The sequence below is a fragment of the Rathayibacter sp. AY1B5 genome, assembly GCF_002932795.1.
Classification (GTDB): domain Bacteria; phylum Actinomycetota; class Actinomycetes; order Actinomycetales; family Microbacteriaceae; genus Rathayibacter.
In genome coordinates this window covers 114457-170872 of the sequence record NZ_PSWM01000003.1, presented here as the reverse complement: position 1 = coordinate 170872, position 56416 = coordinate 114457, and the positions used below count along the sequence as shown (strand labels likewise).

The window sequence follows — 56416 nt, the reverse complement described above, 5'->3', positions numbered from 1 at the left end:
CCCTGCTCCCGCGCTCCTCCGCCCGAGCGCGGAGCGCCCTGACGCGATCCCCGCGGGCGGGGACCCCGTCAGGGCGCCGAGGGGCCTCAGGCGTTCGCGCGGGAGGCCTCGACGACGGCGCGCGCGGCGCGGAGGGCCTGGTCGAGGTCGGCGCGGAGGTCGTCGACGTTCTCGAGTCCCACCGACAGGCGCACCAGGCCCGGAGTGACGCCGGCCGTCAGCTGCTGCTCGGGCGAGAGCTGCGAGTGGGTGGTCGACGCCGGGTGGATGACCAGCGAGCGGACGTCGCCGATGTTCGCCAGGTGCGAGAACAGCTCCAGCGAGTCGACGAAGGCCCGGCCGGCGTCCACTCCGCCCTTGAGCTCGAACGAGAGCACCGCGCCCACGCCCTTCGGGGCGTAGCGGTTGGCCGCGGCGTACCAGGGCGAGGTGGGCAGCCCCGAGTAGTTCACCGAGGCGATGTCGGAGTGGTTCTCGAGGTACTCCGCGATCTCCTGCGCGTTCTGCACATGGCGCTCGATCCGGAGCGAGAGGGTCTCGATGCCCTGGATGAGCTGCCAGGCGCTCGCCGGGGCGATCGAGGCGCCGAGGTCGCGCAGCAGCTGCACACGGGCCTTGATGATGTAGGCGAGGGAGTCGCCGACTGCGGCGGTGTAGACGGCGCCGTGGTACGACTCGTCCGGCGTGGTGAGGCCGGGGAAGCGCTCGGCGTTCGCCGTCCACGAGAAGCGCCCGCCGTCGACGATCGCGCCGCCGATGACCGTGCCGTGGCCGCCGAGGAACTTGGTCGCCGAGTGGACGATGATGTCCGCGCCGTGCTCGAAGGGGCGGATGAGGTAGGGCGTCGCGATGGTGTTGTCCACGATCAGGGGCACGCCCGCGTCGTGCGCGACATCGGCCACGGTGCGGATGTCGAGGATGTTGATCTTGGGGTTGCCGACGGTCTCGGCGAAGAACAGCTTCGTGTTCGGGCGGACGGCGCGGCGCCACTCCTCGCGGTCGTCCTGGTTCTCGACGAAGGTCGTCTCGATGCCGAGCTTGGCGAGGGTGTACTTGAAGAGGTTGTAGGTGCCGCCGTAGATCGAGGACGACGAGACGATGTGGTCGCCGGCCTGGGCGATGTTGAGCACGGCCGCGGTCTCGGCGGCCTGGCCCGAGGCGAGCAGCAGGGCGCCGGAGCCGCCCTCGAGGGCGGTGAGCCGCTCCTCCACGACCGCCTGGGTCGGGTTCTGGATGCGGGTGTAGATGTTCCCGAACTCCGCCAGCGCGAACAGGTTCTGGGCGTGCTCCGCGTTGTCGAAGACGTAGGAGGTGGTCTGGTAGATCGGCGTCGCGCGGGCCTTGGTCACCGGGTCCGGCGCGGCTCCCGAGTGGATCTGCTTGGTCTCGAACTGCCACTTCTCGGAGTCGGTCATGGTGCTTCCCATCGGATCGTCGGGGTCGGGGACGGGGCCGTTCTCCGTCGCGACGAGCGTACGCGGGGGTCCGCCGGGCGGCCAGGACCGCCGACACACGGGGTAACGGCCGTCAGCGCCGCTCGGGCTGCCGGTCGCGCTTGGCGCCGGTGGGGTCGGCGCGGTCCGGGCGCCGGGGCCTCTCATCGGCCGCCGGAGCGAAGAGCCAGGCTGCGCGGGGCTCGACCAGCCGGTGGAAGACGGTGCGGGTCCAGCCCAGCGAGAGCGCGACCGAGACCGCGACGCAGAACACGATCATCAGCACGAGGGCGAGCGTGCTCTCCGTCCGCGAGAGGATCCCGGACTCGCGCAGCGGATAGAGGACGAAGCTGTGGAGGAGGTAGACGTACATCGTCGACTGCCCCCAGGCCGTGAGCGCGGTGCGGCGGCGCGGCACCAGCGCGAACAGCGCGAGCGAGAGCACGACCGCCCCGGACATCAGGGCCAGCCGCACCAGTCCGGCCCACCACTGGGTCTCGCCGAGGGCGTCGTAGGGGCGGTCGTAGAAGAACCAGTAGCGCAGGTCCGCCGCGCGGAACGCCTCGATGTTGACGGTCATGACGACCGCCGTGACCGCGAAGAGGACGACGGCGAGGATCCGGGTGAGGAGCACCCGCGACGGCGGCTGGGCGAGCCAGCGGTCGACGGCGGAGCGGCCGCCGGGGGCGAAGCCGCGCAGGCGCCAGCCGAAAACGAAGAAGGGCAGGATCCCGATCGCGCGGGCGAGCGAGAAGGTCGAGTCGATGTTGTCGTAGTAGCTGACCCCGACCGCGAGCACCACGCTGATCAGCAGCGGCCAGCGCAGCAGCGCCAGGTAGGGGAGGACGAGGCGGAAGATCCCCAGCGCGAGCAGGAACCACAGCGTCCAGCTCGGCTTCGTGGGGTTGAACTCCTGCTTGCCCTCGACCAGGAACTGCACCAGGGTCCAGATCGTCTCCATGATCAGGTAGGGCAGGAGGATGTCGGTCAGCACCCGCCGCATCGCGCGCGCACTCGGTGCGCCGCTCTTGGAGAAGTAGCCCGAGATGATCGCGAACGCCGGCATGTGGAAGGCGTAGATCGTCAGGTAGACGATGAGCGAGGTGTCGGAGTTGGCCGTCAGCCGCTGGACGCCGTGCCCGATCACGACGAGGGTCACGCAGACGAAGCGCGCGTTGTCCCAGAGGGGCACGCGGCGCTTCGGGGCAACGGCTGTCCCGGCGGTCGCGGGAACCGGGTCGGCGGGCGGCACGCGGCCAGACTAGCGTTGGGCTGCGACGACGGCGTCGACGGTGTCCGAGGCTTGACGGAAGGGGACGGGCGTGGATCGACGCGTTGTCGTGACAGGAGCGAGTTCAGGGATCGGGGCGGCCACGGTCCGCCTGTTCCGCGAGCACGGCTGGGAGGTCGTCGCCGTCGCGCGCCGGCGCGACCGGCTGGAGGCGCTCGCCGCCGAGACCGGCGCCGGGTACTTCGCCGCCGACCTCACCGACGCCGCCCAGGTCGATGCGCTGCGCGACCACCTCGCCTCCTCCGGGCCCGTGCACGCGCTCGTGAACAACGCGGGCGGCGCGCTCGGACTCGACTCGGTCGAGAAGTCCGACCCCGAGGACTGGCGCCGCATGTTCGAGATCAACGTGCTCTCGGTGAAGCTGGTGACCAGCGCGCTGCTCCCGCTGCTGCGCGCCGGGATCCGGGGGAGCGGGACCTCCGCGGACATCGTGACGGTCACCTCGATCGCCGGCCACGTCGCCTACGAGGGCGGAGGCGGGTACAACGCCGCCAAGCACGCCGCGCACGCGCTCGTCGCCGTGCTGCGGCTCGAGCTGGCCGGCGAGCCGATCCGCGTGATCGAGATCGCGCCGGGGCTGGTGCACACGGACGAGTTCTCGCTGGTCCGCTTCGGCGGCGACCGGGACCGCGCCGACGCGGTCTACGCCGAGGTCCCCGACCCGCTGGTCGCGGAGGACGTCGCCGCCGCGATCGTCTCCTCGGTGGAGCTCCCCGCGCACGTCAACCTCGACCTGGTGACCATCAAGCCGGTCGCGCAGGCGGCCCCGCACAAGGTCGCGAAGGGGCCCCTGGCGCCGCGCACCCGACCGATGTGACGCGGAGGCCCGCGACGGCCTAGCCTGTCCCTCATGGTTTCCGACGCCGACGACTCCGCCGCCCTCCTCGCCGCCACGGAGAAGGAGGTGCTCGGCTGGCTCGAGTTCGGCGACGCCGCACGGCACCTGGCCGACGACGTGGTCGCGTCGGGCTACCGGCCGGAGCTGGTCGTCGCCATCGCGCGCGGCGGTCTCCTGCTCGCGGGCGCCGTGGCCTACGCGCTCGGCATCAAGAGCTGCGGGGCGCTGAACGTCGAGTTCTACACCGGCGTCGAGGCGCGCCTGGCGGAGCCCGTGGTGCTGCCGCCGCTGCTCGACGAGGCGTCGGTGCGCGGCAAGCGCATCCTCCTGGTCGACGACGTCTCCGACTCCGGCCACACCCTCGCCCTCTCGGTGAAGCTCATCCGTGCGATGGGCGCCGAGGTGCGCACCGTGACCCTCTACACGAAGCCGCGCACGGTCCTCGAACCCGATTTCTTCTGGCGCCGCACCCCGCGCTGGATCGTCTTCCCCTGGTCGGCCCTGCCCCCGGTGGACGGAGCCCTCGCCGAGGACGACGAGTGAGCGTCCACCTGATCGGCGGCGGAGGCGGAGTCGAGCACGACCAGCAGCTGTACGGGGCGTTCCTCGCGGAGGCGCGCGCCCACGCCGTCGACGCCGGCCGGATCGAGGGCCCGCGCATCGCGATCGTCGTCGTCCACGACGGGCTCGGCCCCGAGGCCTACGCCGGCTACGCGGCACTGCTCGCGACGGTCGGCCCGCTCGACGCGTTCGCGGTGATGAAGCCGGAGGGCGGCCGGATCGATCCCGCGGTCTTCGACGACGTCGACGGGGTCTTCGTCGGCGGAGGGCTGACGCCGGCCTACCGCGACGCACTCGAGGCCTCCTTCCCGCGCCTGCGCGACCTCGTCTCCTCCGGTGTGCCGTACGCCGGCTACTCGGCGGGAGCCGCCGTCGCGGCCGACCGCGCCCTCGTCGGCGGCCACCGGATCGGCGGCGTCGCCGTCGTCCCGGAGGGCGCGGCGGAGGAGCTCGACGAGGTCACGGTGCTCGAGGGCATCGGCCTCATCGACGTGACGGTCGACGTGCACGCCGCTCAGTGGGGCACCCTCGGCCGCCTGGTCGCCGCCGTCGAGGCGGGCCTGGTCGACGGCGGCGTCGCGCTCGACGAGTCCACCGTGCTGATCGTCGGCACCGGCGCGCTCCGCGTCGGCGGCGCCGGCTCGGTGTGGCGCGTGAGCGGGAGCGACGCCGGAGTCGTCGTCGCGACGCTCGCGGCGAGCTGACCCGGTGGACCTCGCGGAGCTCGCCGCCTCGGGACTGATCGACCGGGGCTGGGCGGAGGCGCTCGCCCCGGTCGCCGGGGACATCGCCGCGATGGGCGACTTCCTCCGCAGCGAGGTCGCGGCCGGCCGGCCCTACCTCCCCGCGGGCCGCGACGTGCTCCGCGCCTTCGCCGCCCCGCTCGCGGACGTGCGCGTCCTCATCGTCGGACAGGACCCGTACCCGACGCCCGGGCACCCGATCGGGCTGTCCTTCGCTGTCGAGCGCCACGTGCGCCCGCTGCCGAGGAGCCTGCAGAACATCCACCGCGAGCTCCGCGACGACCTCGGCGTCGAGCCACCCGAGCACGGCGACCTCAGCGGCTGGACGTCGAGCGGCGTGATGCTGCTGAACCGGGTCCTCACGGTCGCCCCCGGTTCTCCCGCCTCGCACCGCGGCAAGGGCTGGGAGGCGGTCACCGAGCACGCGATCCGCACCCTGGCCGCGCGGGACTCGCCTCTCGTCGCGATCCTCTGGGGCCGCGACGCCGCGTCGCTCCGCCCGATGCTGGGGGAGGCCGGAGTGATCGAGAGCGCGCACCCCAGCCCGCTGTCGGCCTCGCGGGGCTTCTTCGGCTCCCGGCCGTTCAGCCGCGCGAACGCCCTCCTGGAGGAGCGCGGCGCGGAGCCGGTCGACTGGAGCGCTCTCGCGTGACCGGGCGCTCGCCCCTGGGGCGGCTACGCTGGCCCGGATCGATGGGCGGAGCCGAAGGGGAGCCGGATGCTTGAGGAAGAGTACGAGAGCCGGCGCGTCCTGCCGCCGCACCTGCGGAAGGCGCCGCCTCCCGAGCCCGGCTTCTCGTTCGAGATCCGCGACGCCCGCGACGCCGACCTGCCGGACATCCGCGAGATCTACAACCACTACGTGCGCAACACGGTGGTGACCTTCGACGAGGACGATTCGACGCTGAAGGAGTGGCGGACGAAGTTCTCCCGCAATCAGAAGCTCGGGCTGCCCTTCATCGTCGCCGTCTCGCCGTCGGGCCAGATCCTCGGATACGCGATGGTGTCGCCGTGGTCGTCCAAGCGCGCCTACCGCTTCACCGTGGAGAACTCGATCTACCTGCGGGCGGCCTCCACCGGGAAGGGCCTCGGCCGCGCGCTGATGACCGAGCTCCTCGAGCGCGCGAAGGCGGTGGGGATCCGGCAGATCATGGCCGTCATCGCCGACAAGGGCGCGGAGGCCTCGCTGGCGATGCACGCGCAGTTCGGATTCGTCGAGGTCGGCCGCATGGGCCGGGTCGGCTTCAAGTTCGAGCGCTGGCTCAGCACCGTCCTGCTGCAGAAGACCCTCAAGTAGGCCCGACCCGCCCCTGCGAATGCGCCTCATCGACAGGTGCCGGGGAGCGCTCCGTCCCTACACTGGTCGGCATGGAATGGCTCGTCCCGCTCATCGTCGTCGTCGCGCTCGTCGTCATCCTCGGGGTGTACCTCTGGGCGACGTACAACTCGCTGGTCACCCTCAACGTCCGCGTGGACGAGGCGTGGAGCGACATCACCGTCCAGCTGAAGCGCCGCGCGGACCTGATCCCCAACGTGATCGACTCCGTGAAGGGCTACGCCTCGCACGAGCGGCAGGTCTTCGAGTCGGTGACGCAGGCGCGCGCTGAGACGCTGCAGGCCCAGGGCCCGGCGGAGGCGTCGGTCGCCGAGGACCACATGCAGAGTGCGCTGAAGTCGATCTTCGCGGTCGCGGAGGCGTACCCGCAGCTGCAGGCGAGCCAGAACTTCCTCCAGCTGCAGGGCGAGCTGGTCGACACCGAGGACAAGATCCAGTCGGCCCGGCGCTTCTACAACGGCGGCGTGCGCGAGATGAACACCAAGGTGAAGGTCTTCCCGAACACGCTCTTCTCGCGCCGGCTCGGGTTCTCGGAGCGCGAGTTCTTCGAGGTCGGCGATCTCGCCGCGATCTCGGAGCCCCCCCGCGTCCAGTTCTAGGCAGCCGCCGTGTACAGCGCCATCGCCCGCAACAAGCGCAACACGATCCTGATCCTCGTCCTCTTCCTGGCGGTCATCGGCGGCCTGGGCGCCCTGGCGGCAGCGGTCTACCGCAGCACGACGATCGTCGTGGTGGTGCTCGTGATCGCCGCCGCCTACGCGTTCTTCCAGTACTTCTTCGCCGCTCGCCAGGCGGTCGCGCTCAGCGGCGGCGTTCCGGTGGAGAAGGCGGACGAGCCGAGGCTGTACCGGGTCGTCGAGAACCTCTCGATCGCGACGGGCACCCCGATGCCGCAGGTCTACCTGATCGACGACCCGGCGCCGAACGCGTTCGCGACCGGCCGCGACCCCGAGCACGCCGTCGTCGCCGCGACGACCGGCCTGCTCGCGATCATGGACGACGCCGAGCTGGAGGGCGTGATGGCCCACGAGCTGGGCCACGTCCGCAACTACGACATCCGCGTCTCGATGATCGTGTTCGGTCTCGTCGTCGCGGTGGGCTTCCTCTCGGACGCCTTCCTCCGCCTGGCCTTCTTCGGGCGGAGCGGCAACGGCAACGGCGGGGGCAACCCGGCGCTCCTGATCGTCGGGCTGGTGTCGATGGTCCTCGCGCCGATCGTCGCCTCGGTCGTGCAGCTCTCGATCTCCCGTCAGCGCGAGTACCTCGCCGATGCCACGAGCGCGCTGACGACCCGCCACCCCGACGCCCTCGCCCGCGCCCTCCTCAAGCTCGAGTCCGCGGGACGCCCGATGCAGCGGCAGAACAGCTCGATGGCGCACTTGTGGATCGCCGACCCGTCGAAGCCGGGAGTGGTCGCGCGCCTCTTCGCGACCCACCCTCCGATCGCGGACCGCGTCGCCCGCCTCTCCGAGATGGGCTCGCGCTTCTAGCGGGCCCCTCCGGCAGCCGCTCCGTCGTCGATCGCCGCCCCGCCCGGATCACGCCTCGGGGCCGCGGTGCACGTGTCACCGCGCCGGACGGGACGTCAGCCGGTCGGAGCCGCGAGCGGTCCGCCGTCGACGGTCGTCAGGTACTCGGCGAAGACCGGCGCCGGGTCGGTGCCGCTCGCGGCCGCGTCGACCAGCGCTCGCCGGACCAGGGCGAGGACGACGGTGGCCAGCACGGCCGCCCGGTGCCGGGAGGTGCGGCCGAGCCCCATCCGCTCCGCGAGGAACGGCGTCAGCGCCTCCTCGCCGTCGTGCAGGGACTGGGCCCAGACGGCGCGCATCGCCGACGTCTCGGTGAGCAGGGGGATCAGTCGGAGGGTGCGGTCGAGCTGGGGACCGGAGGCCGCCGCGGCGAAGGCGTGGCCGAGCGCCGCGTTGAGCGGTTCGGCGGGCGGACGCTCGAGGAGGGCACGTCCCATCGCCGCGATCGCGGCGGCGAGCACCGGGCGCACGCAGTCCTCCTTGCTGCCGAGGTACCGGTGGAAGGTCCGGAGGGAGACCCCGGCCGCGTGGGCGAGCTCGCCCGTGCCGACCCCGACGACGGTCCCGCGCTCGAGCAGATGGGCGACGCAGCGCTCCGAGAGCGCGAGCGCCAGGACGCCGCCGGGCGCGCTCACGCGGTCCTCCTCAGCGCGACGGCGAGGGCTGCCGCGAGGTCGCCGCGGCCCACGACCTCGACGGCGTCGAGGCCCTGCCAGGCCGCCGCCTCGACCAGCAGTGCGGCGAGCCGCTCCGGCGTGCCGGACGGAGCCCCCGGCTCGAGCCAGGCGGCCTGCACGAGGAGCACCCGGCGCTTGCGCTCGCTCTTGAGGTCGACCCGGGCGGCGATCACGTCGTCGAGGAGCACGGGGAGGACGTAGTAGCCGTGGATCCGCTGCTCGGCCGGGGTGTAGATCTCGATCCGGTAGTGGAAGCCGAAGAACAGCTCCGCCCTCGGGCGGTGCCAGACCACGGGGTCGAACGGCGAGAGGAGTGCGTCCGCCCGGAGCGTGCGGGGACGACGGGAGTCGACGTGGCGCCAGAGCGGCACCGGCCTCCCGCCCCGCTCCCAGCCGCGCACCTCGACGGGCTCGAGCTCGCCCGCCTCGACCAGCTCGTCGATCGCGACGCGGGTGGGGGACTGGAGCAGCCGGTGGTAGTCGGCCAGATCGCCGAGGGTGCCGATCCCGTGGGCCCGCGCCGCCCTGCGCACGAGCTCGCGGACGGCGTCGGGGAGGGGCACCTCGGCGTCGAGCACCTCGCGCGGGAGGAGCCGCTCGGCGAGCCCGTAGGAGCGCTCGAAGCGCGTGCGCCCCGCCGTCACCACCTCGCCCCAGCGGAACAGGACCTCGAGGCCGCGCTTGATGTCGGACCAGCCCCACCAGGGGCCCGTGCGGACGTTGGCCTCGTGCTCGATCTCGGAGGCCCGGAGGGGACCGTCGGCGAGCGCGGCGCGGAGCCAGTCGAGGGTGGCGCGGTTCTCGTGGGCCCAGCCCTCGTGCTCGGGCAGGCGGACCCGGCGGTAGTGCTCCATCCGCCAGCGGTAGAGCGGGAGGTCCTCGCGGCGGACGAGGGCGGCCTCATGGGCCCAGTACTCGACGTAGGGGCCGTCCGGGGAGAAGGCCGCGGCGTCGAGGAGGGAGCGGTCGTAGGGGCCGAGCCGCGCGAGCAGCGGCAGGTAGTGGCTCCGCTCGAAGACGTTCACCGAGTCGAGCTGGAGCGGGCGGATCCGGTCCACGGCGGCGCGCACCCGGCGCGCGTCGACCCGGGAGGGCCGGGGGACACCGAACCCCTGCGCCGCCAGGGCGATGCGGCGCGCCAGCGCGGGGGAGAGCTGCTCGGTCATGGTCCGCCCACGCTAGCGAACGCCCCCGACATCGCCGTCCCCGATTCGGCCCCCGGCGTTTTCCCGGCATTCACCGCCGCGCTCCCTCGCCGACTCGCGGCGCTCCTACCGTGCCCGAGGCCGTCCCACCGGGGCGGCCCACCCGACTCCTGGAGGACCCTTGACCATTCAGCGCCTGTCGCGCACCGCCGCGGTCGCCGCCGCCGGCACCGCCCTCGTCTTCACGCTCTCGGCCTGCTCCGGCGGCGCCACCGCCTCGTCCGACGGCGGCGGCGCGGACGCCGCGTCCGCCACGTCCGCCGCGGACCTCGGCGGGCTGGACGCCCTGGTCGAGGCCGCGAAGGCCGAGGGCGAGCTCAACGTCATCGCCCTGCCCGACACCTGGGCGAACTACGGCGAGCTGATCAGCGGCTTCGAGGACGAGTACGGCATCACCGTGAACTCCGCCGACCCCGACGTCTCCTCCGCGGAGGAGATCAGCACGGCCGAGAACCTCGCCGGGCAGGACACCGCTCCCGACGTGTTCGACCTGGGGCCGGCCGTCGCGCTGGCGAACACGGACATGTTCGCGCCGTACAAGGTCGAGTCGTGGGACGACATCCCCGAGGGGAACAAGGAGGAGTCGGGCCTCTGGGTCAACGACTACACCGGCCTGATGTCGATCGGATTCGACGCGGACGCGGTGCCCGCGCCCACGTCGCTCGAGGACCTCCTCGGCGCCGACTACCGCGGCTCGGTCGCGATCAACGGCGACCCGACCCAGGCGGGAGCCGCCGCGGCCGCGGTGCAGCTCGCGGCCCTCCAGTCCGGGGGCTCCGCCGACGACGTCCAGGCGGGGATCGACTTCTTCGAGAAGCTGAACGACGCCGGCAACTTCCTGCCGCTGGACCCGACCGACGCGACCATCGCCTCGGGCGAGACCCCGGTCGTCTTCGACTGGAGCTACAACAACCTCGCCGTCGGGAAGGCGAACGAGGGCACCCGCGAGTGGACCACGACCGTCCTCGCGGGCTCCGCCGTCGGCAGCTACTACAACCAGGCGGTCAACGCCGACGCTCCGCACCCCGCGGCCGCCCGGCTCTGGCAGGAGTACCTCTACTCCGACGCGGCGCAGAACCTCTACCTCGCCGCCGGCGCCTACCCGGTGCGCCTGGCCGCGATGACCGAGGCCGGCACCGTCGACCAGGACGCGCTCGACGCCGTCGGCGCCGCTCCCTCCGACCTCGTCCAGTTCACGGAGGAGCAGACCGAGGCGGCCTCGTCGCTCCTCGCCGAGAAGTGGGCCGCGGCGATCCAGTGACCACCGCTCCTGCCGAGGCCGTCTCCGGGGCGTCCGCGCCCCGGGGACGGCGCGGTGCCCCGGCCGTGCTGGGCGTCGCCCCCTTCGCGCTCTACGTCCTGCTGTTCCTGGCCGTTCCCACGGTCCTCGCGGTGGCGACCGGATTCACGGACGGAGACGGCCGCTTCACCACGGCGAACCTGCTGGCCCTCGCGGATCCCGTCGTGGTGTCCGCCTTCGGCGCGTCGCTCGGGCTCTCGGCCGTCACCGCCGTCGTCGGCGCGGTGCTGGGCGCGGTCGTGTGCCTGGCGCTGCTCGGCTCCGATCCGCGCGGCGCGCTCCGGACCGTCGTCGACGCGGCGGCGAGCGTCCTCGCGCAGTTCGGCGGCGTGATGCTCGCGTTCGCGTTCATCGCGACGATCGGCGTGCAGGGACTGGTGACCGCCCTCCTCGCCGGAGCGGGCGTCGACCTCTACGCCGACGGCGTGTGGCTCTACCAGCTGCCCGGGCTCGTCCTGCCCTACCTCTACTTCCAGGTGCCCCTGATGGTGCTCACGTTCCTGCCCGCGCTCGAGGGCCTGCGTCCGGAGTGGGCCGAGGCCAACGCGGTGCTCGGCGGGGGCCGGCTCGGCTACTGGCGGCACGTGGCCGTCCCGGTGCTCGCGCCGTCGTTCCTCGGCTGCGTGCTGCTGCTGTTCGCGAACGCCTTCTCGTCCTTCGCCACGGCGGCGGCGCTGATCAGCCAGGGCGCGCAGATCGTGCCGCTGCAGATCCGCGCCGCGCTGGTCAGCGAGACGGTGCTGGGCCGCGAGAACCTCGCGGGCGCCCTCGCGCTCGGGATGCTCGCGGTGATGGTGGTCCTGATGTCCGGGTACGCGCTGCTGCAGCGCCGAGCCCGGCGGTGGCAGCGATGAGGCCCGCGCGGCTCCTGTCCGGGGCGGTGCTCGTGATCACCGGGCTCGTCTTCGCCGTCCCGATCGTCGCGATGGCGGAGTTCACGCTCCGCGGCGCCGGCGGCCACGACCTCTCGCACTGGACGGGGATCCTCGACCCGGAGAACGAGCGCGCCTACCGCTCGCTGTTCCAGGGGATCGGCAACTCGCTGGTCCTCGCCGTCGTCACCGCCCTCATCGTCCTGGTCCTGCTGGTGCCGACGATGCTGCTCGTCGAGATCCGGCTCCCGCGCCTGCGCCGGGCTCTGGAGCTGGTCTGCCTGCTCCCGCTGACCGTGCCCGCCATCGTCCTCGTCGTCGGCCTCGCGCCGGTCTACTCCGTCGTCACCCGGGTCGCCGGCTCCGCGCCGTGGACGCTCGCTCTCGCCTACGGGGTGCTGGTCCTGCCCTACGCCTACCGCGCTGTGGCGGCGGACCTCGCCGGGCTCGACGCCGTGACGCTCTCGGAGGCGGCCCGCTCGCTCGGCGCGGGCCCGCTCGCGGTGCTCGGGAGGGTCCTCCTGCCGAACCTGCGCCGGGGCCTGGTCGCGGCGGCGCTGATCACCGTCGCGGTCGTCCTCGGCGAGTACACGATCGCCTCGCTCCTCAGTCGCACCACCCTCCAGACCGGCCTGGTGCAGGTGTCGAAGTCCGACGCCTACGTCGCCGTGATCTTCTCGCTGCTCTCCCTCCTCTTCGCCTTCGCCCTCCTGCTCGGGATCGGCCGCCTCGCGCGGATCGGCCTGCCGGTGGGCGGGGCGCGCTCCTCGAAAGGCTCCTCGTGACCGCTCCCACCCTCCCCGGCGCCCGCGTGCGCTTCGTCGACGTGGAGCGGCACTACGGCTCCGCCCGGGCGCTGGACGGCGTCTCGTTCGATGTGGCGCCGGGCGAGTTCATCGCGCTGCTGGGCCCCTCCGGCTGCGGCAAGACCACGGCACTGCGGGCCCTCAGCGGTCTCGAGCGGATCGACGCGGGGCGGATCCTCGTCGACGAGGAGGACGTCGCCCACGTCCCCGTGGCGAAGCGCGACATGGGCATGGTCTTCCAGTCGTACTCGCTCTTCCCGCACCTGCGGGCGCGCGAGAACGTCGAGTTCGGGCTGCGCACCCGCGGAGTCGGGGCGCGCGAGCGCCGAACGGCCGCGGGGGAGGCGCTGGAGGTCGTGGGCCTCGGCGCCCTCGGCGACCGCTACGCGCACGAGCTCTCCGGCGGCCAGCAGCAGCGGGTGGCGCTCGCGCGCGCCCTCGTCACGCGGCCGCGGGTGCTGCTGCTGGACGAGCCCCTGTCGGCCCTGGACGCGAAGGTCCGCGTCCAGCTGCGCGACGAGATCAAGCGCCTGCAGTCCGAGATCGGCATCACCACGTTCTTCGTCACGCACGACCAGGAGGAGGCGCTCGCCGTCGCCGACCGCGTCGCCGTGATGAACGCCGGGCGGATCGAGCAGCTGGGCGCACCGGAGGACCTCTACGCGCGCCCGGCGACCGCTTTCACGGCCCGCTTCGTCGGCCTCTCGACCGTGGTCGCGGGGACGGTCTCGTCGGGATCGGTCCTCGCGCTCGGCGTGCGCCTGCCGCTCGTCGACGCGGCGGCGGCGGACGGGCCCGTGTCGGTGTTCCTCCGCCCCGAGGACCTCGCCGTCGTGGCCGACGGCGCTCCCGACTCCCTGCCCGGAGTCGTCCTCGCCTCGAGCTTCCTGGGTCCGGTGCGGCGCTCGACCGTCCGGCTGTCGACGGGGGAGGAGGTCACCGTCCAGCACGCGTCGGGGCACCGCCTCGAGCCGGGGGAGCGGGTCGGCGTGCTGCCCGCGCGGCGCCCGGTCGCGGTCGGCCCGGCACCGGAGCAGGCGGCGGTCGGCGCCGCCGCATGAGCGCTCCCCGGGGATACCGCGCGGGGTATGCGCCGGGGCCTAGTCTGGGCAGATGAGACTCGGCAGGTCCCGCCGCACCTCCGGCCCGCGCGCCGTCCAGCCCGTCGCGCCCGTCGCCCCGGCCACTCCCTCCCGGCCCGCTCCCGTCGCCGATTCGGCCTTCGTGAGCGACGGGATGCGCATCGCGGGCGCCTGGGCCTGGCGCGTCCTCGTCGTGGTCGCGGCGCTCGCGGTGCTCGTGCTGCTCGTCATCGAGCTGCGGCTGATCGTCATCCCGCTCCTGCTCGCGATCGTGATCGCCGCTCTGCTCGTGCCGTTCTCGAGCTTCCTCCAGCGGCACCGCTGGCCCAAGTGGGCCGCCGTCGTCCTGGCGGAGCTGGGGATCGTCGTGGTGATCGGCGGGCTCCTGTTCCTCGTCGTCACCCAGGTCTACTCCGGCTTCGACGACCTCAGCCGGCAGACCGTGCAGTCCTACGACGACTTCAAGGCCTTCCTCCTCGAGTCGCCGCTCCACCTCACCGAGACCGACATCAACCAGTACGCGCAGCAGGCGCTCACGGCCCTGCAGCAGGACTCGGGGATGGTGGTCAGCGGGGCGCTCAGCGTGGGCTCGACCGTCGGCCACCTGCTGACGGGCGTGCTGCTCACCCTCTTCTCGACGCTGTTCATCCTCATCGACGGGCCGAACATCTGGAGCTGGGTCGTCCGCCTCTTCCCGCGCCGCGCCCGCGGAGCCGTCGACGGTGCCGGTCGCGCCGGGTGGGTGACGCTCACGAACTTCGTGAAGGTGCAGATCCTGGTCGCGTTCGTCGACGCGGTCGGCATCGGCCTCGGCTCCTTCCTCCTCGGCGTCCCGCTCGCGATCCCGATCGGCGTGCTGGTCTTCCTCGGCTCCTTCGTGCCCGTCATCGGCGCCGTGGTGACGGGAGCGCTGGCCGTCTTCATCGCGCTGGTCTACAACGGGCCGCTGATCGCTCTCTTCCTGCTGATCGTCGTCCTGGCGGTGCAGCAGCTCGAGGGCCACATCCTGCAGCCGCTGATCATGGGATCGGCGGTCAAGGTCCACCCGCTGGCCGTCGTGCTCGCGGTGGCCGGAGGCTCGATCATCGGCGGCATCGCCGGAGCCTTCTTCGCGGTGCCCGTCGTGGCCACGCTCAACGTCATGGTCAAGTACGTGGCGAGCGGAGCCTGGCGCTCGCCGACCCGAACCCCCGAGAGAGTTGCCGCAGAGCATGCAGACTAGCCGCGTCGTCGGACCCGCCCTCCACGAGTACGAGGCGGCCCGCGCCGTCCTCGCCCCCGTCATCGCCGCCACCCCCATGGAGACGAGCACCTTCCTCGCGCAGGTCCTCGGCTCGCCCGTGTTCCTCAAGTGCGAGAACCTCCAGCGCACCGGCTCCTACAAGATCCGCGGAGCGGTGTTCCGGATGTCGCGGCTCACCCCGGAGGAGCGGGCCCGCGGTGTCGTGGCGGCCTCGGCCGGCAACCACGCGCAGGGCGTCGCCTACGCGGCGCGGGAGCTGGGGATCAAGGCCACGATCTTCATGCCGATCGGCGTCGCGCTGCCCAAGCTCGCAGCCACCCGCGACTACGGAGCGGACGTGGTGCTGAGCGGCCACATCTTCAACGAGGCGCTCGCCGCGGCGGCGGAGTTCGCCGAGCGCACCGGCGCGGTCTTCGTGCCGCCCTACGACCACCCCGACGTGATCACCGGTCAGGGCACGGTCGGTCTCGAGATCCTCGAGCAGGCCCCCGCCGTCGAGACCATCGTGGTGCCCATCGGCGGAGGCGGCCTCATCGCCGGAGTCGCGTCCGCGGCCAAGCAGAAGGCGGCCGAGGAGGGGCGCACGCTCCGCGTCATCGGCGTGCAGGCGGCGAATGCGGCACCGTATCCGCTCTCGCTCGCGAGCGGCGAGCCGACCGCGATCACGATCTCCCCGACGATCGCCGACGGCATCGCGGTGGCGAAGCCGGGGCAGCTGAACTTCGCGATCATCCGCGAGATGGTGGACGAGGTCGTCACCGTGGAGGACGACGACATCGCCCGGGCTCTGCTGGTGCTGCTGGAGCGGGCGAAGCTCGTGGTGGAGCCGGCGGGCGCGGTGGGCATCGCGGCCATCCTGACCGGGAAGATCCGCGACGCCGGAGCGACCGCGGTGATCCTCTCGGGCGGAAACATCGATCCGCTGATGATGGAGCGGGTGATCAGCCGGGGCCTGGCCGCGTCGGAGCGCTACCTCAAGATGAGCATCGGGCTGCCGGATCGTCCGGGGCAGCTGTCGCGCATCGCGGAGCTCATCTCGGAGGCGAACGCCAACGTGGTCGAGGTGCTGCACACCCGGCACGGCCGGGGCCTGCAGATCAGCGAGGTGGAGATCGAGATCAGCGTCGAGACCCGCGGCCCCGAGCACGCCGACCGCGTCATCCGGGTCCTCACCGACGCCGGCTACGCCCCCCGCATCTCCCGCAACTGACCGCTCTCGGGCGCCGCGTCCGCGGTCCCCCCGCGTGGCCGGCGTCCTCTGCTCGGAGAGGCTGAGCGTGCGTCGCGGCGAACTCCCTCAGGCGGAGGAGGAAGCCGATACCGGCGATCTCGCGTCCTCCGCCGTCGCCGCGGAGCCGGCGTCCCCCTGTCTGGAGATGGCTGATCGTGCGTCGCGGTGTTCTCCGCAAGGCGGAGGAGGAAGCAATACCGGCGGTGTCGCGCCCGACGACAACGCCGCGGAGCCGGCGTCCCCCTGTCTGGTGAGGGCTGATCGTGCGTCGCGGTGTTCTCCGCGAGGCGGAGGAGGAAGCGATACCGGCGGTGTCGCGTCCTCCGTCGTCGCCGCGAAGCCGGCGCCCCGCTCCCGTTCAGAGAGGGCTGATCGTGCGTCGCGGTGTTCTCCGCAAGGCGGAGGAGGAAGCGATACCGGCGGTATCGCGCCCGACGACAACGCCGCGGAGAACACCGCGACGTGCGATCAGTGGCCGGACCAGGTCTCGACGTTGGCGACGCGGACCTCGATCTCCCGCCCGTTGGGTGCCGTGAAGCGGGCGGTGTCGCCGACGTTCAGGCCCATGATCGCCGAGCCGAGGGGGCTCTGGGGGCTGTAGACGTCGAGGTCGCTCTCGCCGGCCATCTCGCGGTTGCCGAGGAGGAAGCGGGACTCGTCGCCGGCGATCTCGGCGGTGATGATGGTGCCGGCCTCGACGACTCCGTGGCTCTCGGGGGGCGTGCCGATCTCGGCCTCGCGGAGGAGGGAGGTCAGCTGGCGGATGCGGGCCTCGATCTTGCCCTGCTCGTCCTTCGCGGCGTGGTAGCCGCCGTTCTCCTTCAGGTCGCCCTCCTCGCGGGCGACCTCGATGCGCTTGGCGATCTCCTCGCGTCCGTTGGTGGACAGCTCGGTGAGCTCCGCCTCGAGACGGTCGTACGACTCCTGGGTCATCCAGGTCACCTGTGACTGGTCGGCCATGGTGGGCTCCTGCTCTGCGGGCCGCGCTCGCGGCGCCCGGCAGCACCGTGCGGAGGTGTCCGCGTCCGGCGGTGGGGACGGCCGGCGTCAGGCGGCGGTGGGAATGGCGAGGCCCCGACGAGTCCGTCAGGGCTTCGGGCAAGCCTACGGGAGCCAGCAGGAGGAGATCAAACCTGTGTTCGCCAGCTCGGTGGTGCGGACCGTCTCCGTGTACGAGCGGAAGCGCTCCGTCGAGGCGGGGTACTCCACGACCAGCCAGCCGACGACCGCGGACTGCTCGTTGAGGGCCTGGACCGCGCAGGCGACCTCGCGGCCGACGGGCGCGGTGAGGTCGAAGGAGACGGTGACGGTGCGGTCGTCGACGACCTGGTGCGCGGTGTCCTGGACGTCCACTCCGCCGCGCGCTCCGTCGAGTCCGGCCCAGATCACCCAGGCGGCGAAGACGGCGACGAAGGCGAGCGCGACGCCGCCGAAGAGCCAGCGGTTGCCGCGGCGGGTGCGCGTCGTGCGGCCGTAGCGGGTGGCGAGGGATCCGGCGGCGCGGACCGTGTCCGGATCGAGCGCGGGCGCGGCGGCTCCCTCGACGCTCTCGGACGTGCGGGCGGCCACGGAACTCCCTGGGTGATGCGTCTACTCTGGACGGGTGGCGCGCGTCCTTCGCGGACGGGAGCGCCGAGCCCATTAAACCCCGAGGAATCGAGCGATCGTGTCCCAGGCCGTCGAGGTCTCCGTCGATTCGGAGGTGCGGGACATTCCGCGCCTCCTCGCCGTGCACGCCCATCCGGACGACGAGTCGAGCAAGGGCGCGGCGACGCTGGCCGCCTACGCCTCGCGAGGCGCCGAGGTCATGGTGGTCTCCTGCACCGGAGGCGAGGCCGGCTCCGTGCTGAACGAGGGCCTCGAGGCCCGCGCGCACGCCGAGCGCGACATCGGCGGCCTCCGCCGGTACGAGATGGCCGCCGCCCGCGAGGCGCTCGGCGTCGAGCACGCCTGGCTCGGCTTCGTGGACTCCGGGATGCCCGAGGACGGGAAGGTCGACGCCGCCTCGTTCGCGGGCCTGCCGCTCGCCACCGCCGCCGCTCCGCTCGTGCGCCTGGTCCGCCGGTTCCGGCCGCACGTGATCATCAGCTACGACGAGAACGGCGGCTACCCGCACCCCGACCACATCCGCGCCCACCAGGTCGCCGTCGAGGCGTACCGCGCGGCGGGCCTCGCCGAGGAGTACCGGGGCACGGGCGCTCCGTGGTCGATCTCGAAGCTGTACTACGACCGCGTCTTCAGCGGCCAGAAGCTGCGGGCGATCGCCGAGCACCTGCGCTCGATCGACCCGGAGGACCCGCGCCTGTCGGTCTTCGAGGAGATGAAGCGCTGGAACGAGGACACCCCGTACCTCGCGACCACGCGCGTCGTGATCTCCGGCTTCCACGACCGGCGCGATGCGGCCCTGCTCGCGCACGCCAGCCAGGTCGCTCCGGACAACGCCTTCTTCTTCCTCCCGCACGAGGCGATCGACGCCGCCTGGCCGACCGACGACTTCCAGCTCGTCGAGAGCCGGGTCGACGCGCCGACGCCCGAGACGGATCTCTTCGCCGGTCTCGACCTGGCCGAGCTCGCCCCGGGCCCGACCGCGGTCGTCCCGCCGATCGCTCCCGCCCCCGAGACCTCGGGGGAGGCCCCGGTCTCCCCGGAGCCCGACGGCGCCGGCGTCGTCGTCGCCGACGAGGTGCGCGCGTGATCGCCGGGCTGCTCGAGGGCGCCCAGCGGGCCGTCGTCCTCGCCTCCACGACGGTGCCGACTCCGGGTCCCGAGTTCAACGAGGACACGGTCACGCCGGGCCTCTTCGGCTTCGTCACGATGCTCGTGATCGCCCTCGCCGCCGTCCTCCTCGCGCTCGACATGGTCCGACGCGTGCGGCGCACCACTTACACCGCGCAGGTGAAGGAGCGGCTCGACGCCGAGGAGGCGGAGCGCAGCGGGAGCTGAGCCCGGCCCGCCGCGGTGGACTCGGGTCCCGCTACGCGTTGTAGGCGGGGTGGAGCGAGACGATCAGCGCCGCCGTCCAGTGGCAGAGGAACGCCACGGCCGTGAGCGCGTGGAAGATCTCGTGGAAACCGAAGACGCCCGGGACCGGGTTCGGCTTCTTGATGCCGTAGATCACGGCGCCCGCGGAGTAGCAGAGCCCGCCGACGAGGACGAGCACCATCATGATCGCGCTGGCCTCGAAGAGCGGGCCGAGGTACATCACGGCCGCCCAGCCCAGCAGGAGGTAGAGCGGCACGTAGAGCCAGCGCGGCGCGCCGATCCAGAAGACGCGGAAGCCGATCCCGAGCAGCGCCCCCGCCCAGACCAGGACCAGCAGGAGGGTGCCCTGCGCGGGCGGCAGGGCGAGCACGGCCAGCGGCGTGTAGGTGCCGGCGATCAGCAGGAAGATGTTGGCGTGGTCGATCCGCTTGAGGATCATCTTCGTCCGCGGCTTCCAGTCGAAGCGGTGGTACAGCGCGGAGTTGCCGAAGAGCAGGAGCGACGTGGTCGCGAACACCGCGGCCGCCCACTTCGCAGCGGTCCCCTCCGCGACCACGATCAGCACCACTCCGGCGACGATCGCGACCGGGAAGAGGCCGGCGTGGATCCAGCCGCGCCAGGTGGGCCGGACCTCCGCCGAGGAGTCGTGCTCGATCGCGTCCTCGACGAGGGGGAGGGCGGGCAGGTCGGGGCCGTCCGCTCCGACGGGGTCGCCGGCGCGGACGGTGCGGGCGCGGGGATCGGACGGGGGAGGCGTCGGCCGCTGGCTCATGCCGGACAGACTACGACGCCGCCCCGGGCCGACGCCGAGCGTCGCCGGGCTTCGAGGAGCGCCCCGGGTCGACTACCGTGTCACTGTGCCGAAGCCGAGACTGCCTGTGGGAAGGGACCTCCTCTACGGCGTCTACAAGAAGCGCCTCCGCTCGAGCCTTCCCCCCGACTCCCTGCCGAACCACGTCGCGATGATCATCGACGGCAACCGGCGCTGGGCGCGGCAGCGGGCCCTCGAGACCGCCGCGCACGGCCACCGGGCCGGCGCCGCCAAGGTGCACGAGTTCCTGCAGTGGTGCGACGAGCTCGGCGTGCGCCACGTCACCCTCTACCTGCTCTCGCAGGACAACCTCGTCGGGCGGGACAGCAGCGAGCTGACCGAGCTGATCGAGATCATCGCCGACCTCGCCGAGGAGGTCTCCCAGCAGCCCGACTGGCGCGTGCAGCACGTCGGCTCCGACGAGGGCCTCCCGCCGTCGCTCGTGGCCGCGCTCGACACGGCGGAGGCGCGCACCGCTTCCCACACGGGCCTGCACGTCAACCTCGCGGTCGGCTACGGCGGCCGGCACGAGATCGCCCAGGCCGTGCGGAGCATCCTGGAGGAGCACGGCAAGCGCGGTTCCTCCATCGAGGACGTCGCGGGCCTGCTGACCCCGGAGCTCATCGGCGAGCACCTGTACACCAGCGGGCAGCCCGACCCGGATCTGGTCATCCGCACCTCGGGGGAGCAGCGCCTCTCCGACTTCATGCTCTGGCAGAGCGCGCACAGCGAGTTCTACTTCATGGAGGCGCTCGGCCCCGACATCCGCGAGGTCGACTTCCTCCGCGCGCTCCGCGACTACGCCGGACGGCACCGCCGCTTCGGCAGCTGACCTCGCGGCTCCCGCCGCACCACCGACCGGAAGGGCCGGCATGAGCTCGAACGAGGCCACCTCCACCACGACCGAGGACTACCTCGCCGGCTTCGGCGAGGAGACCGGGTACCTCGACTTCGGCCGGGTGGGCCCGCTCTCGGCGACCGTCGCCGCCGAGCAGGAGGCGGCCGTCGAGCTGCTGGTGCGCGCGCGCAGCGGCACCCTCGACGAGCTGTTCCGGCAGGACGAGCGCGTCCGGGAGGCCGCGGCGGTGCTCGTGCGCGTCCCCGCCGACCGCGTCGTCTTCCAGCCCAACACCTCGACCGGCCTCCTGCACGCGCTGTTCGGCGCCTCGGGCGCGGTGCTGCTGTCGGCCGCCGAGTTCCCGAGCCTGCCGTTCGCGGCGGTGCGCTCAGCGCAGGCCCTCGGCTCGATGGAGCCCCGGTGGCTGCGGACCGAGCAGGGTCGGGTGACGCCGGAGGCGGTCCGCGAGCAGCTGACGGACGACGTGACGACCGTCGCGGTGAGCCTGGTCGACTCCCGCACGGGCTACCTCGCGGACGTCGCAGCGATCCGCGACGTGATCGGCGACCGGATGCTCGTCCTCGACGCCATCCAGGGCTTCGGCGTCGTCGACGCGCCCTACGAGCTGGCGGACGTGGTCGTCACCGGCGGCCAGAAGTGGCTCCGCGCCGGCTGGGGGACGGGCTTCCTCGCGCTCAGCGAGCGGGCGCTGTCGCGGCTGACGCCGGTGCTCTCCGGCTGGACCGGATCGGAGCAGGCGGAGCCGTGGGACGAGGTCGCTCCGCCGCGCGGCGACGCCCGCGCGTTCAGCATCAGCAACCCGGACCCGATCGCCCAGGCCCGGCTCGCGTCGGCGCTGGAGGAGGTCGCCGCGGTCGGGCAGCCGACGATCGCCGCGCTCGTGGCCGAGCGGGTCAGCGCGATCGTCGATCTGGCGGACGAGTTCGGGCTGGCGGTCGTGGGCTCCCGCGGCGAGCACGAGCGCGCCGGCATCGTGGTCGTCGAGCCGGAGCCGGAGGAGCTGGCCCCGCTGGCCGCCTCCCTCGCCGCGCACGGGGTCACCGCGCGCCTGCGTCCGAGCACCGTCCGCTTCAGCGCGCACGCCGGCACCACCGACGAGACCCTCGCGCTGCTCCGCGCCGCCCTGATCTCGTCGGCCACGAGCATCGACTACTAGGCCCGATTCCGCGCGTTCACACACTGGTTACACATTCGTAGCGGTGAGAAGCACACGGATGTCATTCGCCGGGTTAGGTTCGAGTCATCAGGTACAGCGCCTGGTCGAGACGGCCACAGAAGTACGGCTCGACATCGCGCAGACGCCGAAGGGACACTGCGCGGTGCACGACACGCACCGATGAGACCGGCTCGAGGACATGAGCCGGGGGCTCCGGCCCCCGGAGTGTGGAGAGTCGTCGTGACAGTTCCCCAGGGCATGGATCCGCAGACCGGGACGCAGGGCGGCGTCCACCGCCGTGTCCAGCACGGCTCCTCGGATCCGGCCGATCAGCTCCTCCGCACCTACGTCCTGGACACCTCGGTGCTCCTGTCGGATCCCTCCTCGATGTTCCGGTTCGCCGAGCACGCCGTCGTGCTGCCGATCGTCGTCATCAGCGAGCTCGAGGGCAAGCGCAACGATCCCGAGATCGGCTACTTCGCCCGGCAGGCCCTGCGCCGCCTCGACGAGCTGCGCGTGCAGCACGAGCGCCTCGACTTCCCCATCGCCGTCGGCCGGGGCGGCACTCTCCGGGTCGAGCTCAACCACTCGAACATGTCGGTGCTGCCGAGCGGGCTCCAGATGGGGGACAACGACGCGAGGATCCTCGCCGTCGCGCTCAACCTGCAGAGCGAGGGCGCCGCGGTCACCGTCGTGTCCAAGGACATGCCGATGCGTGTGAAGGCCGCCTCCATCGGCCTCGCCGCGGAGGAGTACCTGGCCGAGCAGGCCCCGGAGTCCGGCTGGACCGGCATGGACGATGTGACGCTCGGCGGCGACGCGATGAGCGAGCTCTACGACCGCGAGCGGCTCTTCACGGACGTCGTGGCCGACATCCCGGTCAACACCGGACTCGTCGTCCACTCCGACCGCGGCTCCGCTCTCGCGAGGGTCACCGGCAAGCGGCAGATCACGCTGGTCCGTGGCGACAAGGACGTGTTCGGCCTGCACGGGCGCTCGGCGGAGCAGCGGCTCGCGATCGACCTGCTGCTCGACCCGGAGGTGGGCATCGTCTCGCTCGGCGGCCGGGCCGGCACCGGCAAGTCGGCGCTGGCGCTCTGCGCAGGGCTGGAGGCGGTGCTGGAGAAGCGCCAGCACAAGAAGATCATGGTCTTCCGGCCGCTCTACGCGGTGGGCGGCCAGGACCTCGGCTTCCTGCCCGGCGACGCGGCCGAGAAGATGAACCCCTGGGCGCAGGCGGTCTTCGACACGCTCGGGGCGCTGGTGTCGCAGAACGTGCTCGACGAGGTGATCGAGCGCGGGATGCTCGAGGTGCTGCCGCTCACGCACATCCGCGGGCGCTCGCTGCACGACGCGTTCGTGATCGTCGACGAGGCGCAGTCCCTGGAGCGGAACGTCCTGCTCACGGTGCTCTCGCGCGTCGGCCAGAACTCCCGGGTGGTGCTGACCCACGACGTGGCGCAGCGCGACAACCTCCGGGTCGGCCGGCACGACGGGGTCGCCTCCGTGATCGAGACGCTGAAGGGCCACCCGCTCTTCGCGCACGTCACGCTCACCCGTTCCGAGCGCTCCGCGATCGCCGCGCTGGTCACCGAGATGCTGGAGTCGAACGAGCTCGCCTGACGGGCACCCGGCGCGTCCGGCCCGCGGGATCCGAGGATCCCGGGGGCCGGACGCGTCCCTCCCGGGCACCGGGGCGTAGCGTGGACGGGTGAGCATCCTCGACGACGCGCTCCTCGAGCGCTTCCGCACCCGCGCGGCCGACTACGACGAGCGCAACGCGTTCTGCGCGGACGACCTGGAGGAGCTGCGCTCGATCGGGTACCTGGCGCTGCTCGTCCCCGAGGAGCTCGGCGGTGCCGGCCTCGGCCTGGAGCAGGCGGCCGCCGAGCAGACGCGCCTGGCGACCGCCGCACCCGCGACCGCGCTCGCCGTCAACATGCACCTGGTGTGGACCGGGATCGCACGGCTCCTGCTCGAGCGGGGCGACGACTCCCTCCGCACGGTGCTCGTCGACGCCGCGGCGGGCCACGTCTTCGCCTTCGGCAACAGCGAGGCGGGCAACGACCTGGTGCTCTCGGACTCGCTGACGCGGGCGGAGCCGCTCGGCGACGGCGGCTACCGCTTCACCGGGACGAAGGTCTTCACCTCCCTCGCGCCCGCATGGACGCGCCTCGGCGTGTTCGGCCGCGACGACAGCGGGACGGAGCCGCGCCTCGTGCACGGCTTCGTGCACCGCGAGAGCCCGGAGGCGCCGGTCGCCGGGCTCGAGGTCCGCGACGACTGGGACACGCTCGGCATGCGGGCGACCCAGAGCCGCACGACGGTGCTCGACGGCGTCGTCGTCCCTCGCGAGCGGATGATCCGCTCGCTGCCCGTCGGACCGACCGCCGACCCCTTCGTCTTCGCCGTCTTCGCGGCCTTCGAGCTGCTGATCTCCTCGGTCTACCTCGGTGTCGCGCAGCGCGCGCTCGAGCTCGCCGTCGCCTCCGTGCGCCGTCGGACGTCCCTCCGGGCGGGCGGGCGGCCCCTGGCGGAGGATTCCGAGGTGCGGCACCGGGTCGCGGAGGCCGGGATGCTGCTCGACGGGCTCGAGGCGCCCCTGCGCTCGGCGGCGGCCGACGTGGACGCGCTCGTCGACCGCGGTGCGCGCTGGTTCCCCTCGCTGGTCGGGGTGAAGATCCGCACCACGGAGGGAGCGCTGCACGTGGTCGAGAGCGCCGTCCGGATCGCGGGCGGCTCGGCGTACCAGCGCAGGTCGGAGCTCGGCCGCCTCTACCGCGACGTGCTGGCCGGGCAGTTCCACCCCTCCGACGACGCGTCGGCGCACGGTGCCTGGGCGTCGCTCCTGCTGGGACCGCTGCCTCCGCGCGACTGAGGCCGGGGGTCGGACCCACCGCTGCCTGAGCACTCCGGCGGGCCGCCCTGTGGAGAACTCCGACGCGCCCGTGGCGGTGCGCTCTAGTCTCGGCGGATGCTCCGCGGACCTCTGCTCGACCGGGCCGCCCTGCTCCTGGGCGCCCTGGTGCTCCTCCTGGTCGCCGCCCCGCACCTCGATCGGGCGCCCGGCCTCGTCCCGGTGGCACTCGCGAGCGTGCCGCTGGTGCTGGCGGACGTGCGCGGGCACCGGCTCCCGAACGCGATCACGCTCCCGCTGCTGGCGGTCGGAACCGCACTCGCGCCCACGGTGGGGACGCTTCTCGCCGTCCTCGCGACGGTGCTGTGCCTGGGCCTGCTGCACGCGGTGGGCGGTCTGGGCCTCGGCGACGTGAAGCTCCAGGCGGCCCTCGCGCCGCCGCTCGCGGCTCTCGGACCCGAGCAGGTCGCCGCCGCGCCCGCCGTCGGCTTCGCGATGGCCGGAGTGTGGGTGCTCGTGCTGCGCGTCCGCGGGCGGGTCGCGTTCGGGCCGTTCCTGCTCGCGGGGTTCTGGCTGGTGCTCTGACGGCCCGCCCCCGCGCCGAGCGCAGGGACGGGCCGTCGGAGATCCGGACTCAGCCGGGGTGCGTCATCGACATGACGTCGAGGGCGCTGTCGAGCTGCTCCTCCGTCACCTCGCCGCGCTCGACGAAGCCGAGGTCGACGACGGACTCGCGGACCGTGATGCCCTTCGCCACCGAGTTCTTGGCGACCTTGGCGGCGGCCTCGTAGCCGATCACCTTGTTCAGCGGGGTGACGATCGAGGGCGACGACTCGGCGAGCGCGCGGGCGTGCTCGACGTCGGCCTCGAGGCCGTCGACGGTCTTGTCGGCGAGCAGCACGGCCGAGTTCGAGAGCAGGCGGATCGACTCCAGCAGCGCCGTCCCCATGACCGGGATCGCGACGTTGAGCTCGAAGGCTCCGGAGGCGCCGGCCCAGGCGATGGTGGCGTCGTTGCCGATCACGCGCGCGCAGACCATGAGGACGGCCTCCGGGATCACCGGGTTCACCTTGCCGGGCATGATCGAGGATCCGGGCTGCAGGTCGGGGATCCGCAGCTCTCCGAGGCCGGTGTTGGGGCCGGAGCCCATCCAGCGGAGGTCGTTGTTGATCTTGGTCAGGCTCACCGCGAGCACGCGCAGCGCTCCGGAGGCCTCGACCAGCGAGTCCCGCGCGCCCTGGGCCTCGAAGTGGTTGCGGGCCTCGGTGACGGGCAGGCCCGTCTCCTCCGCGAGGCGCGCGATGACCTTCTGCGGGAAGCCGGCGGGGGTGTTGATCCCGGTGCCGACCGCGGTGCCGCCGAGCGGGACCTCGGCGACGCGGGGGAGCGCCGACTGCACGCGCTCGATGCCGAGGCGGATCTGCGCGGCGTAGCCGCCGAACTCCTGGCCGAGCGTGACCGGGGTGGCGTCCATCAGGTGCGTGCGGCCGGCCTTGACGACCTCGGCCCACTGCTCCGCCTTGACCTCGAGCGACTCGGCGAGCTGCTCGAGAGACGGGATCAGCGACTCGATCAGCGCGCCGGTGACGGCGACGTGGACCGAGGTGGGGAACACGTCGTTGGAGGACTGCGAGGCGTTGACGTGGTCGTTCGGGTGCACGGTGCGGCCGAGGGCCGTGGTCGCCAGTGAGCCCAGCACCTCGTTCATGTTCATGTTCGAGGACGTGCCCGAGCCGGTCTGGTAGACGTCGATCGGGAAGTGCGCGTCGTAGCCGCCCCCGACGACGAGGTCGGCCGCATCGGCGATGGCGGTGGCGATGTCGGCGTCGAGCACGCCCAGCTCGGCGTTGGCCAGCGCCGCCGCCTTCTTGATGCGGGCGAGGGCCGCGATCTGGGCCGGCTCGAGGCCCGCCCCCGAGATCGGGAAGTTCTCGACCGCCCGCTGCGTCTGCGCGGCGTAGAGGGCGTCGCGGGGGACCCGCACCTCGCCCATCGTGTCGTGCTCGATGCGGAAGTCGCCGGAGTCGTCGGTCGGGGAGTGATCCACCACGCTGTGTTCGTCCTTGTCTGATCGGTTGGTGCTGTGCTGTCCGGAGCCGCTCACGCGGGATCCGATCCCACCGCGCTCGGAGCGGCGGCGGAGGAGGCCGAGCCGGAGTCGCGCTCCAGCTCGGAGACGTAGGGGCTGAGCTCGGGCGGATCGATGCCGAGCACGACATCGGACATCACGGTGCCGTCCGAGAGCCGGTAGTTGGCGCCTACGAGGGCGAGCCGCCCGGTCGCGACCGCGTCCGCGATCAGCGGGGAGCGCTGGAGCAGCTCGGCGACCGTGTCGCGCAGGTGCTCTCGGCCGACGGCCAGCGCGTCCGTCGCCGACGGGTCGACGAGGACGCGGCCGTCCGGCTGAGCGCCCACGAGGCGGCGCACCGCGGGGATGATCGGCTCGATCAGGTGCTCGATGTGCGGGGGGAGCCGCTCGGCGCCGGGCGCCTGCGACTGGATCGCCGCCCGGACCGCTCCGCACTCGTCGTGGCCGAGCACGAGCAGGACCTTCACGCCGAGGACGGCGACGCCGTACTCCAGCGAGCCGATGATGGAGTCGGCGATCACCTGGCCGGCGTTGCGGACGACGAAGAGGTCGCCGAGACCCAGGTCGAAGATGATCTCGGCCGCGAGGCGGGAGTCGCTGCAGCCGAAGAGCGCGGCGAGCGGGGCCTGCGCGGCGGCGAGCTCGGCGCGGCGCTCGACGTCCTGGCGGGGGTGGCGGGGCTCGCCGGCGACGAAGCGCTGGTTGCCGCGGAGCATCTCCTTCCACACCCACGCCGGCGGGCGGGACTCGCGGGGGACGGTGCTGCTGGTTCCGAGACTCATCGGGACTCCTCCTGGCCGATCTGCGGGGTGATGGCGTCCACGACCCGGCGGATCTCGTCCGTCGGGGCCGTGCCGTAGACGAGGTAGGTGCTGGAGCCCTCCGTCGTCTCGAGTGCGTAGGGCGTGTTGCCGGTGTCGTCGCCGGAGTCGCGGTGGTCGTAGACGGTCCAGTCGCGGCCGTCGATCGTCTCGACGCCGGTCGCCGCCCGGCGGTCGAGCTGCGTCGCGACCCAGGCCGCGTCCGCGTCGAGCCCCTGGCTCAGGCCGATGTAGCCCGCCTTCGGGGTGATCAGGCCGACATACCAGTAGTCGGTGCCGTTCTCCCGGCGGAGCTCGGCCGCGTTGGCTTTCCAGCCCTCGGGCAGGGAGGGCACGGCGAGCGTCTGCTCCTCGCCCAGCTGGACCTGCGCGGCGACGCGGGGGACGTCGACCGAGGAGAGCTCCACGGTGTCGCCGCGGGGGACGAGCAGGACGATGAGCGCCACGGCGCCCACGGTCGCGAGCAGCGAGAAGACGAGGTTGTTGACCGTCTTGCGCTGACGGTAGAGCCGGGAGTTCTCGGCCTTGCGGGCGGCCGTCTCGGCGGCGGTCTCCGGGCGCCCGAGCTCGGCGACGACCCGCGCCGGCTTGCCGCGGCTCATCCGGCGGCCGCCCCTCCGGAGCGGGCCGCGTCCAGTCGGGCTCGTGCTCCGATCAGCCACTCCTCGCAGCGGGCGGCGAGGGCCTCGCCCCGCTCCCAGAGGGCGAGCGAGCGCTCGAGGGTGGAGCTGCCCTGCTCGAGCTCGGAGACGACACGGACGAGCTCGTCGCGCGCCTGCTCGTAGGAGAATCCCGAGACGTCGGAGTCGGTCGCCGGGGCGTCGGGGGAGTCGGGCATGGGTCTGATCCTATCGATCGGGGCTGAGGGGGACGGGTGGCGCGACGGGCTCAGGACCGGCCGGCGGGATCACCGGTGGGCCCCTCGGAGCGGGCGCCGACGGCCCCCTCCGCGAGCGTGAGGACGAGCGCGCCGCCGGACGGCGCGTCGCCGGGCGCCCGGACGACGTGACCGGCCGCGTTCTGGACGATCGCGTAGCCGCGGTCGAGGGTGTGCTGCGGGGAGAGGGCCCGCAGGTGGCCGTGCAGGCGCTCGACCTCGAGGTGCGCGCGTTCGAGGCGGCGGTCCACCAGCTCGGCGCCGCGCGCCACCCAGCGGGTCAGCTCCTCGGAGTGCCGGTCGACCAGCACGTGCGGCTGGGCGAGCACCGGCCGCGAGCGCAGCTGCGAGAGCCGGTCGATCTCGTGCGAGACGAGCCCGCTCACGCGGCCGGTCATCCGCAGCCGGGCCTGCTGCACCCGCAGCAGCTCGTCGGAGACGTCGGGCACGACCCTCTTCGCGGCGTCGGTGGGAGTGGAGGCGCGCAGGTCGGCGACGTCGTCGAGCAGCGGGCGGTCGGCCTCGTGGCCGATCGCGCTGACGACCGGAGTGGAGCAGGCGGCGACGGCGCGCACGAGCGCCTCGTCGCTGAAGCCGAGCAGGTTCTGGAAGTCGCCGCCTCCACGGGCGATCACGATCACGTCGATGCTCTCGTCGGCCTCGAGGGTCCGCAGCGCCGAGAGCACCTCCGGGACCGTCCGGTCGCCCTGCACGGCCGAGTGGACGACCCGGAAGCGCACGGCCGGCCAGCGCAGCTGCGCGTTCCGCAGCACGTCCTTCTCGGCGTCCGAGTCCTTGCCGGTGATGAGGCCCACACCGTGCGGGAGGAACGGCAGCGGCTTCTTGCGGGAGGCGTCGAACAGGCCCTCCGACGCGAGCTGCCGGCGGAGCCGCTCGAGCTTCTCGAGCAGATCGCCCAGGCCGACGTGGCGCATCTCGAAGACCTGCATCGAGAGCGTGCCGCCCTTGACCCAGTAGTTGGGCTTCACCAGCGCGATGACCCGGTCGCCCTGCTTGAGGTCGGCCGGGAGGCGGCTCCGCACCGACGACCAGACGGTGAAGCCGACCGTCGCGTCTCCGGACAGGTCCTTGAGCTTCCCGTAGACGTTGCCGCCGGACGCGCCCCACTGGGTGATCTCGCCCTCGACCCACGCCGTGCCGAGCCGCTCGATCCAGCCCTTGATCTTGCTCGCGAGCAGGCCGACCGGCCAGGGGGCGTCGGCGGTGGGTGGGGCGTCGGTCATCGCTGCCTCTGCTCGGGGGACGGGGGAGGCGGGAGTGCCCTCCCGCGACGACAACGGTACGGGACGGGTCCGACACCGGGACGGCCCGGGCACAGGATGCACCGCGTAGAATCAGGGGGTGAGCCAAGTCCCGATCAGCCTGCCCATGCCGCGCATGCCCCGCGCCACAGGGCGTCTGCGCGACGTCCCCGTCGAGGGCCGCAAGCGCGTCCTCCTCGCCGCGCCCCGCGGCTACTGCGCCGGAGTCGACCGCGCGGTCGTCGCCGTCGAGAAGGCCATCGAGCACTACGGTGCCCCCGTCTACGTGCGCAAGCAGATCGTGCACAACGTGCACGTCGTCTCCACGCTCGAGAGCCAGGGCGCGATCTTCGTCGACGAGGTCGACGAGGTGCCCGAGGGATCCCACATCGTCTTCAGCGCGCACGGCGTCTCGCCGGCCGTCGTCCAGGGGGCGGCCGACCGGAACCTCCAGGCGATCGACGCGACCTGCCCGCTGGTGACGAAGGTGCACCGCGAGGCCGTCCGCTTCGCGCGCGACGACTTCGAGATCCTCCTCATCGGCCACGAGGGCCACGAGGAGGTCGAGGGCACCGCGGGCGAGGCCCCCGATCACGTCACCCTCGTCGGCAGCCCCGACGACGTGCCGAACATCGTCGTGAAGGACCCGGACAAGGTCGTCTGGCTCTCGCAGACGACGCTCTCGGTCGACGAGACGATGGAGACGGTCCGCCGCCTCCGCGAGCGCTTCCCCAACCTGCAGGACCCGCCGAGCGACGACATCTGCTACGCCACTCAGAACCGCCAGGTCGCGATCAAGAAGGTCGCCGCGGGCGCCGAGCTGGTCATCGTCGTCGGCTCCGCGAACTCCTCGAACTCCGTGCGCCTCGTCGAGGTCGCCCTCGAGTACGGCGCGAAGGCCGCCTACCGGGTCGACTACGCGAGCGAGATCAGGCAGGAGTGGCTCGAGGGCATCCGCACCGTCGGCGTCACCAGCGGCGCCTCGGTGCCCGAGGTGCTCGTCCAGGAGGTCCTCGACGACCTCGCCGCCGCCGGGTACGGCGACGTCGAGGAGGTCAAGACCGCGGAGGAGGACCTGATGTTCTCGCTCCCCAAGGAGCTGCGCAAGGACGTCGCCGGCAAGCGCGACGCCCGCGGCGTCGGGGGACGCATCAGCGCGGGAGCGGGCGCCTAGAGCGTTCCGGCCCGGACGCGGAAGAGGCCGCCCTCCCTCGGGAGCGGCGGCCTCTTCCGTGTCCGGTCGACCGGGGATCGACGCTAGACGTCGGTGCCCGCGCCGCCCTGCGAGCCCGACATGCGCGTGACGTACTCCGCGAACGTCGGGTCCCCCAGGATGGCGATCGCCGCGACGATCAGGGAGAGCAGAACGGTCGCCGCGATCCCGAGGATCGGGACGAGCACGGCGCGCTTGCCGGCGCGGAGCCGACGGATCGAGATCCACACCGCGAAGGCGACGATCAGCGACTGCGCGAGCGCCACCACGACGCCGAGGATCCGCGCGAGCTCCGGCGACGCGTAGGTGCCGATGCCCTGGGAGCGGTAGAGCTCCTGGAGGGTCGTCGCGAAGCTCGAGGGATCGAGCAGCGTCGGCACGGCGAAGAACACGCCGAGCGCGAGCAGCACGATCGTGAGCAGGCGGTCGACGGGATGCGCGACGGGCTTCGCGGCCGGAGCGGTCGCGGGCCTCGGATCGGTCTCCGACCCCCGCGGGTCGGGGACGACCACGGCGTCCTCCGGCGGCTGCCACGACCAGCCGGGCGGCGCGTACTCGCCGTACTGCGGCTCCGGACGCCCGGCGCCCGGCTGATCGTGTGCGTTCGTCACGGAGTGGTGCCCTACTTCCCGGAGTTCCCGGCCGAGCCGAGCTGACGGGTCGCCTCGGCGACGCGCGCGGCCATGGCGGTCTCGGCGATCTTGCCCCACGAGCGCGGGTCGTAGACCTTCTTGTTGCCGACCTCGCCGTCGACCTTGAGGAAGCCGTCGTAGTTCTTCAGCACGGTGTCCGCGACGGAGCGGCTGAACGCGTACTGCGTGTCGGTGTCGATGTTCATCTTGACGACGCCGTTGCGGACCGCCTCGGCGATCTCCTCGTCGGTCGAGCCCGACCCGCCGTGGAAGACGAGGTCGAGGGGGAGCGCGCCGGTGCCGTACTTCGCCTGCAGGCCGTCCTGGATCTCGCGGAGCAGCTCCGGGCGCAGGCGGACGTTGCCCGGCTTGTAGACGCCGTGGACGTTGCCGAAGGTGAGCGCGGCCATGTAGCGGCCCTGCTCGCCGAAGCCGAGGGCCTCGACGGTCGCGATCGCGTCGTCGAGCGTGGTGTAGAGGTGCTCGTTGATGTCGTGCGAGACGCCGTCCTCCTCGCCGCCGACGACGCCGATCTCGACCTCGAGGATGGCGTTGATGTTCTTGACGCGCGGGAGGATCTCCTTCGCGATGGCGAGGTTCTCGTCGAGCGGGATCGCGGAGCCGTCCCACATGTGCGACTGGAACAGCGGCTCACGACCGGCCTTGACCTCCTCCTCGGAGGCGGCGATCAGCGGGTAGACGAAGCCCTCGAGCGCGTTCTGCGGGCAGTGGTCGGTGTGGAGCGCGACCGTGACCGGGTAGTTCTTGGCGACCTCGGTCGCGAACTTCGCGAAGGCGATCGCGCCGGCCGCGCGGTTCTTCACCGTGTGGCCGGCGAAGTAGTCCGCGCCTCCGGTGGTGACCTGGATGATGCCGTCCGAGCCCGCCTCGGTGAGGCCCTGGAGGACCGCGTTGATCGTCTGCGACGACGAGACGTTGAACGCCGGGTAGGCGAAGCCGCCCGCCTTCGCCTTGTCGAGCATCTCTGCGTACTGGTCCGGGGTAGCGACGGGCATGGCATCTCCTTTGACGGATGAACGAGGGGGGTCGGGCGAGGCCCGCGTCGCGGACGAGTCTAGCGAGGCGCCCCTCCGCGGTCCCTCCGCCCGTGGAGGGCCCTGGACTAGGCTTCCGACAGGGATGGGGATCCGCTCCGCGGGTCCTGCGACGACGTGCACGAACTCGACGACGAAGGACTCCGCTCTGTGATCGACAACGACTCGCTCTACCTCCACCCCGACCGCAACCTCGGCATGGAGCTCGTCCGAGCCACCGAGGCCGCCGCGATCCGCGCCGTGCCCTTCATCGGCAAGGGCGACAAGAACGCCGCCGACGGCGCCGCGGTCGACGCCATGCGCACCTTCCTCGGGACCGTGAACTTCGACGGCGTCGTCGTGATCGGCGAGGGCGAGAAGGACAACGCTCCCATGCTCTTCAACGGCGAGCACGTCGGCAACGGCTCGGGGCCCGCCGCCGACATAGCCGTCGACCCGATCGACGGCACCTCGCTGACCGCCGCCGGGCGCCAGAACGCGCTCTCGATGATCGCCGTGGCCGACCGCGGCGCGATGTTCGACCCCTCCGCCGTGTTCTACATGGAGAAGATCGTCACCGGGCCCGAGGGCGTCGGGATCATCGACATCCAGCGCCCGATCGGCGAGAACATCCGCGCCCTGGCCCGCGCGAAGCGCAAGCCCGTCGAGGAGATGCGCATCGCGGTGCTGGACCGCCCCCGCCACGCTCAGCTGATCGAGGACATCCGCGCGGCAGGAGCCGGCACGCGGCTCCTGCTCGACGGCGACGTCGCGGGCGGCATCAACGCGGCTCGCCACGACTCCCGCCTCGACATGTGCGTCGGCACCGGAGGCACGCCCGAGGGCATCATCACGGCGTGCGCCATCCGGGCGCTCGGCGGTGTGATCCAGGGCATCCTCCGTCCGAAGGACGACGACGAGCGCCAGCGCGCCATCGACGCCGGGCACGACCTCGACCGCGTGCTCCACGCCAACGACCTCGTCCGCAGCGACAACACCTACTTCGTCGCGACCGGAGTGACGAACGGCGGGCTCGTGAAGGGCGTGCGCAAGGAGGGCCACGTCATCACGACGGAGTCCATCGTGCTGCGCTCCCGCTCGGGCACCATCCGCCGCGTGACCGCCCAGCACCTCGCGGAGAAGTGGGTCTAGGCAGGCACCGTGTCTCCGAGGCGCCGCTCCGCCGCTGAGACGGCGCCCTGCTGACGGCGCCTCGGCGACTGCGCGAGGCGTCTCGGCGCGGAGGCGGACCGAGCCTTCCTACGCGCTCCGCTCGGACTCGTCCTCCGCGGCGAGCAGCTCGACGGCGGTGAGGCGGCGCGGCGAGGAGGCGACTCCTCCGACCGGGGCGATGACGCGCGACTCGTCGAGGGAGTCGAACTGGCGCGCCGTGACGAGCACGCGGCTCTCGAGGGAGCCGGCGAAGGCGTTGTAGGAGTCGACCGTCTTCTCGAGCGAGCGGCGCAGGCCCTCGGCGTGGTCGGCGAGGGTGCCGAGACGGGCGTAGAGCGTCTTGCCGAGGTCGAGCAGGCGCTTGGCGTCGTCGGTGAGCACGTCCTGCTGCCAGGTGTACGCGACGGTCTTCAGCACCGACCAGAGCGTCACGGGCGAGGCGAGGGCGACGCGCTTGCGGAACGCGTACTCGAGCAGGCTCGGGTCGGCGTCGAGCGCGCTCGCGAGCAGCGGCTCGCTCGGCACGAACGCGATGACGAACTCGGGGCTCGCCGGGAGGCCGGTCCAGTAGGAGCGGGCGGCCAGCGCGTCCACGTGCCCGCGGAGGGCGCGGACGTGCGCGCGCAGGAGCCCCGCGCGCCGCGCCTCCTCCTCACCGCCGGCGCCCGCGGGGATCGCGCTCGCCTCGAGGTACGCGTCGAACGGCACCTTGGCGTCCACCGCGATCGCCTTGCCGCCGGGCAGACGGACCACCATGTCGGCGCGGCCTCGGCCCGCCTCGCCCTCGAGGCCGAACTGCACGTCGAAGTCGACCCGCTGGGTGAGCCCCGCGGCCTCGACGACGTTCCGCAGCTGCGTCTCGCCCCAGGCTCCCCGGCTCGTGGTGGAGCGGAGCGCGGACGCGAGGGTCTCGGTGGTCGAGCGCAGCTGCTCGCCCGCGGCCCGCTGCCCCTCGAGCTGCTCGGTGATCGCCCCGAACTGGGCGGCGCGCTCGCGCTCGAGCCGGCCGACCGCCTCCTGCATGCCGCGCAGGCTCTCGGCGACGGGGGAGAGGGTCTGCAGGATGCGCGCGTCGTGCCGCTCGCGCTCGGCGACGACGCGCAGCTGCTCCTGGAGCTCGCGGATCTGGTCGCGGGCGGAGCCGAGGTGCTCGCGGTGCTGCTCGACGACGGCCTCGTGGCGCTCCTCCAGGCCCTCCGCGCGCGCGCGGGCCGTCGCGAGGTCGAGGGCGAGGGCGGCGTCGGGCGTGCGGGAGCGGGCGAGGAGGGCGGCCACGACTCCCGCGAGGAGCGCGCCGACCACCAGGCCGAGGACGAAGGAGAGATCCATGCCGCCGATGACACCACGCACCTCCGACATCGACCGGTCGACGCGCCACGACCACCGAACGAGGGCCAGGACGCCCCGCGACCGCCTCGTAGACTTCGCGATCATGGGGAATCACCACCGCTCATCGCGCCTGCTCACGGCCGCGCTCGCTCTCGCCGTCGGGCTCGGCACCGCCCTCGTCCCGATCACCGCCGCCTCCGCCGCCGAGGACGCGCCGTCGACCCTCTCGGTCGAGACCGGCGCTCTCGACGCGTCCCTCGACCGCGCCGACCTCGGCGTCCCGGACCAGTCGACGCAGTACAGCGCCGATCAGACCAAGAGCTTCCGCGCGGGTTTCATCGTCAGCGACGCCCAGTTCTTCGACGGGGACGCGCTGAGCCGGGGCCAGGTGCAGTCGCTCCTGGACGACAAGGGCGACGACTGCACCACGGGCAGCGGCACGCCCTGCCTGAAGGACTTCTCGCAGGCGACGCCGTCCAAGGCGGCGGACCCGATGTGCAGCGCCTACCAGGGCTCCGGCAGCGAGTCCTCGGCCTCGATCTTCACCCGCGTGGGCCTGGCCTGCGGCATCAATCCGCTCGCCCTGGTCGTGCTCGTGCAGAAGGAGCGCAGCCTCGTCACCGACACGTCGCCGAGCCCCGAGGACTACGCCAAGGCGACCGGCTACGACTGCCCGGACACGGCCGCGTGCGACCCCGGCTCCGCCGGATTCTTCACCCAGGTCTACAGCGCGGCCCGCCAGTTCAAGCGCTACGCCAACCCGCCCGGCTCGGGCTCGAACTTCACCGCATTCGCTCCGGGGACCACCCGGAACATCCAGTACTACCCGAGCACCGCGTGCGGATCCTCACCGGTCACGATCCGCAACCAGGCGACCGCCGATCTGTACTACTACACGCCGTACCAGCCCAACGACTTCGCCCTCACGAACTCCGGCGACTCGGCCTGCGCGACCTACGGCAACATCAACTTCTGGTACCTTTTCAGCGACTGGAACCCGAACGGCACCCTGGCCAACGCCGGCATCGCCCCCGCGGGACGTGTCGACGCCCCGCGCATCTCGGGCAGCACGCTGAGCGTGTCCGGCTGGGCCGTCGACCCGACGACGCAGCAGGCCGCGCTGACCACGACGGTCACGGTGACCGGACCCGACGGCACCCGGACGGTCCGCACGCAGACCGCGAACGGCGACCGCGGCGACATCCCGGGCGAGTACCCCGTCGCCGGCCGCGCCCACGGCTTCGGCGCCACCACGCCCGTCTCGGCACCCGGCACGTACCAGGTCTGCGTCTCCGCCGACTCCGTCGACTGGAACCGCTGGGTCGGCTCGGGCGACTCCCGAGGCCCCGGCCGGAAGGATCTCGGCTGCTCGACCGTGAGCACGTCGGCCGGGATCGACGTCTCGCGCCTGGCGGGCACGGACCGCCAGGGCACCGCCGTCGAGATCTCGAAGGCCGTCTTCGGCCCGAACGTCCCCGTCGTCTACATCGCGACCGGCGCGAACTTCCCCGACGCGCTGAGCGCCGCCCCGGCCGCGGCCAAGCAGAAGGGCCCGCTGCTCCTGGTCGACCGCGACGGCATGTCGCAGCCCGTCCGCGACGAGCTCGCTCGTCTCAAGCCCGCGAAGATCGTCGTCGTCGGATCGGAGCTCAGCGTCGGCAAGGGCGTGTACGACCAGCTCAAGGGCTACACCCCGGCGATCCAGCGGCTCGGCGGGACCGACCGCTACGACACCTCGAGGAAGATCATCCAGTACGCCTTCTCGGGCGGCTCGTCGCGCGCCTGGCTGGCGACCGGGGAGAAGTTCCCGGACGCGCTCGGCGCGAGCGCGGCAGCCGGCTCGGTGAACGCTCCCGTCGTCCTGGTCAACGGCACCGGGAGCACGGCGGACGCCGTGACGACGAGCATCCTCTCGAAGCTCAAGGTGCAGAACCTCACCATCGCGGGCAGCCCTCTGTCTGTGAGCGAGGGGATCAAGAACTCGCTTCCGGTGCCGACGATCACCCGCATCGGCGGGGTCGACCGCTACGACACCTCGGAGCAGCTCAACCGCGCCGCATTCTCGAGCGCCATGACCGTGTTCCTGGCGACGGGCGAGAACTTCCCCGACGCCCTCGCCGGAGCCACGGCGGCGGGATACTCGAACAGCCCGCTGTTCGCCGTGCCGACGAACTGCGTGCCCCGCGCCGTCCTGACCGACATCGCGAAGTCGGGAGCGCAGCGGGTCGTCCTCCTCGGCGGTCCCACCACCCTCTCGGAGGACGTCGCACGCCTCACCCCCTGCGGCTGATCACCCGCGGGCCCGCCACTAGCGTGGAGGGATGACCCCGACCGCATCGTCCCCGACCGGCGTCCGACGCCGGCGGGGCGGTGCGGTCGTCGTCGTCACGGCGCTGGTGGCGCTCCTGCTGGGAGGCTCCGTCGACGGCACGCGCCTCGCCGCGGTGCCGTCCGAGCCGCAGACCGTCCGGATGTGGACCTTCCTCCAGCCGGGCCCCGTCGCGGCCGACTTCGACCCGGGCGACCTGATCTCCGACGAGGTCTTCTTCGACGGCGACGCGCTCGGACCGCTCACCGTGCAGGCGTTCCTGGACGCCCGCGTCCCCGACTGCGCGGGCGGCCCGGTGCCGTGCCTGCGCGACTACGCCGAGGACACCGCGGCGATCACGGCCGACGAGCAGTGCGACGCGCTGCCCGCCGGACGCGACGTCCCGGCCGCGGAGATCATCACCTCGGTCGCCGGCGCGTGCGGCGTGAATCCGGCCGTCCTCCTGGTGCTGCTGCAGAAGGAGCAGTCGCTCGTGACCGATCCGGAGCCGAGTGAGCGGCAGTTCCGCAGCGCCACGGGCTACGGCTGCCCGGACACCGCCGACTGCGACACCGACTCCTACGGCTTCGCGGCGCAGGTGTACGGAGCGGCGTGGCAGTTCCAGCGCTACCGGAATCCGGACAGCAGCTTCGACTGGTACCCGGTCGGCGCGGCCAGCGACGTCCGCTACTCCCCGGACGAGTCGTGCGGGACCGCCCCGGTGACGATCGCCAACGCGGCCACAGCGGGCCTCTACTACTACACGCCGTACCAGCCGAATCCGGCGGCGCTCGAGAACCTCTACGGCGAGGGTGACGACTGCTCCGCCTACGGGAACCGCAACTTCTGGCGCATCTTCAGCACCTGGTTCGGCGACCCCCAGGGCTGAGCCTGGGGTCCCCTTCAGCTTCCAGCGACGGCCGTCCGTGACGCCTGGTTCGGACGATGGGTCGCGAATGGTCGCCATCCGGCTCCGATGAGGACCGTTCGCGACGCCCCGCACGCGCTCACCCGTCCCAGCGGATCGAGCTCGCGCGCGTCGCTCGTCCTCAGCAGGGATCACGCTGCCCCGGCCGCTGCCGTCGCTCCGCCGCATTCCCAGCGGATCCGGAAGTCGGCCGCCGCTTCCGCGACCTCAAGGGCTGGGCCGGACAGCAGTCCTCCACCGCGTCGCTCACCATCGTGGTCGGAGAGCCCGAGCCGCGTCGCGAGTCGCTGAGCCAATCGTCTCGGACCGGCCCGTCGTGCGGGCGTCAGGCGGCGACGGGGGCCTTCGGGCGCAGGCGCTTCACGGAGACGCCGGCCAGCTCGCCGAGCTCGGCCATGCTCGCGGCGCCGTGCCGCCGGGCCGCGTGCACGACGATCGCGGCGCACGCCTCGGCGTCGGCCGACGCGTCGTGGTGGCGGAAGTCCTCGAAGCCCGCGGCCAGGGCGACGACGGGGAGGCGGTAGGAGTCGAGCTCGTACGTCTTGCGGGCGAGCTGCAGCGAGCACAGGTAGTCGTACTCGGGGTGCTCGAGGGAGGTCGCGGCGCAGGCCGCGCGGATGACGCCCATGTCGAAGCCGGCGTTGTGCGCGACGAACACGTCCTCGCCGGCGAAGGCCGCCAGGTCGGCGAACTGGTCGACCCAGGAGGCGGCGGCGTGCACGTCGTGCTTGCGGATGCCGTGGATCCGGGTGTTCCACTCGAGGAAGTCGTCGTACCCCAGCGGCGGGCGGATGAGCCAGCCGGCACGGTCGACGACGCGGCCGTCGCGGACCTTCACGAGCCCGACGGAGCAGGCGGAGGCTCCGTGCGAGTTGGCGGTCTCGAAGTCGATGGCGGTGAAGTCGATGGGCACGCCCCAGCCTCTCACGCACCTCCGACGCCGCCGGGAGCGTCGCGCGCGCGTCGCCCGGGGGAGGCCGTGGGCACCCGCGGCCACGCGCCGGGCGGCTCCCGTTCCCCCGCGCCCGCACGCCCGGCCCCGCCGCCGCCACGCCGTAGGATGGATGCCCGTGGCTCTCACTATCGCAATCGTCGGTCTCCCCAACGTCGGCAAGTCGACGCTCTTCAACGCACTGACCAAGAACACGGTGCTCGCGGCGAACTACCCGTTCGCGACGATCGAGCCGAACGTGGGCGTGGTGAACCTGCCCGACTCCCGCCTCGAGGTGCTCGCCGGGATCTTCGGCTCCGAGCGCATCCTCCCGGCGCCCGTCTCCTTCGTCGACATCGCCGGCATCGTGCGCGGCGCGTCCGAAGGTGAGGGCCTGGGCAACAAGTTCCTCGCGAACATCCGCGAGGCCGACGCCATCGCGCAGGTCATCCGCGGCTTCGAGGACTCCGACGTCGTCCACGTCGACGGCAAGGTCGACGCCGCCAGCGACATGGAGACGATCAACACGGAGCTGGTCCTCGCCGACCTCCAGACCCTCGAGAAGGCCGAGGCCCGCTACGAGAAGGAGCTCAAGGGCAGGAAAATCGAGCCGATCGTGGTCGAGACCGCGAAGAAGGCGCGCGAGTTCCTCGACCAGGGCAAGCCGCTGTCGGCCTCCTCGATCGATCTGGAGCCGATCCGCGAGCTGGGCCTGCTGACCGCCAAGCCCTTCATCTACGTCTTCAACGTCGACGAGGCCGTGCTGACCGACGACGCCCGCAAGGCCGAGCTCGCGGCCCTGGTCGCGCCGGCGAAGGCGATCTTCCTCGACGCGAAGATCGAGTCCGAGCTGATCGACCTCGACGAGGCCGACGCCGCCGAGATGCTCGAGTCGACCGGCCAGACGGAGTCGGGCCTCAACCAGCTCGCCACCATCGGCTTCGACACCCTGGGCCTCCAGACCTACCTCACGGCCGGACCGAAGGAGACGCGCGCCTGGACCATCGGGAAGGGCTGGACCGCGCCCCAGGCCGCCGGTGTCATCCACACCGACTTCCAGAAAGGCTTCATCAAGGCCGAGATCATCTCGTTCGACGACCTCGTCGAGACCGGCTCCATCGCCGAGGCCCGCGCGAAGGGGAAGGCCCGCATCGAGGGCAAGGACTACGTCATGCAGGACGGCGACGTCGTGGAGTTCCGCTTCAACGTGTAGGACGGCCGCGCTGGGGTCGAGGCGCCCGGTCCTCTCGGATCTCCGGATCCGAGAGCCGGGCGCTCTCTCGTGGACGGGCGGGACCACCGACCCCCGGGATGCGAGGCGAGGTCGGACACGTCCCCGGTCGTCCGACCGCCCGTCAGTTCAGCACGCCCCCGATGATCCAGCTCGAGAGCCCCACGAGGGTGCAGACGCCGACGACCACCCAGGCGACGGTCCGGCGGACCGAGCGGGCGGCCGCCTCCGAGCTGCGGGGAGTGGGACGCAGCGGCGCCGTGTACGCGGGCGGGAGCGAGTAGGTGCGGGCCGGCGGGAGGAGCCGGGGGAGCGTGACCGGGCGGCCGTCGACCCACTCGGCGGGCAGCTCCGCCGCCTTCGCGGCCTGCAGAGTGAGCTCGACCTTCAGCGGGGAGCCGCGGAGGGAGGCGTAGGCGGCGGCGGTGAGGCCGAGGCCGGCGAGGTGGCGGAGAGTCGGGGTGAAGTCCGCGGAGAGCGTCGGGGAGAGCTCGCCGACCCGCTCGCCGTCGAGGCGGAGCTCGACGAGGTCGCCGGTGGTGTGCAGGGTCACCAGCAGGAGCCCTCGGCCACTCGCCGGGACCACCGTCGACAGCCGGGCGAAGTGCTCGTCCTCGCGGAGGACCGGCAGGCCCCGCGACCAGGGGAGGATCGAGTGGGGCTCGACGGGCGGCTCGTTGAGCGGCACGAGCAGCTCGGGGGCGACCAGGGCGATGCGGAGGACGGCCCGCAGGCCCTCCTCGCCGCGCTCGACCCGGAGGCGCGCGGTCGTGACCGGCACGGCTCCGCTCGCGACGACCCGGTCGAGGGCGGCCCGGTAGGCGGAGGCGTTCGGCAGGTAGCCGAGGACGCGGCCGCCGGCCCGGACCGAGACGGCGTCGAGGCCGGTGGGGTGATCGGGCTCGGGGACGAGGTCGACCTCGAGGGTCCGCTCGTCGATCTCGCCGGGCTCGAGCGTGCGGTCGATCAGATCGGCGATCTCCTCGATCCGCTCGGCCTCGGCGAGGGCGTCGACGCTCGGGGTGCCGTCGGCGTTCGGGAGGCGGTAGACGACGCGCTCTGGCGAGGCGGCCGCGTCCCGCAGGGCCTCGGCTCCGTCCTGCGCGGAGCGGCGCACCCCGGTGAGCCGCCTGCCGTCCCACCAGCGCATCGACGCCGCATCGGCCTCGTCGCGGTACCAGCCCGCCGGCGCACCCTCGTTCATCGGACCCCCGTTCCTCCGGCGAACGAGTCTACGAGCGAGGGTCAGACACCCGGGTCCGTCGCGGCGGGATCCTCGGGGGCGAACGCGGCGGCGGGCTCGCCGGAGGAGGGTCCGGACCAGGCGCCGGACTCGTGCGTCCGAGAGCCGGGGATCCGCTCCAGGATCTCCCGGACGAGCATCCGGAGATGGCGGGCGTGGCCGGGGGTGATGGGGGCCGGATTTTCGAGGACCTCGAGCAGGCCGTGCAGCGCGGCACGGCTCTGCAGTCGTGTCATGCGCCTCACGGTAGGGGTCCGGCGGTGCGGACGGTAGTGCTGATCCGCGACAGCGCACCCGTCTAGGCTCGCCACATGACTCGTCTCGACGGTGCCGTCGTCCTCGTCCTCGGAGCCTCGGGCGGCCTCGGCAGCCTCCTGGCCGATGCGCTGGAGGCGCGCGGTGCCGTCGCGGTGCGGTCGGGCCGCGACTCCGCAGCGCTCGGCGACGCCCCCCTGGTCGCCGATCTGCGCGGGGAGGACGAGCCCCGGCGCGTGGTCGCCGAGGTGCTCGAGCGGCACGGGCGCCTCGACGGCGTCGTCGTGGCCGCGGGCGTCGTGGCCTTCGGGCCGTCAGCCGAGCTCGACCCGGCCGTTCTGGAGGAGCTCGTCGAGGTGAACGCTCTGGCGCCGATCCGGGTGCTGACCGCCGCGCTGCCGTCGCTCGTCGCGTCGGCGGGCGAGGGGCGCGAGCCGTTCGCGCTGACCATCAGCGGCGTGGTGGCGGAGGAGCCGACCGCGGGCCTCGCCGCGTACTCCGCCTCGAAGGCGGCACTGCACGCGTTCGTGAAGGCCTCGGCCCGCGAGTACAAGCGGGCGGGCGTCCTTCTGCTCGACGCGCGTCCCGGCCACACCGAGACCGAGCTGTCCCGGCACCCGCTCGCCGGAGACGCGCCCCGCTTCGGCGCGGGTCTGGCGCCGCAGGACGTGGTCGACCGGCTGCTCGACGCGATCGAGGGCGGCGAGACCGACCTGCCTCCTGCGGCGTTCACCGGCTGACGCCGTCCCGAGACGAGGCGGAGCCGGTCGATTCTCGCGGGAACGCCCCGGATCGAGCACTGCAGCCTCGGTTGCGGACAGCCGTCGTGATCAGCCTGCGCACCCGGCGGCCGGGACCGCGATCGGCGTGGCGGCCCGTCCGACCGACGTCCCCGCAGACGCGGGGATACCCGCCGTTCACCGGAGCGTCGCACGGCCGCACTAGCGTCCCTCCGTGCCCGACACCGCCGATGACGCCCTCCGTCCCACTCCCGAGCTGCTCCGCACGCTCACACCCGCCGATGCGCGGGACCTCGTCGTGCTGGACGAGGACGACGACGACCCGGTGCTCCTGCACCGCGACGGCACGCAGGTCGACACCTGGCGCGAGGGCTACCCCTACGACGAGCGGATGTCGCGCGAGGAGTACGAGGCGGGCAAGCGCCTCCTCCAGATCGAGCTGCTGAAGCTGCAGAACTGGATCAAGAAGCACGGGCGCCGACTCGTGGTCGTGTTCGAGGGGCGCGACGCCGCGGGCAAGGGCGGCACCATCAAGCGCTTCACCGAGCACCTCAACCCGCGGGGAGCCCGCGTCGTCGCGCTCGAGAAGCCGACCGAGCGCGAAGCGGGCCAGTGGTACTTCCAGCGCTACGTCTCGCACCTGCCGGCCGCCGGCGAGATCGTCCTCTTCGACCGCTCCTGGTACAACCGCGCCGGCGTGGAGCGCGTGATGGGCTTCTGCACGCCGGCCCAGTACGACGAGTTCATCCGGCAGACGCCGCTGTTCGAGCGGATGCTCGTCGGCGACGGCATCGACCTGGTGAAGCTGTGGTTCTCCGTCTCGGCGGAGGAGCAGCGCACCCGGTTCACGATCCGCATGATCGACCCCGTGCGCCAGTGGAAGCTCTCGCCGATGGACCTCGCCTCCCTCGACAAGTGGGGCGACTACACCGCGGCCAAGGAGGCGATGATGGCGGCGACCGACACCGCCGACGCCCCCTGGACCATCGTGAAGAGCAACGACAAGAAGCGCGCCCGGCTCGAGGCCATGCGCTACGTGCTGAGCCTCTACGACTACGACGGACGCGACGAGGAGGTCGTGGGCCCGCTGGGTCCTGACCCGCTGATCGTCGGATCGGCCGCCGACGTGTACGAGCGCGGCGAGCACGCCGCGACGAGCTGACCGGGGGGACGGACATGGGGGAGTCGGGGATCGGCGCGGAGCTGCCGGGGGTGCACCTGCGCTGGCTGGCGCTGGACGAGCAGACGCTGGACGCCGAGCGGCTGCTGCCGCTGCTGAGCGACGAGGAGCGCGAGCGGTACGTCGGCACGGTCGCGGCGGCGGCGGCCGAGCGCTTCGTCTTCGGGCGGGTGCTGCTCCGGATGCTCGCGGCCGAGCTCACGGGCACGCGCGCGTCGGAGGTCCGGGTCGTCGCCTGCTGCCCGCGCTGCGGGGGCGCGCACGGCCGGCCACGGCTGGAGGGACGAGGGACCGCGCTGGAGCTGCTGTCGGTGAGCATCGCGCACTGCGCCGGCGCCGTCGTCGTCGCGGCCAGCAGCGCCGGTGCGGTCGGCATCGACGTGGAGCCGACGCTGGGCACGCCTGAGCGCGGGGAGCGGATCACGCGCATCGCGGGGGCGCCCTTCGCCACCGGCGGGATGCGCCCCGCCGACCCCGTCCTGCACTGGACCCGGATCGAGGCCGCGCTGAAGGCGGACGGCCGCGGGCTCGAGCTCGACCCGCGCCGGGTGCACGTGCACGAGTCGCACCACGCGGCGGAGGCGCGGATCGACGGCGTCCGCTTCCGGCTGGCCGAGCCGCAGCTGGACCCCGCGCTGCGGGTCAGCGTCGCCCTCGGGCCGATGGGGGACACGGGCGCCGGGCCCATCATCGGCTGGCGGCGCGAGCACGGCGACGCGCTCGCGGACTCGCTGGTGTCAGCGCCCGGGCGGTAGCGGCGGCAGCTCCTCGTCGAGGAGCCACGCGTCGAGCAGGTCGTCCACTCCCTCGCCGAGGATCTCGGTGCAGAGCTCGCGGAACTCCTCGTCGGTGACCGTGGCGGAGGCGTAGCGGGACGTCCACTCCCGCAGCAGCCGGAGGAAGGGCTCATCGCCGACGGTGAGCCGCAGCGCGTGCAGGGTGAGCGCGCCGCGCTTGTAGACGCGGTCGTCGAAGAGCGCGACCGGCCCCGGATCGGCGAGCACGAGATCCTGCGCCGCACCCCGCAGCACCGCGTGGTGGCGGCGGGCGCAGGCGTCGGATGTGGCGCGGCCCGACTCCTCCGACCACAGCCACTCCGCGTAGCAGGCGAACCCCTCGTTGAGCCAGATGTGGCGCCACCGGGCGATGCCCACGCTGTTGCCGAACCACTGGTGCGCGAGCTCGTGAGCGATCAGGCGCTCCGAGCCGCCGCGGCCGTCGGCGTGGTTGGCGCCGAACACCGCCATCGCCTGCGCCTCGAGCGGGATCTCCAGCTCGTCCGCCGTGACGACGACGCAGTAGCGGGCGAACGGGTAGGGCCCGAACAGCCGCGTGAACAGGGCGAGCATGCGCTCGAGCGGAGCGAAGTCGTGCGCGACCCGTGCGGCCAGGGCGGCGGGGCGGGCGAGGGTCACCGCGACTCCGGCGAGCACGCGCTCCTCGATCGCGTAGCGGCCGATCTGCACCGAGGCGAGGTAGGCGGCGCTGGGCTCGCGCTGCTCGTAGAGCCAGGTGCGGCGGCCCGAGCGGGCGCTCGAGTCGACGAGCACCCCGTTCGCGAGCACGGCGTAGCCCTCCTCGGCGGTGACGCGGAGGCGGTACGGGGCCTTCTCGGCGACGTCGTCGTTGCAGGGGAACCAGGTGGAGGAGCCGGAGGGCTGCGAGGCGACGAGCACCCCGTCCTCCAGCTCCTCCCAGCCGAGCTCGCCCCAGTGGCTGGCGCGGGGCGCCGGGTGTCCGCTGTACTCGATCTCGACCTCGACGCTCTCGCCGGCGGCCAGCGGCTCGGCCGGGGTCACCCGCAGTTTGTGCGGCGCCTGCTCGTGGCGGACGCGGCGCCCGTCGATCCTGACCCGGGCCACGCGGAGCCGGGAGAGGTCGAGCGAAAACCGCCGGAGCGGCTGCAGCGCGACGATCCTCAGCACGGCCCGGCCGGCCAGGCGGTTCGAGGCGACGCGGTAGTCGAGGTCGAGGTCGTAGGACTCGACGCGGTATCCGGTGTTCCCGATGCCGGGGACGTAGGGGTCGCCGGCGGTCTCGAGCCCGGTCAGCGCGGGGCTCACGCGACGGGCGCGTGGTAGTCGGCGACGCGCACTTCGCGCCACGGGCCGATCGGGTTGCCGCTCCAGCGGCTGCCCGCGGGCACGAGCTCCCCGCGCATGACCAGCGAGGCCGGGCCGACCGTCCCGTGCTCGGCGATCCGCGCGGCGGGGAGGATCACGCTGTGCGGGCCCAGGGTGGCACCGGCGTCGAGGCTCACGAGATCCATGCTCATGATTCGATCATGGAACAGGTGCGTCTGCACGACGCAGCCCCGGTTCACGGTCGCTCCGTCGCCGAGCGAGATCAGATCGGCCTCGGGGAGCCAGTAGCTCTCGCACCAGACGCCGCGTCCGATCCGGGCGCCGAGGCTCCGCAGCCACCACACCAGCGCCGGAGTGCCCGCGGCGGCATGGGCGAACCAGGGCGCGGCGACCATCTCGGTGAACGTGTCGGCCAACTCGCTCCGCCAGACGAACGAGGACCACAGCGGCTGCTCGTTCGGCTCGACGCGCTGGATCAGCATCCACTTCGCGGCGGTGGAGACGGCCGCGGCGACCGCCCCGGCGGCCAGCAGCACGACGCCTCCGACGAGCGCGGCGAGCACCGCCCCGAGCGTCTGGATCAGCGCCAGCAGTCCCGCGACCACGCCGAGGCCGATCGCGACCGAGACGACCACCGGGACGAAGCGGCCGAGCTCCCACGCGATGCGGGCCGCGCGGAGCCGGCGGGCCGGGCGGAAGGTGCGCGCGGACTCCGCCTCGACGACGGTCCGTCGCAGCCGCACGGGCGGCGAGCCCAGCCACGACGAGCCCGCCTTCGACTTCCGGGGCGCGGAGGAGAGGACGGCGACGAGTCCGCCGGCGGGAACGGTGTGCCCGGGCGCGGCCATGCCGGAGTTGCCGAGGAACGCGCGCTCACCGATCTCGGCGCGGGCGAGCCGCATCCAGCCGCCGCCGAGCGCGTAGGAGGCGACGAGCGTGTCGTCGGCGAGGAACGCGCCGTCGCGGATGGTCGTCATGGCGGGCAGGAGCAGCACCGTCGAGGCCTCGACGTCGCGCCCGACCTTCGCGCCGAGGAGCCGCAGCCAGACCGGGGTGAACAGGCCCGAGTAGAGCGGGAAGAGCAGGACCCGCGCGGAGTCGAGCAGCCGCTCCGTCGACCAGACCTGCCAGCCGATCCGCCCGCGCACGGGGTGGGTGCCGGGCTCGACGCCCCGGCCGAGCAGGCGCACCAGGACGACGACGAGGGCGGCGAGGACGACTCCGGAGACGGCGACGGCGGGCACGAGCGCGGCCAGAGCGGGCCCGAGCGCGGCGCCGAGGCCGGCGGAGCCCTGCACGGCGGCGGCCACGACGGCGAGCCCGGCCGCGAGGGCGAGGACCGGGACCGCCGCGAGGCCGACCGCGGACGCTCCGTACGCCCAGACCCAGCCCGGGCGGCGCGCCGGGCGCTCCGCGGGGAATCCGGCGTTCGCCCTGCCGAGCCGCTGGGCGGGGGAGCCGCCCCAGCGCTGCCCGGCCGGCACCCGTCCGAAGACGGCGGATCCCGGCTCGATCTGCGCGTGCTTGCCGATCCGGGCGCCGGGGAGGAGCGTGCTGCGCGCGCCCACGGTGCTGCCGGCGCCGACCCGGACGGCGCCGACGCGCAGCACGTCGCCGTCGATCCAGTAGCCGGAGAGGTCGACCTCGGGCTCGATCGCCGCGCCGCGCCCGAGCGTCAGCATCCCGGTCAGCGGAGGGAGGGAGTGGAGATCGACGTCGTCGGCGATCCGGGCGCCGAGCGCGCGGGCGTAGTAGGCGACCCAGGGGGCGCCCGCCAGGCTCACGGCCTTGAGCTGGAACGCGATCTGCTCGGCCAGCCAGAGCCGCAGGTGCACGCGGCCGCCGCGCGGGTGGTCTCCGGCGCGGATCCCGCGCAGCAGGGTGCGCGCGGCGAGGACGGTGAGCCCCATCCGCCCGAACGGCGTGAGGAAGAGCGCGAACGCGGGGATCAGGGCCGCGAGCGGCGCGGTGGGCAGCCACCCGAAGCCGGGCACCAGGTCGAGCACCGCGGTGGCGGTGAGGATCGCGGTGACCCAGCGGGCGCTGCCGAGCACGAGCAGCGGCGCGCCGAGGAGGGTCTGCAGCACGCGCATCCGGAGCGGGACCGGAGCGATCCGGTGCGCGGACGCCTCCGGGGCCTCGGTCGAGCGGCCCTGGATCTCGGCGGCCATCGCCGCCAGGCGCGGGTGGGCGTAGACGTCGGCGACGGTGAACTCCGGGTCGCGCTCGCGGATGCGCGCCACGAGCTGCGCGGCGGCGAGGGAGCCGCCGCCGAGGTCGAAGAAGTTCGCGCGCTCGTCGACCGGCACGCCGAGCACGTCGCGCCAGAGGGCGGCGAGCCACGCCTCCTCGGGGTCGAGGGAGGCGTCCTCGGTCGTGCCCACGGCGAGCGGCCAGGGGAGGGCGGCACGGTCGACCTTGCCGGAGACGCGGGTCGGCAGCTCCTCGACCACCGCCAGCAGCGGCACGAGGGACGCGGGCAGCTCCTCGCGCAGGCGGGCGAGCGCCGCGTCCCGGTCGAGCTCCCGCCCGCCGGCGAGGGCCAGGTAGCCGACGAGGACCTGGTTGCCGGCCGCCGTGGTGCGGACCGCGGCCGCTGCCCCCGAGACTCCGGGGAGCGCCTGCAGCGCGGCCTCGACCTCGCCGAGCTCGATGCGCCGTCCGCCGAGCTTCACCTGGTCGTCCGCGCGCCCCTGGAAGACCAGGCCGGCGCTCTCGAAGCGCACCAGGTCGCCGGAGCGGTAGGCCCGCTCCCAGCCCAGGAGCGGCGCGGGAGCGTACTTCTCGGCGTCCTTGACCGGGTCGAGGTAGCGCGCGAGCCCGACTCCGCCGATGACCAGCTCGCCGACCTCGCCCTCGCCGACCCGCCGCCCCTCCGCGTCGACGACCGCGAGCCGCCAGCCGTCGAGGGGCAGGCCGATGCGCACCGGGGGCGGGCCGCCGAGCGGCGCGGCGCAGGCGACGACGGTCGCCTCGGTCGGCCCGTACGTGTTCCAGACCTCGCGACCCTCGACCGCCAGGCGGTCGCCGAGCTCCGGAGGGCACGCCTCGCCGCCGAAGATCAGCAGGCGGACGTTCTCGAGCGACTCCGCAGGCCAGAGCGCGGCGAGCGTCGGCACCGTCGAGACCACCGTGATGCCGTGCGTGGTCAGCCACGGGCCGAGGTCCATGCCGCTGCGGACCAGCGAGCGGGGCGCGGGGACGAGGCAGGCGCCGTGCCGCCAGGCGAGCCACATCTCCTCGCAGGACGCGTCGAAGGCGACGGAGAGACCCGCCAGCACGCGGTCCCCGGGGCCGAGCGGCTCCGCCTGGAGGAACAGGCGCGCCTCGGCGTCGACGAACGCGGCGGCGGAGCGGTGGCTGACCGCCACGCCCTTGGGCGTTCCGGTGGACCCGGAGGTGAAGATGATCCAGGCGTCGTCCTCGAGCGAGGGCGGCTGCAGAAGCGGGATCGACGCCGTGCTCGGGTGCGGCGCGCTCGCGGTGAACAGGCGCGCGGCCGGCTCGTCACCGCCGGTGCGCTCGAAGCGGCCGGAGCCGGTGATCACGCCGCGGACGGCGGCCTCGCCGAAGACGAGGCGCGCCCGCTCCTCGGGATCGTCCGCGTCGACCGGGACGTAGGCGGCGCCCGCGGCGAGGACGGCCAGGATCGCGAGGTAGAGCTCGCGGGAGCCGCTGGGCATGCGGATCCCGACGCGGTCGCCCCGTCGGACGCCGGCGGCGGTGAGCTCGCCCGCGAGCTGCACCGTGCGGGCGAGCAGCTCCCGGTAGCTGAGCGCTCCGGCCGGGTCCTCCAGGGCGGAGGCGTCCGGGTGGCGCTCCGCGGTGTCGCGGAGGACGTCGACCAGCGTGCGCGCCGGAGGGGCAGCGGCTCCGGCGTCGAGCACGTCCTGGGGTCCGGCGGTCTCGGTCACTGTCGTCTCCGTCCCGGCCGCGCGATCCGTCTGCGCGGCGGCCGGGGCGACACCGTAGGGAGGCGGGGTGACGCGGAGGTGAACAGGCGGGGTCGGCCCGACCGGCTCAGTGCGCCATCGGGAGCGGTGCGTCCGACTCCGCAGGGCGGCGGACGAAGAACGCGGCCACGATCGCGACGGTCGCGATCGAAGCGCCCCACAGGAACGCGGAGTGGATGCCGCCGGCGTAGGAGGCGGCCTGGTCGGCGCCGCCCTGCGCGAGCTCCGCCGACCGGATCGAGAGGACGGTGACGAACAGCGCCGTGCCGGCCGCGCCGCCCAGCTGCTGCACGGTGCCGATGATCGCGCTGCCGTGCGAGTAGAGCGCGGGGCGCACCGAGCCGAGGCCGGCGGTGAACAGCGGCGTGAAGACGAAGGCGAGGCCCAGGCTGAGGGTCACGTGCAGCGAGAGCACGAACCAGGGCGACGAGTCCGCCGCGAGCAGGGTGTACCCCCACAGTGCGCCGGCGACGACGATCGAGCCGGGCACGAGCAGCACCCGCGGGCCGAAGCGGTCGTACCCGCGGCCGACGAACGGCGCGAGCAGGCCCATCAGCAGGCCGCCGGGGAGCAGGAGCAGACCGGTCTCCAGCGGAGTGAGGCCCAGCACGTTCTGCGTGTAGAGGGGCAGCAGGATCAGCGTGCCGAAGAGCGCGGACATGCTGACCGCCATCATCGCGATGACGATGGTGAAGTTGGCGGAGGAGAAGGTCCGGAGGTCCAGCAGGGCCCGGTCGGTGCGCTGCAGCAGGAGCTGGCGCGCGATGAAGCCCGCGAGGCCGAGGCCCGCGACGACGAACGGGATCCACGGCGCGACGACCGCGGCTCCGCCCTCGCCGAGGCTCGACAGGCCGTAGACCAGGCCGCCGAAGCCGAAGACCGAGAGGACCACCGACAGCGAGTCGATCGGGATGGAGCGTGGCTCGGTGACGTTCTCGACCTTGCGCAGGCCCAGGAGCAGCGCGCCGATCGCGATCGGGAGCACGATCCAGAACATCCAGCGCCAGCCGAGGAAGTTGAGGATGACGCCCGAGATCGTCGGGCCGACCGCCGGCGCCACCGAGATGACGATCGAGATGTTGCCCATCATCCGGCCGCGGATCGCCGGCGGCACCAGCGTCATCACGGTCGTCATCAGCAGCGGCATCATGATCGCCGTGCCTCCGGCCTGCACCACGCGGGCCGCCAGCAGGACGGCGAACGTCGGCGCGAGCGCGGCGGTGAGCGTGCCGAGGCTGAAGAGGATCATCGCGGCGGCGAAGAGCGTGCGGGTGTGCAGCCGCTGGATCAGGTAGCCCGTGATCGGGATGACGACGGCCATCGTGAGCATGAAGGCGGTCGAGAGCCACTGGCCCACGTGCGCCTCGACGTCGAAGTCGCGCATGAGGTCGGGCAGCGCCACGCTCATGATCGTCTCGTTGAGGATCACGACGAACGCCGACACCAGCAGGAGGCTGATGACCAGGCGGCTGCGCGGCTCGAGGGTCGTGGCGGCGGCGGGTGCGGCGCGTCGCGTCTCGGGAAGGGTGCTGCGCTCGGTCACAGGTGTTCTCCGGTCGTGAGGGGGATCGGCGTGAGGGGCGAATCGACGGCTCGACTCGCGGGCGCGGATGCGGGGTACGGAGGGAGAACAGCGGCGGGCGCCCCGGACATTCCCGATCGACGGGGATCCGCTGCGAGAGGTCTCAGGCGAGGACCGCGGAGAGCGCGGAGGACGCGGTCTCGGCCTCCTCGAGCGTGGCGCCGTCGCCGAAGCTGAACCGCACGGCGGTCCGGGCGACGTCGGGGTCGAGACCGAGGGCGAGCAGCGCGGGCGAGGGCTCGTCGCGCCCGGCGGCGCACGCCGAGCCGCTCGAGACGACGACGCCGCGCTCCTCCAACTCGAGGAGCGTCGACTCGCCGCTGCGCCCGGGGACGGCGTACGCGGCGATCGAGGGGAGCCGGTGCGCCGCGGAGCCCAGCGGCACGGCCCGGGGCGCCAGAGCCGCGACCCGCTCGGCGAACGCGTCCCGGACCGCCCCGACCCGCACCGCTCGCTCCGGGTCGAGCAGGCGCACCGCGGTGCCGAGCGCGACCGCGAAGGCCACGTTCTCGGTGCCCGAGCGCCGCTCCCGCTCCTGGCCGCCGCCGTGCAGCAGGGGCTCGAACGGGAGCCGGCTGCGCAGCAGCAGCGCCCCCACGCCCTTCGGCGCCCCGAGCTTGTGGCCCGAGACGGAGACGGCGTCGGCGCCCCAGCCCGCGACGTCCAGCCAGCCGGCGGCCTGGACGGCGTCCACGTGCAGCGGCACGCCCCGCGACCGGCAGAGCGCCGCGATCGCCGGCACGTCCTGCACCGTCCCGATCTCGTTGCTCGCCGCGAGCACCGAGACCAGCGCGGTGTCCGGCCGGATCAGCGCGGCGAGCGCGTCGAGGTCGAGCAGGCCCGTCGCGTCGACGGGGGCCCTCGACACCTCGAAGCCGTGCAGGCGACGGAGGTGGTCGGCCGACTCCACGGTCGCCTCGTGCTCGAGCGCCGAGATCACCAGGTGCCGTCCGCGCGGCGCCCCCAGCGCGAGGCCCTTGACCGCCGTGTTGATCGACTCCGTGCCGCCGGAGGTGAAGAGCGTCTCGGAGGCGCGGCCGCCGAGGAAGCGCGCCACCTGAGCGCGGGCCGCCTCCAGCGCGCGCGCCGCGGCGTCGCCGAGCGCGTGGCTGCTCGACGGGTTGCCGTACTCGGCCGTGAGGAACGGCCACATGGCCTCCAGCACCTCGCGGCGCACGGGCGAGGTCGCGGCGTGATCGAGGTAGATCACTCGACCGCGATGTCCAGGCCGAGGTCGAGCGAGCGGACGCTGTGGGTGAGCGCCCCGACGGAGATCACGTCGACCCCCGCCTCCGCGATCGCGCGCACGGTCGAGAGGTCGACGCCGCCGCTCGCCTCGACCACGGCCCGCCCGCCGATGAGGGCGACGCCCTGGCGGAGCAGCTCGGGGGTGAAGTTGTCGAGCATGATCGTGTCCGCGCCTCCCGCCAGCGCGGGCTCGATCTGGTCGAGCCGGTCGACCTCGACCTCGAGGTGCGCCGTGTGGGGGATCGTGGCGCGCGCCGCCCGCAGGGCCGCGGTCAGGTCGATCCCGCGCGCGGCGAGCACCGCGAGGTGGTTGTCCTTCGCCAGCACCGCGTCCGAGAGCGAGAAGCGGTGGTTGCGGCCGCCGCCGCTGCGCACGGCGTGCCTCTCGAGCGCGCGCAGGCCCGGCGTGGTCTTGCGGGTGTCGACGATGCGGGCCCGGGTCCCCTCCACCGCGGCGACGTACTGCGCCGTCAGGGTGGCGATGCCGCTCATCCGCTGCACGAGGTTGAGCGCGACCCGCTCGCCGCGGAGCACGCCGCCCGCGGGGCCCTCGATCCGGGCGAGGGTCTGCCCGGCCTCGAAGACAGCGCCGTCCTCCACGAGAACCGAGCAGCGGATCCGGGAGTCGACCTGCCGCATCGTGCCGACCAGGACGGCGCCACCGCTGAAGACGCCCGGCTCGCGGGCGACCAGGGCGGCGCTCGCGGTGGCGTCCGCGGGGAGCAGGGTGTCGGAGGTCAGGTCTCCCCAGGGCGCGTCCTCCTCGAGGGCGAGGGTGACGACGCGGTCGATGCTCTGGCGGGTCAGCACGGAAGGGCCGCCTCTCTGATGGGGGCGGCGGCGCTCGCCGTCGCGGAGTCGGGGGAGTCGGTGCGGTGGTGGGCGCCGACGGAGTGCGTGCGCGCGAGCGCGGCGTCGATCAGAGCGAGGGCGCAGGTGCGCAGGTTCGCGTCCTCGAGCGTCCGCAGTCCGAGCGGAGCGGGAGAAGCGGAGGCGACGAGCGCGTCGCGCGCCGCCGTGAGCCCCGCCGCGTCCCGGGAGAGGCCGGCGCCCGCCCACATCGCGTCCTGCAGAGCGGTGCGGTCGAGCGTCATCGGCAGGACGGCGCGGGGAGGGGCGACCGGTCCGCCGCTCCACGGGAGGGAGTCGAGAGCGAGCGCCGCGCGGCGCGCGAACACGACGCCCTCGAGCAGGCTGTTGGAGGCGAGGCGGTTCGCGCCGTGGACGCCGGTGCGGGCGACCTCGCCCACCGCGAGCAGTCCGGGAAGACTCGTGCGCCCGTCCAGGTCGGTCGCGATCCCGCCCATCCAGTAGTGCGCGGCCGGAGTCACGGGCAGCAGGTCGTCGGCGAGCGAGAGCCCGTTCTCGCGGCACACCGCCGAGATCGTCGGGAACCTCCGCGCCAGCACCTCGGGGTCGATCGCCCGGGCGTCCAGGTGCACGGGCAGTCCGCCCTGCAGCCGCATCCGCTCCGCGATCGCGCGCGCCACGACGTCGCGCGGCGCCAGCTCGGCCTCGGGGTGCACGCCGGTCAGGAACCGCTCGCCCGCGGCGTCCCGCAGCACCGCGCCCTCGCCGCGCACCGCCTCCGAGACGAGGAAGCCGCCCGGCAGCGCGAGTGTGGTCGGGTGGAACTGGTAGAACTCCAGATCCGCCGTCTCCGCTCCCGCCCGCAGGGCCGCAGCGAGCCCGTCCCCGGTCGCGACGGACGGATTGGTGGTGTACCGGTACAGCTGCCCGGCGCCTCCGGTGGCCAGCACGACCGCGTCGGCCGCCAGGCGCTCGAGCACGCCGTCGTGCAGGACGTCGGCGCCCGTGACCGAGCCGCCTTCCCTCACCAGGTCGACCAGGGCGACGTGCTCGCGCACCTCGACGGAGGAGGCCCGCACCGCCGCCACGAGCGCGGCCTCGATCGCGGCGCCCGTCGCGTCACCGCCGGCGTGCAGGATCCGAGGACGCGAGTGGGCGCCCTCGAGTCCCCGTGCCAGCTCGCCGCCCTCGTGGTCGAAGCCGACGCCCCACTCCTGCAGCGCCGCGACCGCCTCCGGCCCCTCGGCGCAGAGCACCTCGACCGCCGAGCGCACGGCGAGGCCCGCGCCCGCGGACAGCGTGTCCTCCACGTGCAGCGCCACCGAGTCGCCCGGCGCCGTGACCGCGGCGATCCCGCCCTGCGCGGCGAGCGTCGACGACTCCGCGAGCGCGCCCTTGGTGACGAGCAGCACCTCGTGGCGGCGCTCGGCCGTCAGCGCGGCGACCAGCCCGGCGACACCGCTGCCGACGACGACGACCCGCGCCATGTCAGACCCCCGCCGGCCCGGCGGGCGGAACGGCCGCGAGCATCCGCTCGAGGGCGATGCGCGCCTCGGCCTGCACCGACTCCGCGACCTCGATGCGGTTGAGCACCGTCCCCGCCACCAGGCCCTCGAGCACCCAGGCGAGGTAGCCGGGGTGGATGCGGTACATGGTCGAGCACGGGCAGACCACGTCGTCGAGGCAGAAGATCGTGTGCTGCGGGTACTGGACGGCGAGGCGCTGCACCAGGTTGATCTCGGTGCCGATCGCGAAGGTCGATCCCGCGGGCGCCGCCTGGATCGCCTTCACGATGTAGTCGGTCGAGCCGTACTCGTCGGCCGCGTCGACGACCGCCATCGGGCACTCCGGGTGCACGATCACGCGCACGCCCGGGTGCTCGGCGCGCGCCTTCGCGATCTGGGCCGTCGTGAAGCGCTTGTGCACCGAGCAGAAGCCGTGCCAGAGGATCACCTGCGCGTCCAGGAGCGTCGCGGTGTCGGAGCCGCCCTGCGGCTTCCGCGGGTTCCACATCGGCATCCGCTCGAGCGGCACGCCCATCGCCTTCGCGGTGTTGCGGCCGAGGTGCTGATCGGGGAAGAAGAGCACCCGCTGCCCGCGCGCGAACGCGTCCTCGAGCACGGTCGCCGCGTTCGAGGAGGTGCAGACCACGCCGCCGTTGCGTCCGCAGAACGCCTTCAGCGCGGCGGAGGAGTTCATGTACGTGACCGGGACGAGCGGCACGCGGCCGTCGGCGTCCGGCTCGGTGCCGTAGAGCTCGATGAGCTCGGCCCACGCGTCCTCCACCGAGTCGATGTCGGCCATGTCGGCCATCGAGCAGCCGGCCGCCAGGTTCGGCAGGATCACGGCCTGCTCCGGTCCGGAGAGGATGTCGGCGGTCTCCGCCATGAAGTGCACGCCGCAGAAGACGATCGCCTCGGCGTCCGGCCGGCTCGTCGCCGCCTTCGCCAGCTGGAAGGAGTCGCCCACGTAGTCGGCGTACTGCACCACCTCGTCCCGCTGGTAGAAGTGGCCGAGCACCACGACCCGCTCGCCGAGGGTCTCCTTGGCCGCGAGGATGCGGTGGTGCAGCTCGTCGGCGCTCGCCGTGGTGTACTCCTCCGGCAGACGGCCCTGGACCGGGGCGTCGGCCGGGATCGGGTCGGCCTGGGAGGCGCCGGGCCCGTACGCGGGCAGGCCGA

Annotated in this window: 53 protein-coding genes (1 of these 53 cut by a window edge); 28 read left to right on the top strand and 25 right to left on the bottom strand. The window is 73.2% G+C overall.

Annotation, left to right across the window (positions count from 1 at the left end):
* Positions 1-86: 86 nt before the first annotated feature.
* Both C5D44_RS04065 and C5D44_RS04060 read right to left on the bottom strand, forming a co-directional pair.
* Entirely contained in the window at positions 87-1415 is a 1329-nt protein-coding gene (locus tag C5D44_RS04065) for a bifunctional o-acetylhomoserine/o-acetylserine sulfhydrylase (protein WP_104225507.1), read from the bottom strand.
* A gap of 112 nt (positions 1416-1527) precedes the next feature.
* Positions 1528-2625: an acyltransferase family protein gene (locus tag C5D44_RS04060; protein WP_104280908.1), complete on the bottom strand. Its 1098-nt coding sequence runs from the start codon at positions 2623-2625 to the stop codon at positions 1528-1530.
* Positions 2626-2755: 130 nt separating this feature from the next.
* Here C5D44_RS04060 and C5D44_RS04055 point away from each other — a divergent pair, with 130 nt between their 5' ends.
* The 7 genes from C5D44_RS04055 to C5D44_RS04025 all read left to right on the top strand — a co-directional run bounded on the left by C5D44_RS04055 (position 2756) and on the right by C5D44_RS04025 (position 7692).
* Positions 2756-3541, top strand: coding sequence for an SDR family NAD(P)-dependent oxidoreductase (locus C5D44_RS04055; RefSeq protein WP_258067870.1), 786 nt, complete (start codon positions 2756-2758; stop codon positions 3539-3541).
* 33 nt (positions 3542-3574) lie between these two features.
* On the top strand, positions 3575-4105 hold the full coding sequence (locus C5D44_RS04050; protein ID WP_104224441.1) for a phosphoribosyltransferase: 531 nt from the start codon (positions 3575-3577) through the stop codon (positions 4103-4105).
* Entirely contained in the window at positions 4102-4827 is a 726-nt protein-coding gene (locus C5D44_RS04045) for a peptidase S51 (protein WP_104275274.1), read from the top strand. Before C5D44_RS04050 ends, C5D44_RS04045 begins: the two co-directional genes overlap by 4 nt.
* Before the next feature lie 4 nt (positions 4828-4831).
* A complete protein-coding gene (locus C5D44_RS04040) occupies positions 4832-5518 on the top strand; it encodes a uracil-DNA glycosylase (protein WP_104275273.1) in 687 nt (228 codons plus the stop codon).
* A gap of 66 nt (positions 5519-5584) precedes the next feature.
* A complete protein-coding gene (locus C5D44_RS04035) occupies positions 5585-6163 on the top strand; it encodes a GNAT family N-acetyltransferase (protein ID WP_104275272.1) in 579 nt (192 codons plus the stop codon).
* Between the two features lie 71 nt (positions 6164-6234).
* Complete coding sequence (locus C5D44_RS04030) at positions 6235-6801, top strand: LemA family protein (RefSeq protein ID WP_104225511.1); 567 nt, start codon at positions 6235-6237, stop codon at positions 6799-6801.
* A gap of 9 nt (positions 6802-6810) precedes the next feature.
* Positions 6811-7692, top strand: a complete 882-nt coding sequence (locus C5D44_RS04025) for a M48 family metallopeptidase (RefSeq protein ID WP_104280906.1) — start codon at positions 6811-6813, stop codon at positions 7690-7692.
* Between the two features lie 95 nt (positions 7693-7787).
* Here C5D44_RS04025 and C5D44_RS04020 read toward each other — a convergent pair whose 3' ends face one another.
* Together C5D44_RS04020 and C5D44_RS04015 are read right to left on the bottom strand one after the other, a co-directional pair.
* On the bottom strand, positions 7788-8366 hold the full coding sequence (locus C5D44_RS04020) for a TetR/AcrR family transcriptional regulator (protein ID WP_104280905.1): 579 nt from the start codon (positions 8364-8366) through the stop codon (positions 7788-7790).
* Positions 8363-9574 (bottom strand): winged helix-turn-helix domain-containing protein, encoded by a 1212-nt coding sequence (locus C5D44_RS04015; protein ID WP_104280904.1) that lies wholly within the window; start codon positions 9572-9574, stop codon positions 8363-8365. Before C5D44_RS04015 ends, C5D44_RS04020 begins: the two co-directional genes overlap by 4 nt.
* Before the next feature lie 160 nt (positions 9575-9734).
* Between C5D44_RS04015 and C5D44_RS04010 the strand changes: the two genes are divergently transcribed.
* Genes C5D44_RS04010 through ilvA form a run of 6 tightly spaced genes read left to right on the top strand, consistent with a single transcriptional unit; the run spans position 9735 to position 16126 of the window.
* The gene (locus tag C5D44_RS04010) at positions 9735-10874 is read left to right on the top strand and encodes an ABC transporter substrate-binding protein (RefSeq protein ID WP_104280903.1); all 1140 of its coding nucleotides are present in this window, start codon (positions 9735-9737) and stop codon (positions 10872-10874) included.
* Complete coding sequence (locus C5D44_RS04005; protein ID WP_104280921.1) at positions 10871-11767, top strand: ABC transporter permease subunit; 897 nt, start codon at positions 10871-10873, stop codon at positions 11765-11767. Before C5D44_RS04010 ends, C5D44_RS04005 begins: the two co-directional genes overlap by 4 nt.
* A complete protein-coding gene (locus C5D44_RS04000) occupies positions 11764-12570 on the top strand; it encodes an ABC transporter permease (RefSeq protein WP_104280920.1) in 807 nt (268 codons plus the stop codon). Before C5D44_RS04005 ends, C5D44_RS04000 begins: the two co-directional genes overlap by 4 nt.
* Entirely contained in the window at positions 12567-13652 is a 1086-nt protein-coding gene (locus C5D44_RS03995) for an ABC transporter ATP-binding protein (protein ID WP_104280902.1), read from the top strand. Before C5D44_RS04000 ends, C5D44_RS03995 begins: the two co-directional genes overlap by 4 nt.
* Before the next feature lie 52 nt (positions 13653-13704).
* Positions 13705-14895: an AI-2E family transporter gene (locus tag C5D44_RS03990; RefSeq protein WP_104275266.1), complete on the top strand. Its 1191-nt coding sequence runs from the start codon at positions 13705-13707 to the stop codon at positions 14893-14895.
* Positions 14885-16126 (top strand): threonine ammonia-lyase, encoded by a 1242-nt coding sequence (gene ilvA / locus C5D44_RS03985; protein ID WP_104280901.1) that lies wholly within the window; start codon positions 14885-14887, stop codon positions 16124-16126. The genes C5D44_RS03990 and ilvA overlap by 11 nt, the downstream gene beginning before the upstream one ends.
* A 489-nt stretch (positions 16127-16615) precedes the next feature.
* Here ilvA and greA read toward each other — a convergent pair whose 3' ends face one another.
* Together greA and C5D44_RS03975 are read right to left on the bottom strand one after the other, a co-directional pair.
* A complete protein-coding gene (gene greA, locus C5D44_RS03980; RefSeq protein WP_104225519.1) occupies positions 16616-17107 on the bottom strand; it encodes a transcription elongation factor GreA in 492 nt (163 codons plus the stop codon).
* 144 nt (positions 17108-17251) lie between these two features.
* Positions 17252-17716, bottom strand: coding sequence for a DUF4307 domain-containing protein (locus C5D44_RS03975; RefSeq protein WP_104280900.1), 465 nt, complete (start codon positions 17714-17716; stop codon positions 17252-17254).
* Positions 17717-17813: 97 nt separating this feature from the next.
* On the opposite strand from C5D44_RS03975, the gene mca reads away from it, so the two are divergent.
* On the top strand, positions 17814-18842 hold the full coding sequence (gene mca / locus C5D44_RS03970; RefSeq protein ID WP_258067868.1) for a mycothiol conjugate amidase Mca: 1029 nt from the start codon (positions 17814-17816) through the stop codon (positions 18840-18842).
* The gene (locus C5D44_RS03965; protein WP_244248096.1) at positions 18839-19090 is read left to right on the top strand and encodes a hypothetical protein; all 252 of its coding nucleotides are present in this window, start codon (positions 18839-18841) and stop codon (positions 19088-19090) included. The genes mca and C5D44_RS03965 overlap by 4 nt, the downstream gene beginning before the upstream one ends.
* A gap of 31 nt (positions 19091-19121) precedes the next feature.
* On the opposite strand, the gene C5D44_RS03960 is transcribed toward C5D44_RS03965, so the two are convergent.
* Complete coding sequence (locus tag C5D44_RS03960) at positions 19122-19901, bottom strand: hemolysin III family protein (protein WP_104280899.1); 780 nt, start codon at positions 19899-19901, stop codon at positions 19122-19124.
* A gap of 106 nt (positions 19902-20007) precedes the next feature.
* On the opposite strand from C5D44_RS03960, the gene C5D44_RS03955 reads away from it, so the two are divergent.
* From C5D44_RS03955 to C5D44_RS03935, 5 genes are all read left to right on the top strand, one after another.
* On the top strand, positions 20008-20772 hold the full coding sequence (locus C5D44_RS03955; RefSeq protein WP_308470806.1) for an isoprenyl transferase: 765 nt from the start codon (positions 20008-20010) through the stop codon (positions 20770-20772).
* 40 nt (positions 20773-20812) lie between these two features.
* Positions 20813-21955, top strand: a complete 1143-nt coding sequence (locus tag C5D44_RS03950; protein ID WP_104280898.1) for an aminotransferase class V-fold PLP-dependent enzyme — start codon at positions 20813-20815, stop codon at positions 21953-21955.
* Positions 21956-22213: 258 nt separating this feature from the next.
* Positions 22214-23578: a PhoH family protein gene (locus C5D44_RS03945; RefSeq protein ID WP_104224423.1), complete on the top strand. Its 1365-nt coding sequence runs from the start codon at positions 22214-22216 to the stop codon at positions 23576-23578.
* An 88-nt stretch (positions 23579-23666) separates the two neighbouring features.
* A complete protein-coding gene (locus C5D44_RS03940) occupies positions 23667-24833 on the top strand; it encodes an acyl-CoA dehydrogenase family protein (protein WP_104280897.1) in 1167 nt (388 codons plus the stop codon).
* 96 nt (positions 24834-24929) lie between these two features.
* The gene (locus C5D44_RS03935; RefSeq protein WP_104280896.1) at positions 24930-25397 is read left to right on the top strand and encodes a prepilin peptidase; all 468 of its coding nucleotides are present in this window, start codon (positions 24930-24932) and stop codon (positions 25395-25397) included.
* A 49-nt stretch (positions 25398-25446) separates the two neighbouring features.
* On the opposite strand, the gene C5D44_RS03930 is transcribed toward C5D44_RS03935, so the two are convergent.
* From C5D44_RS03930 to xseA, 5 genes are read right to left on the bottom strand one after another with little or no spacing between them, the layout of a single operon-like run.
* A complete protein-coding gene (locus C5D44_RS03930) occupies positions 25447-26862 on the bottom strand; it encodes an aspartate ammonia-lyase (RefSeq protein ID WP_104277199.1) in 1416 nt (471 codons plus the stop codon).
* Positions 26863-26912: 50 nt separating this feature from the next.
* A complete protein-coding gene (locus C5D44_RS03925; RefSeq protein ID WP_208543312.1) occupies positions 26913-27683 on the bottom strand; it encodes a carbonic anhydrase in 771 nt (256 codons plus the stop codon).
* Positions 27680-28324, bottom strand: coding sequence for a DUF4245 domain-containing protein (locus C5D44_RS03920; protein WP_104277200.1), 645 nt, complete (start codon positions 28322-28324; stop codon positions 27680-27682). Before C5D44_RS03920 ends, C5D44_RS03925 begins: the two co-directional genes overlap by 4 nt.
* Positions 28321-28560: an exodeoxyribonuclease VII small subunit gene (locus C5D44_RS03915; protein WP_104224418.1), complete on the bottom strand. Its 240-nt coding sequence runs from the start codon at positions 28558-28560 to the stop codon at positions 28321-28323. Before C5D44_RS03915 ends, C5D44_RS03920 begins: the two co-directional genes overlap by 4 nt.
* A gap of 50 nt (positions 28561-28610) precedes the next feature.
* The gene (gene xseA, locus C5D44_RS03910) at positions 28611-29843 is read right to left on the bottom strand and encodes an exodeoxyribonuclease VII large subunit (RefSeq protein WP_104277201.1); all 1233 of its coding nucleotides are present in this window, start codon (positions 29841-29843) and stop codon (positions 28611-28613) included.
* Positions 29844-29988: 145 nt separating this feature from the next.
* Between xseA and C5D44_RS03905 the strand changes: the two genes are divergently transcribed.
* Positions 29989-31035, top strand: coding sequence for a 4-hydroxy-3-methylbut-2-enyl diphosphate reductase (locus C5D44_RS03905; protein ID WP_104277202.1), 1047 nt, complete (start codon positions 29989-29991; stop codon positions 31033-31035).
* A gap of 83 nt (positions 31036-31118) precedes the next feature.
* Here the strand turns inward: C5D44_RS03905 and C5D44_RS03900 are convergent, their stop codons facing one another.
* Positions 31119-31685, bottom strand: a complete 567-nt coding sequence (locus C5D44_RS03900) for a DUF6264 family protein (RefSeq protein ID WP_104280895.1) — start codon at positions 31683-31685, stop codon at positions 31119-31121.
* Positions 31686-31696: 11 nt separating this feature from the next.
* Entirely contained in the window at positions 31697-32722 is a 1026-nt protein-coding gene (gene fbaA / locus C5D44_RS03895) for a class II fructose-bisphosphate aldolase (RefSeq protein WP_104277204.1), read from the bottom strand.
* Positions 32723-32959: 237 nt separating this feature from the next.
* Between fbaA and glpX the strand changes: the two genes are divergently transcribed.
* Positions 32960-33892: a class II fructose-bisphosphatase gene (gene glpX / locus C5D44_RS03890; RefSeq protein ID WP_097165697.1), complete on the top strand. Its 933-nt coding sequence runs from the start codon at positions 32960-32962 to the stop codon at positions 33890-33892.
* A 108-nt stretch (positions 33893-34000) separates the two neighbouring features.
* Here the strand turns inward: glpX and C5D44_RS03885 are convergent, their stop codons facing one another.
* Positions 34001-35242: a DNA recombination protein RmuC gene (locus C5D44_RS03885; protein WP_258067867.1), complete on the bottom strand. Its 1242-nt coding sequence runs from the start codon at positions 35240-35242 to the stop codon at positions 34001-34003.
* Between the two features lie 103 nt (positions 35243-35345).
* Here C5D44_RS03885 and C5D44_RS03880 point away from each other — a divergent pair, with 103 nt between their 5' ends.
* Both C5D44_RS03880 and C5D44_RS03875 read left to right on the top strand, forming a co-directional pair.
* Positions 35346-37532, top strand: a complete 2187-nt coding sequence (locus tag C5D44_RS03880; RefSeq protein ID WP_104280893.1) for a cell wall-binding repeat-containing protein — start codon at positions 35346-35348, stop codon at positions 37530-37532.
* A 31-nt stretch (positions 37533-37563) separates the two neighbouring features.
* On the top strand, positions 37564-38439 hold the full coding sequence (locus C5D44_RS03875; protein ID WP_104280892.1) for a hemagglutinin: 876 nt from the start codon (positions 37564-37566) through the stop codon (positions 38437-38439).
* 364 nt (positions 38440-38803) lie between these two features.
* Here C5D44_RS03875 and C5D44_RS03870 read toward each other — a convergent pair whose 3' ends face one another.
* Positions 38804-39391 (bottom strand): exonuclease domain-containing protein, encoded by a 588-nt coding sequence (locus tag C5D44_RS03870; protein WP_104280891.1) that lies wholly within the window; start codon positions 39389-39391, stop codon positions 38804-38806.
* 157 nt (positions 39392-39548) lie between these two features.
* Here C5D44_RS03870 and ychF point away from each other — a divergent pair, with 157 nt between their 5' ends.
* The gene (ychF, locus tag C5D44_RS03865; RefSeq protein ID WP_104222958.1) at positions 39549-40622 is read left to right on the top strand and encodes a redox-regulated ATPase YchF; all 1074 of its coding nucleotides are present in this window, start codon (positions 39549-39551) and stop codon (positions 40620-40622) included.
* Positions 40623-40764: 142 nt separating this feature from the next.
* Here ychF and C5D44_RS03860 read toward each other — a convergent pair whose 3' ends face one another.
* Together C5D44_RS03860 and C5D44_RS03855 are read right to left on the bottom strand one after the other, a co-directional pair.
* Positions 40765-41844 carry a DUF2510 domain-containing protein gene (locus C5D44_RS03860; RefSeq protein WP_104280890.1) on the bottom strand — a complete coding sequence of 360 codons (1080 nt, stop codon included), beginning with the start codon at positions 41842-41844 and terminating at the stop codon, positions 40765-40767.
* A 41-nt stretch (positions 41845-41885) separates the two neighbouring features.
* Entirely contained in the window at positions 41886-42119 is a 234-nt protein-coding gene (locus C5D44_RS03855; protein ID WP_104280889.1) for a hypothetical protein, read from the bottom strand.
* Between the two features lie 75 nt (positions 42120-42194).
* Between C5D44_RS03855 and C5D44_RS03850 the strand changes: the two genes are divergently transcribed.
* The 3 genes from C5D44_RS03850 (at position 42195) to C5D44_RS03840 (ending at position 44813) form a co-directional block, all read left to right on the top strand.
* Positions 42195-42878, top strand: coding sequence for an SDR family oxidoreductase (locus tag C5D44_RS03850; RefSeq protein WP_104280888.1), 684 nt, complete (start codon positions 42195-42197; stop codon positions 42876-42878).
* 301 nt (positions 42879-43179) lie between these two features.
* On the top strand, positions 43180-44040 hold the full coding sequence (ppk2, locus tag C5D44_RS03845; RefSeq protein ID WP_258065001.1) for a polyphosphate kinase 2: 861 nt from the start codon (positions 43180-43182) through the stop codon (positions 44038-44040).
* Positions 44041-44054: 14 nt separating this feature from the next.
* Complete coding sequence (locus tag C5D44_RS03840) at positions 44055-44813, top strand: 4'-phosphopantetheinyl transferase superfamily protein (RefSeq protein ID WP_104280887.1); 759 nt, start codon at positions 44055-44057, stop codon at positions 44811-44813.
* Here the strand turns inward: C5D44_RS03840 and C5D44_RS03835 are convergent.
* From C5D44_RS03835 to nadA, 7 genes are all read right to left on the bottom strand, one after another.
* Positions 44796-46121: a M1 family metallopeptidase gene (locus C5D44_RS03835; protein WP_181118440.1), complete on the bottom strand. Its 1326-nt coding sequence runs from the start codon at positions 46119-46121 to the stop codon at positions 44796-44798. The genes C5D44_RS03840 and C5D44_RS03835 overlap by 18 nt on opposite strands.
* Positions 46118-50056, bottom strand: coding sequence for a Pls/PosA family non-ribosomal peptide synthetase (locus C5D44_RS03830; protein ID WP_104280886.1), 3939 nt, complete (start codon positions 50054-50056; stop codon positions 46118-46120). The genes C5D44_RS03835 and C5D44_RS03830 overlap by 4 nt, the downstream gene beginning before the upstream one ends.
* Positions 50057-50162: 106 nt before the next feature.
* On the bottom strand, positions 50163-51638 hold the full coding sequence (locus tag C5D44_RS03825) for a DHA2 family efflux MFS transporter permease subunit (protein ID WP_104277213.1): 1476 nt from the start codon (positions 51636-51638) through the stop codon (positions 50163-50165).
* A 142-nt stretch (positions 51639-51780) separates the two neighbouring features.
* Entirely contained in the window at positions 51781-52887 is a 1107-nt protein-coding gene (locus C5D44_RS03820) for a cysteine desulfurase family protein (RefSeq protein ID WP_104277214.1), read from the bottom strand.
* Entirely contained in the window at positions 52884-53735 is an 852-nt protein-coding gene (nadC, locus tag C5D44_RS03815; protein WP_104277215.1) for a carboxylating nicotinate-nucleotide diphosphorylase, read from the bottom strand. Before nadC ends, C5D44_RS03820 begins: the two co-directional genes overlap by 4 nt.
* On the bottom strand, positions 53729-55222 hold the full coding sequence (gene nadB / locus C5D44_RS03810; RefSeq protein ID WP_104277216.1) for an L-aspartate oxidase: 1494 nt from the start codon (positions 55220-55222) through the stop codon (positions 53729-53731). The genes nadC and nadB overlap by 7 nt, the downstream gene beginning before the upstream one ends.
* Position 55223: 1 nt before the next feature.
* A protein-coding gene (gene nadA / locus C5D44_RS03805) for a quinolinate synthase NadA (RefSeq protein WP_104280885.1) crosses the window boundary here: on the bottom strand, positions 55224-56416 show its 3' portion. 100 nt of this gene lie beyond the right edge of the window; the window shows 1193 of its 1293 coding nt (coding positions 101-1293); its start codon lies beyond the right edge, outside the window; the stop codon is at positions 55224-55226.

Excerpts from the sequence above, each read along its gene's own strand:
- C5D44_RS04065 (WP_104225507.1), bottom strand. The coding sequence starts at position 1,415 with ATGACCGACTCCGAGAAGTGGCAGTTCGAGACCAAGCAGATCCACTCG.
- C5D44_RS04050 (WP_104224441.1), top strand. The coding sequence starts at position 3,575 with ATGGTTTCCGACGCCGACGACTCCGCCGCCCTCCTCGCCGCCACGGAG.
- C5D44_RS04035 (WP_104275272.1), top strand. The coding sequence starts at position 5,585 with ATGCTTGAGGAAGAGTACGAGAGCCGGCGCGTCCTGCCGCCGCACCTG.
- C5D44_RS04030 (WP_104225511.1), top strand. The coding sequence starts at position 6,235 with ATGGAATGGCTCGTCCCGCTCATCGTCGTCGTCGCGCTCGTCGTCATC.
- C5D44_RS04015 (WP_104280904.1), bottom strand. The coding sequence starts at position 9,574 with ATGACCGAGCAGCTCTCCCCCGCGCTGGCGCGCCGCATCGCCCTGGCG.
- C5D44_RS04000 (WP_104280920.1), top strand. The coding sequence starts at position 11,764 with ATGAGGCCCGCGCGGCTCCTGTCCGGGGCGGTGCTCGTGATCACCGGG.
- C5D44_RS03990 (WP_104275266.1), top strand. The coding sequence starts at position 13,705 with ATGAGACTCGGCAGGTCCCGCCGCACCTCCGGCCCGCGCGCCGTCCAG.
- ilvA (WP_104280901.1), top strand. The coding sequence starts at position 14,885 with ATGCAGACTAGCCGCGTCGTCGGACCCGCCCTCCACGAGTACGAGGCG.
- greA (WP_104225519.1), bottom strand. The coding sequence starts at position 17,107 with ATGGCCGACCAGTCACAGGTGACCTGGATGACCCAGGAGTCGTACGAC.
- C5D44_RS03960 (WP_104280899.1), bottom strand. The coding sequence starts at position 19,901 with ATGAGCCAGCGGCCGACGCCTCCCCCGTCCGATCCCCGCGCCCGCACC.
- C5D44_RS03950 (WP_104280898.1), top strand. The coding sequence starts at position 20,813 with ATGAGCTCGAACGAGGCCACCTCCACCACGACCGAGGACTACCTCGCC.
- C5D44_RS03945 (WP_104224423.1), top strand. The coding sequence starts at position 22,214 with ATGGATCCGCAGACCGGGACGCAGGGCGGCGTCCACCGCCGTGTCCAG.
- C5D44_RS03935 (WP_104280896.1), top strand. The coding sequence starts at position 24,930 with ATGCTCCGCGGACCTCTGCTCGACCGGGCCGCCCTGCTCCTGGGCGCC.
- C5D44_RS03925 (WP_208543312.1), bottom strand. The coding sequence starts at position 27,683 with ATGAGTCTCGGAACCAGCAGCACCGTCCCCCGCGAGTCCCGCCCGCCG.
- C5D44_RS03920 (WP_104277200.1), bottom strand. The coding sequence starts at position 28,324 with ATGAGCCGCGGCAAGCCGGCGCGGGTCGTCGCCGAGCTCGGGCGCCCG.
- C5D44_RS03915 (WP_104224418.1), bottom strand. The coding sequence starts at position 28,560 with ATGCCCGACTCCCCCGACGCCCCGGCGACCGACTCCGACGTCTCGGGA.
- xseA (WP_104277201.1), bottom strand. The coding sequence starts at position 29,843 with ATGACCGACGCCCCACCCACCGCCGACGCCCCCTGGCCGGTCGGCCTG.
- C5D44_RS03905 (WP_104277202.1), top strand. The coding sequence starts at position 29,989 with ATGCCGCGCATGCCCCGCGCCACAGGGCGTCTGCGCGACGTCCCCGTC.
- fbaA (WP_104277204.1), bottom strand. The coding sequence starts at position 32,722 with ATGCCCGTCGCTACCCCGGACCAGTACGCAGAGATGCTCGACAAGGCG.
- glpX (WP_097165697.1), top strand. The coding sequence starts at position 32,960 with ATGGAGCTCGTCCGAGCCACCGAGGCCGCCGCGATCCGCGCCGTGCCC.
- C5D44_RS03885 (WP_258067867.1), bottom strand. The coding sequence starts at position 35,242 with ATGGATCTCTCCTTCGTCCTCGGCCTGGTGGTCGGCGCGCTCCTCGCG.
- C5D44_RS03880 (WP_104280893.1), top strand. The coding sequence starts at position 35,346 with ATGGGGAATCACCACCGCTCATCGCGCCTGCTCACGGCCGCGCTCGCT.
- C5D44_RS03875 (WP_104280892.1), top strand. The coding sequence starts at position 37,564 with ATGACCCCGACCGCATCGTCCCCGACCGGCGTCCGACGCCGGCGGGGC.
- C5D44_RS03860 (WP_104280890.1), bottom strand. The coding sequence starts at position 41,844 with ATGAACGAGGGTGCGCCGGCGGGCTGGTACCGCGACGAGGCCGATGCG.
- C5D44_RS03855 (WP_104280889.1), bottom strand. The coding sequence starts at position 42,119 with ATGACACGACTGCAGAGCCGTGCCGCGCTGCACGGCCTGCTCGAGGTC.
- C5D44_RS03850 (WP_104280888.1), top strand. The coding sequence starts at position 42,195 with ATGACTCGTCTCGACGGTGCCGTCGTCCTCGTCCTCGGAGCCTCGGGC.
- C5D44_RS03840 (WP_104280887.1), top strand. The coding sequence starts at position 44,055 with ATGGGGGAGTCGGGGATCGGCGCGGAGCTGCCGGGGGTGCACCTGCGC.
- nadB (WP_104277216.1), bottom strand. The coding sequence starts at position 55,222 with ATGGCGCGGGTCGTCGTCGTCGGCAGCGGTGTCGCCGGGCTGGTCGCC.